The 57,671-nt window shown below is 45.6% G+C and carries 50 protein-coding genes (1 of these 50 only partly in view); 31 read left to right on the top strand and 19 right to left on the bottom strand.

The features are described from left to right. Nucleotides 1-1,240, top strand: partial view of an S-layer homology domain-containing protein gene (locus AC1DPK_RS05100; protein ID WP_477509538.1) — the 3' portion only. 2,738 nt of this gene lie to the left of the window's left edge; only the last 1,240 of its 3,978 coding nucleotides appear in the window; its start codon lies off the left edge, out of view; its stop codon occupies nucleotides 1,238-1,240. A gap of 84 nt (nucleotides 1,241-1,324) precedes the next feature. On the opposite strand, the gene AC1DPK_RS05095 is transcribed toward AC1DPK_RS05100, so the two are convergent. From AC1DPK_RS05095 to AC1DPK_RS05065, 7 genes are all read right to left on the bottom strand, one after another. Further along, complete coding sequence (locus tag AC1DPK_RS05095) at nucleotides 1,325-2,425, bottom strand: PRK06851 family protein (RefSeq protein WP_441878348.1); 1,101 nt, start codon at nucleotides 2,423-2,425, stop codon at nucleotides 1,325-1,327. An 87-nt stretch (nucleotides 2,426-2,512) separates the two neighbouring features. Then, nucleotides 2,513-3,385, bottom strand: a complete 873-nt coding sequence (locus AC1DPK_RS05090) for a metallophosphoesterase (protein WP_477509537.1) — start codon at nucleotides 3,383-3,385, stop codon at nucleotides 2,513-2,515. A 123-nt stretch (nucleotides 3,386-3,508) separates the two neighbouring features. Next, nucleotides 3,509-4,900 carry a sensor histidine kinase gene (locus AC1DPK_RS05085; RefSeq protein ID WP_477509536.1) on the bottom strand — a complete coding sequence of 464 codons (1,392 nt, stop codon included), beginning with the start codon at nucleotides 4,898-4,900 and terminating at the stop codon, nucleotides 3,509-3,511. Then, nucleotides 4,893-5,540, bottom strand: coding sequence for a response regulator transcription factor (locus AC1DPK_RS05080; RefSeq protein ID WP_339205626.1), 648 nt, complete (start codon nucleotides 5,538-5,540; stop codon nucleotides 4,893-4,895). Before AC1DPK_RS05080 ends, AC1DPK_RS05085 begins: the two co-directional genes overlap by 8 nt. 199 nt (nucleotides 5,541-5,739) lie before the next feature. Then, the gene (locus tag AC1DPK_RS05075; protein WP_477509535.1) at nucleotides 5,740-6,837 is read right to left on the bottom strand and encodes an undecaprenyldiphospho-muramoylpentapeptide beta-N-acetylglucosaminyltransferase; all 1,098 of its coding nucleotides are present in this window, start codon (nucleotides 6,835-6,837) and stop codon (nucleotides 5,740-5,742) included. Further along, nucleotides 6,834-7,820 (bottom strand): SDR family NAD(P)-dependent oxidoreductase, encoded by a 987-nt coding sequence (locus AC1DPK_RS05070; RefSeq protein WP_477509534.1) that lies wholly within the window; start codon nucleotides 7,818-7,820, stop codon nucleotides 6,834-6,836. Before AC1DPK_RS05070 ends, AC1DPK_RS05075 begins: the two co-directional genes overlap by 4 nt. 167 nt (nucleotides 7,821-7,987) lie before the next feature. Continuing rightward, nucleotides 7,988-8,731 (bottom strand): DUF4184 family protein, encoded by a 744-nt coding sequence (locus tag AC1DPK_RS05065; protein WP_477509533.1) that lies wholly within the window; start codon nucleotides 8,729-8,731, stop codon nucleotides 7,988-7,990. Between the two features lie 218 nt (nucleotides 8,732-8,949). Here AC1DPK_RS05065 and rlmN point away from each other — a divergent pair, with 218 nt between their 5' ends. From rlmN to AC1DPK_RS05030, 7 genes are all read left to right on the top strand, one after another. Next, nucleotides 8,950-10,053, top strand: a complete 1,104-nt coding sequence (gene rlmN / locus AC1DPK_RS05060; protein ID WP_441878360.1) for a dual-specificity RNA methyltransferase RlmN — start codon at nucleotides 8,950-8,952, stop codon at nucleotides 10,051-10,053. A 183-nt stretch (nucleotides 10,054-10,236) separates the two neighbouring features. Next, nucleotides 10,237-11,073 (top strand): YitT family protein, encoded by an 837-nt coding sequence (locus AC1DPK_RS05055; RefSeq protein ID WP_441878362.1) that lies wholly within the window; start codon nucleotides 10,237-10,239, stop codon nucleotides 11,071-11,073. A 97-nt stretch (nucleotides 11,074-11,170) separates the two neighbouring features. Beyond that, the gene (gene greA, locus AC1DPK_RS05050) at nucleotides 11,171-11,647 is read left to right on the top strand and encodes a transcription elongation factor GreA (RefSeq protein WP_076266440.1); all 477 of its coding nucleotides are present in this window, start codon (nucleotides 11,171-11,173) and stop codon (nucleotides 11,645-11,647) included. 281 nt (nucleotides 11,648-11,928) lie between these two features. Then, on the top strand, nucleotides 11,929-13,125 hold the full coding sequence (locus AC1DPK_RS05045; RefSeq protein WP_441878364.1) for a ParM/StbA family protein: 1,197 nt from the start codon (nucleotides 11,929-11,931) through the stop codon (nucleotides 13,123-13,125). Between the two features lie 52 nt (nucleotides 13,126-13,177). Beyond that, nucleotides 13,178-13,549 (top strand): hypothetical protein, encoded by a 372-nt coding sequence (locus AC1DPK_RS05040; protein WP_477509532.1) that lies wholly within the window; start codon nucleotides 13,178-13,180, stop codon nucleotides 13,547-13,549. Between the two features lie 233 nt (nucleotides 13,550-13,782). Beyond that, entirely contained in the window at nucleotides 13,783-16,578 is a 2,796-nt protein-coding gene (locus tag AC1DPK_RS05035; RefSeq protein WP_477509531.1) for a hypothetical protein, read from the top strand. A gap of 24 nt (nucleotides 16,579-16,602) precedes the next feature. Further along, nucleotides 16,603-17,550 carry a YbjN domain-containing protein gene (locus tag AC1DPK_RS05030; RefSeq protein ID WP_477509530.1) on the top strand — a complete coding sequence of 316 codons (948 nt, stop codon included), beginning with the start codon at nucleotides 16,603-16,605 and terminating at the stop codon, nucleotides 17,548-17,550. A gap of 70 nt (nucleotides 17,551-17,620) precedes the next feature. Here AC1DPK_RS05030 and AC1DPK_RS05025 read toward each other — a convergent pair whose 3' ends face one another. Beyond that, nucleotides 17,621-19,921 carry a helix-turn-helix domain-containing protein gene (locus AC1DPK_RS05025; RefSeq protein ID WP_441878372.1) on the bottom strand — a complete coding sequence of 767 codons (2,301 nt, stop codon included), beginning with the start codon at nucleotides 19,919-19,921 and terminating at the stop codon, nucleotides 17,621-17,623. Nucleotides 19,922-20,175: 254 nt separating this feature from the next. On the opposite strand from AC1DPK_RS05025, the gene AC1DPK_RS05020 reads away from it, so the two are divergent. The 3 genes from AC1DPK_RS05020 to AC1DPK_RS05010 are packed head-to-tail and all read left to right on the top strand — an operon-like array spanning nucleotide 20,176 to nucleotide 23,604. Next, nucleotides 20,176-21,120 (top strand): ABC transporter permease, encoded by a 945-nt coding sequence (locus tag AC1DPK_RS05020; RefSeq protein WP_477509529.1) that lies wholly within the window; start codon nucleotides 20,176-20,178, stop codon nucleotides 21,118-21,120. Between the two features lie 18 nt (nucleotides 21,121-21,138). Continuing rightward, on the top strand, nucleotides 21,139-22,008 hold the full coding sequence (locus tag AC1DPK_RS05015) for a carbohydrate ABC transporter permease (protein ID WP_441878376.1): 870 nt from the start codon (nucleotides 21,139-21,141) through the stop codon (nucleotides 22,006-22,008). Between the two features lie 54 nt (nucleotides 22,009-22,062). Further along, nucleotides 22,063-23,604: an extracellular solute-binding protein gene (locus AC1DPK_RS05010; RefSeq protein WP_441878378.1), complete on the top strand. Its 1,542-nt coding sequence runs from the start codon at nucleotides 22,063-22,065 to the stop codon at nucleotides 23,602-23,604. Between the two features lie 65 nt (nucleotides 23,605-23,669). Here the strand turns inward: AC1DPK_RS05010 and AC1DPK_RS05005 are convergent, their stop codons facing one another. After that, nucleotides 23,670-24,851 carry an NAD(P)/FAD-dependent oxidoreductase gene (locus AC1DPK_RS05005; RefSeq protein ID WP_477509528.1) on the bottom strand — a complete coding sequence of 394 codons (1,182 nt, stop codon included), beginning with the start codon at nucleotides 24,849-24,851 and terminating at the stop codon, nucleotides 23,670-23,672. Between the two features lie 36 nt (nucleotides 24,852-24,887). After that, the gene (locus tag AC1DPK_RS05000; protein WP_054025638.1) at nucleotides 24,888-25,328 is read right to left on the bottom strand and encodes a DUF1641 domain-containing protein; all 441 of its coding nucleotides are present in this window, start codon (nucleotides 25,326-25,328) and stop codon (nucleotides 24,888-24,890) included. Between the two features lie 350 nt (nucleotides 25,329-25,678). On the opposite strand from AC1DPK_RS05000, the gene AC1DPK_RS04995 reads away from it, so the two are divergent. Together AC1DPK_RS04995 and AC1DPK_RS04990 are read left to right on the top strand one after the other, a co-directional pair. Further along, a complete protein-coding gene (locus AC1DPK_RS04995; RefSeq protein WP_339205605.1) occupies nucleotides 25,679-26,002 on the top strand; it encodes an MGMT family protein in 324 nt (107 codons plus the stop codon). A 133-nt stretch (nucleotides 26,003-26,135) separates the two neighbouring features. Continuing rightward, nucleotides 26,136-26,597, top strand: a complete 462-nt coding sequence (locus AC1DPK_RS04990) for a hypothetical protein (protein WP_441878385.1) — start codon at nucleotides 26,136-26,138, stop codon at nucleotides 26,595-26,597. Between the two features lie 187 nt (nucleotides 26,598-26,784). Here AC1DPK_RS04990 and AC1DPK_RS04985 read toward each other — a convergent pair whose 3' ends face one another. Then, entirely contained in the window at nucleotides 26,785-29,025 is a 2,241-nt protein-coding gene (locus AC1DPK_RS04985) for a GDYXXLXY domain-containing protein (protein WP_477509527.1), read from the bottom strand. A gap of 260 nt (nucleotides 29,026-29,285) precedes the next feature. Here AC1DPK_RS04985 and AC1DPK_RS04980 point away from each other — a divergent pair, with 260 nt between their 5' ends. From AC1DPK_RS04980 to AC1DPK_RS04970, 3 genes are read left to right on the top strand one after another with little or no spacing between them, the layout of a single operon-like run. Continuing rightward, entirely contained in the window at nucleotides 29,286-30,734 is a 1,449-nt protein-coding gene (locus AC1DPK_RS04980) for a DEAD/DEAH box helicase (protein WP_477509526.1), read from the top strand. Nucleotides 30,735-30,778: 44 nt separating this feature from the next. Further along, a complete protein-coding gene (locus AC1DPK_RS04975) occupies nucleotides 30,779-31,354 on the top strand; it encodes a class I SAM-dependent methyltransferase (protein ID WP_441878391.1) in 576 nt (191 codons plus the stop codon). A 21-nt stretch (nucleotides 31,355-31,375) separates the two neighbouring features. Then, nucleotides 31,376-31,993 carry a class I SAM-dependent methyltransferase gene (locus AC1DPK_RS04970; protein ID WP_477509525.1) on the top strand — a complete coding sequence of 206 codons (618 nt, stop codon included), beginning with the start codon at nucleotides 31,376-31,378 and terminating at the stop codon, nucleotides 31,991-31,993. A 9-nt stretch (nucleotides 31,994-32,002) separates the two neighbouring features. On the opposite strand, the gene AC1DPK_RS04965 is transcribed toward AC1DPK_RS04970, so the two are convergent. Continuing rightward, nucleotides 32,003-32,689 (bottom strand): class I SAM-dependent methyltransferase, encoded by a 687-nt coding sequence (locus tag AC1DPK_RS04965; protein WP_477509524.1) that lies wholly within the window; start codon nucleotides 32,687-32,689, stop codon nucleotides 32,003-32,005. Between the two features lie 108 nt (nucleotides 32,690-32,797). Next, on the bottom strand, nucleotides 32,798-33,787 hold the full coding sequence (locus AC1DPK_RS04960; protein ID WP_477509523.1) for a BadF/BadG/BcrA/BcrD ATPase family protein: 990 nt from the start codon (nucleotides 33,785-33,787) through the stop codon (nucleotides 32,798-32,800). Nucleotides 33,788-34,017: 230 nt separating this feature from the next. Here AC1DPK_RS04960 and AC1DPK_RS04955 point away from each other — a divergent pair, with 230 nt between their 5' ends. From AC1DPK_RS04955 to AC1DPK_RS04935, 5 genes are all read left to right on the top strand, one after another. Next, nucleotides 34,018-35,763, top strand: coding sequence for an ABC transporter ATP-binding protein (locus tag AC1DPK_RS04955; protein WP_477509522.1), 1,746 nt, complete (start codon nucleotides 34,018-34,020; stop codon nucleotides 35,761-35,763). A gap of 24 nt (nucleotides 35,764-35,787) precedes the next feature. Next, on the top strand, nucleotides 35,788-36,462 hold the full coding sequence (locus AC1DPK_RS04950; RefSeq protein WP_339205592.1) for a response regulator transcription factor: 675 nt from the start codon (nucleotides 35,788-35,790) through the stop codon (nucleotides 36,460-36,462). Then, the gene (locus AC1DPK_RS04945; protein ID WP_477509521.1) at nucleotides 36,459-37,520 is read left to right on the top strand and encodes a sensor histidine kinase; all 1,062 of its coding nucleotides are present in this window, start codon (nucleotides 36,459-36,461) and stop codon (nucleotides 37,518-37,520) included. Before AC1DPK_RS04950 ends, AC1DPK_RS04945 begins: the two co-directional genes overlap by 4 nt. 139 nt (nucleotides 37,521-37,659) lie before the next feature. Next, entirely contained in the window at nucleotides 37,660-37,911 is a 252-nt protein-coding gene (locus AC1DPK_RS04940; RefSeq protein WP_076266420.1) for a GlsB/YeaQ/YmgE family stress response membrane protein, read from the top strand. Nucleotides 37,912-38,187: 276 nt separating this feature from the next. Continuing rightward, nucleotides 38,188-39,117, top strand: a complete 930-nt coding sequence (locus AC1DPK_RS04935) for an MBL fold metallo-hydrolase (RefSeq protein WP_441958508.1) — start codon at nucleotides 38,188-38,190, stop codon at nucleotides 39,115-39,117. Between the two features lie 91 nt (nucleotides 39,118-39,208). Here AC1DPK_RS04935 and AC1DPK_RS04930 read toward each other — a convergent pair whose 3' ends face one another. The 3 genes from AC1DPK_RS04930 to AC1DPK_RS04920 form a co-directional block, all read right to left on the bottom strand. Next, nucleotides 39,209-40,057, bottom strand: a complete 849-nt coding sequence (locus AC1DPK_RS04930; protein WP_076266419.1) for a carbohydrate ABC transporter permease — start codon at nucleotides 40,055-40,057, stop codon at nucleotides 39,209-39,211. A 20-nt stretch (nucleotides 40,058-40,077) separates the two neighbouring features. Then, the gene (locus AC1DPK_RS04925) at nucleotides 40,078-40,965 is read right to left on the bottom strand and encodes a carbohydrate ABC transporter permease (protein WP_076266418.1); all 888 of its coding nucleotides are present in this window, start codon (nucleotides 40,963-40,965) and stop codon (nucleotides 40,078-40,080) included. 97 nt (nucleotides 40,966-41,062) lie between these two features. Then, on the bottom strand, nucleotides 41,063-42,310 hold the full coding sequence (locus AC1DPK_RS04920; RefSeq protein WP_477509520.1) for a sugar ABC transporter substrate-binding protein: 1,248 nt from the start codon (nucleotides 42,308-42,310) through the stop codon (nucleotides 41,063-41,065). 543 nt (nucleotides 42,311-42,853) lie between these two features. Between AC1DPK_RS04920 and bglX the strand changes: the two genes are divergently transcribed. The 8 genes from bglX to AC1DPK_RS04880 all read left to right on the top strand — a co-directional run bounded on the left by bglX (nucleotide 42,854) and on the right by AC1DPK_RS04880 (nucleotide 52,984). After that, complete coding sequence (bglX, locus tag AC1DPK_RS04915) at nucleotides 42,854-45,010, top strand: beta-glucosidase BglX (protein WP_477509519.1); 2,157 nt, start codon at nucleotides 42,854-42,856, stop codon at nucleotides 45,008-45,010. An 18-nt stretch (nucleotides 45,011-45,028) separates the two neighbouring features. Next, entirely contained in the window at nucleotides 45,029-48,418 is a 3,390-nt protein-coding gene (locus tag AC1DPK_RS04910; protein WP_477509518.1) for a GH36-type glycosyl hydrolase domain-containing protein, read from the top strand. 78 nt (nucleotides 48,419-48,496) lie between these two features. Beyond that, nucleotides 48,497-49,480: a LacI family DNA-binding transcriptional regulator gene (locus AC1DPK_RS04905; protein ID WP_441912982.1), complete on the top strand. Its 984-nt coding sequence runs from the start codon at nucleotides 48,497-48,499 to the stop codon at nucleotides 49,478-49,480. Between the two features lie 187 nt (nucleotides 49,481-49,667). Continuing rightward, complete coding sequence (locus AC1DPK_RS04900) at nucleotides 49,668-50,114, top strand: MarR family winged helix-turn-helix transcriptional regulator (RefSeq protein ID WP_477509517.1); 447 nt, start codon at nucleotides 49,668-49,670, stop codon at nucleotides 50,112-50,114. A 195-nt stretch (nucleotides 50,115-50,309) separates the two neighbouring features. Continuing rightward, entirely contained in the window at nucleotides 50,310-50,711 is a 402-nt protein-coding gene (locus AC1DPK_RS04895) for a DoxX family protein (RefSeq protein ID WP_372238955.1), read from the top strand. Nucleotides 50,712-50,772: 61 nt separating this feature from the next. Next, nucleotides 50,773-51,720, top strand: a complete 948-nt coding sequence (locus tag AC1DPK_RS04890) for a ring-cleaving dioxygenase (RefSeq protein WP_477509516.1) — start codon at nucleotides 50,773-50,775, stop codon at nucleotides 51,718-51,720. After that, a complete protein-coding gene (locus AC1DPK_RS04885) occupies nucleotides 51,720-52,331 on the top strand; it encodes an alpha/beta hydrolase (RefSeq protein WP_477509602.1) in 612 nt (203 codons plus the stop codon). Before AC1DPK_RS04890 ends, AC1DPK_RS04885 begins: the two co-directional genes overlap by 1 nt. Before the next feature lie 38 nt (nucleotides 52,332-52,369). Beyond that, nucleotides 52,370-52,984, top strand: coding sequence for a flavin reductase family protein (locus tag AC1DPK_RS04880; RefSeq protein WP_477509515.1), 615 nt, complete (start codon nucleotides 52,370-52,372; stop codon nucleotides 52,982-52,984). 161 nt (nucleotides 52,985-53,145) lie between these two features. On the opposite strand, the gene AC1DPK_RS04875 is transcribed toward AC1DPK_RS04880, so the two are convergent. From AC1DPK_RS04875 to AC1DPK_RS04865, 3 genes are all read right to left on the bottom strand, one after another. Continuing rightward, nucleotides 53,146-53,907, bottom strand: a complete 762-nt coding sequence (locus AC1DPK_RS04875) for an alpha/beta fold hydrolase (RefSeq protein WP_477509514.1) — start codon at nucleotides 53,905-53,907, stop codon at nucleotides 53,146-53,148. A 249-nt stretch (nucleotides 53,908-54,156) separates the two neighbouring features. After that, a complete protein-coding gene (locus AC1DPK_RS04870) occupies nucleotides 54,157-55,167 on the bottom strand; it encodes a DUF4179 domain-containing protein (protein ID WP_477509513.1) in 1,011 nt (336 codons plus the stop codon). An 11-nt stretch (nucleotides 55,168-55,178) separates the two neighbouring features. After that, nucleotides 55,179-55,718 carry a sigma-70 family RNA polymerase sigma factor gene (locus AC1DPK_RS04865; RefSeq protein WP_441878427.1) on the bottom strand — a complete coding sequence of 180 codons (540 nt, stop codon included), beginning with the start codon at nucleotides 55,716-55,718 and terminating at the stop codon, nucleotides 55,179-55,181. A gap of 186 nt (nucleotides 55,719-55,904) precedes the next feature. On the opposite strand from AC1DPK_RS04865, the gene AC1DPK_RS04860 reads away from it, so the two are divergent. Then, on the top strand, nucleotides 55,905-56,612 hold the full coding sequence (locus AC1DPK_RS04860; protein WP_477509512.1) for a response regulator transcription factor: 708 nt from the start codon (nucleotides 55,905-55,907) through the stop codon (nucleotides 56,610-56,612). Continuing rightward, on the top strand, nucleotides 56,609-57,619 hold the full coding sequence (locus AC1DPK_RS04855; protein ID WP_477509511.1) for a sensor histidine kinase: 1,011 nt from the start codon (nucleotides 56,609-56,611) through the stop codon (nucleotides 57,617-57,619). Before AC1DPK_RS04860 ends, AC1DPK_RS04855 begins: the two co-directional genes overlap by 4 nt. Nucleotides 57,620-57,671: the final 52 nt, after the last annotated feature.

Raw genomic sequence — 57,671 nt, 5'->3', positions numbered from 1 at the left:
AGCGAAAGCAGCAGGCTCGCAGTGGATTATTGTCAACATTCACAAAGGTCCATATACGACTTCAAACCATGCAACGGACAGCGATATTATGGGCGCTAACGGCGTAAGAAACCAAATCGCACCGATTATGGCAGAGCTCGGAATTGACTTTGTAGTACAAGGTCATGACCATATCTATGCCCGTACAAAACCGATCAAAAAAGATGGAACAGCAGCAGCAACAGAGAAGATTACTGAAACACTGAACGGTGAAAAGATTGAGTATACGGTGAATCCGGATGGTTCAATCTACATGATTCCTGCAACAGCAGGTCCGAAGGTATACTACAAGAATGTTAAACCAGCACTTGGCGAAGCTTATTACAATCTGTTCGAGCGTGCGGAAGAGAACCATGCGGCTAAACACGGCCCAGATAAGAACGACAGTACACGTCCAGTTCGTGGTCAAGTACAAAACTTCGTTGGCATCACGATCGATGGCAACAAGCTAACGGCTGTAACATATGAAATTGACCAAACCTTGAACGATGCTAAACCGTTTATCGTAGATCAATTCGGTATTGTGAAGAAAGAAAAAACAGATCCGGGACCAGGTCCAGGAACAGGTCCGGGTACAAACCCAGAAACGAATCCAGGAAAAGATCCGGGAACTAACCCAGGTACAAATCCTGGTACAGGAACTGGCGGCGGAAATGAGTCGGAAGTTGTATTGAAGGACATTGCAGGCCACTGGGCAGCATCAGCTATCAATCAAGCTGTGAAAGCTGGTTTCGTTAAGGGTTATGAAGACAGCCAGTTCCGCCCGAATAAATCAGTTAATCGTGCAGAGTTTATCACGATGCTGGCTCGTGCGCTGGATCTCTCTGACTCAGGCAAAGCTTTAAGCTTCAAGGACTCTGATAAAATACCTGCATGGGCACAATCGTTTGTCACGCAGGCTGTTGAATCAGGTATCATTAGCGGTTATGCTGATGGCACATTTGGTCCTGAGAAGGAGCTGTCTCGTGCAGATATGGTCGCTATGATTGTTCGTGCAAGTGGAATAAAAGTAAATCCAAATGCTAAGCTTTCCTTTGCGGATTCCAAATCTGTTCCAGCATGGGCAGTTCCATACGTTGCAACCGCAGTGGAGGCGGGACTTGTTAGCGGCGTTGGCCAGAACCGTTTCGCTCCTCAGCAGATTGCCACTAGAGCAGAAGCAGTAGCACTCATTATTGGTTTGCTTAACAAAACGAAATAATCATAACTTTTATTCAGAAAAGCCTGCAGGCTTCACCAATTGGTGGAGCTTTGCAGGCTTTTTATTATGAAAAATACATGTATGTTAACGAGCGGCAGTGGCCAAAATATTGCCGATTGCTTGCTTCGCTTCATTTTTGATTTGTTCAAGTTGTTCGTAATCAACAGCTTGCGTATACAATTGCTCCCGTTCATCTTGCAATGTCTTTGCTTGAGATAGCTGCTGAACCGATGTTTTGATCTGCGCAGCGTAACGGTTTTTTATTTCGGTAATGATAGCTGAATGTGCTTCATCTGTTCCAGGTGTAATGCAGCTGGCATACATATCGATCATTTCATCGCCTGCACGATCGGGAAAGTACTCGTGTGGCGCTGTACTGTCGAAAATTGCGAAGCCAAGCTCACGAACGATGACCATATCTAAGCTGTTCGGATCGAAGCCGCAATGATAAATCTCAACATCCAGTCCGCGATCGACCCCGGCTGCAGCTATTTTTTTGAGCATGGTGGATTTGCCTGAACCAGCTCTGCCTTTAACGAAATATCGTTTTAGACCATCCGTCAGATTCGGGACAAAATCGAATGAGCCCTTAGCTGTAGCAGCGCCCAAAAAACGGTGATCAACACGACTTGTTTTCTCCAGCCTGTTATCGCCATAGAATGTATCGATGTACAAAGCTGTCAGCTCATCGGCTGCTTGGAAATTCATGTTCTGAATATAGACGCTCTCCCAGTCGTCATGAATACGAAGCGCCTCAGCAAAGCCAGCATAAGCTTGATCGTACGCCTGCGTAATTTGTGTACTTAAAATCTCGATCTCTGGCTTTAGCGTTTGCAGCTCTGCTGCATCTGCGGCCTCGCCGAGATGAATGTATTGAACGGATGCTCCTAGCAAAGCGGGATCAATAAAGCGCGGCGGTGTTCCATCGACAAGACCGAGACGGAGTGCGGGAACGATGAGTCCATCTAGCGAACCATTGTCGAAGGGGGAGTGCAGCAGCCAAATGTCATAGCCACTCTGCGCGATGTCGTCAGCTATAGAACGAATGAGGTTTGATCGTTCTAAAGCAGGTCCTTCTTTCAAAATAAATAAACGCTCCAAATCTTGCAAAGACGAGTCGAACAGGCTGGTCAAGCCGCGAGCTGTGTTTCCGTTCACATAGAAGTTTTTGATGATTCCAGTCATAACCGTCACACCTTCCTAGGCTAATGTCATGCTGCATACTCCATCGTATTATTTCCATGTTGAATTGGTGCTAGTATCCAATTTCCTTTATTGTGCCTTTAACGTAAGAACGGTAAGCTCTGGCCGGCAATGAAAACGAACGGGAATCCGTGTCATTCCTATCCCGCGAGTGGTATACACTTGCAATTTGCTGCTCGGTACCTGATACAAACCGGCAGTATACTTGCTCCCGTAGGGAGGTGTATACAGTGCCCCGACTAAAGGAATACGTACTTGTCCGCCATGGCTATGGCCTGACAATTGCAGGTCGACCGGATAGCGGGCGTACTCATCAGCAAAATCCGGCTCATGCGCGAGCAGAATGGTACTGGAACCGTCTGGAATGCCTTGCAAAGCCTGATCGATATTTGGGTGTCCAACCATCGGATCATCGACCCCGGCAATATAGAGCTGCGCTGAGCCCTTTGTTAACGGGACATGCTGGTTATCGAGCACATGGAATCCAGCTTTAGATAGCCCCTTCGTAACCGCTCTTCGATTGCCGAAGGCATCGTGATTGCCTAGAACGGCATATTGCCCAAATGGCGCTTGCAGCTTCGAGAGCTTCGAGAGGAAGGCTACGGCTTCCGGCATATAGGCGGTGGATTGATCGAGCAAATCTCCTGTAAAGCAAATAAGGTCTGGTTTTGCCTGCCTAACTTGCTCTGCAAGCTCAGTCAGCAGTTCAGGTTTAGAATGAAAGCCGAGATGCAGGTCACTGAAATGAACGATGCGAAAGGAGTTGAAGGAGGCAGGCAGCTTTGGGATGGCAACCTTCACCTGTTTAACCTCAATCCAATACGGCTCAACTAGGTGCGAATATACGCCGGATAAACCAGCGGTTCCCATAAGCCCCAAAGTTACATGCAAGCTCTTCTTCAAAAACGTCCGTCTACTCATAGGTGCTGAAGTTGATTGCATAATGCCTCCATTTTTCCTTGTTGATGTCTTCCAATGATGATCTGTAAGTGCAATCATAGTCCTTTTTTGTTACGCCAATGTGACAAAAAAATAAGGCACCGCAATAGGATTGTCGCAGCGCCTTTAATTCTTACTCGTATCTATAGGCAACGAGAAATAAAATGTAATTTCTTCGTTTTCAATATGAAAGCCAAACGGTGCTTCATGCTTCTGCAAAATCGTTCTCGCAATCGATAAGCCTAAGCCCGTTCCGCTAAGCTGTTTGTTGCGGGAGCTCTCCATTACGTAAAAGGGTTCCCATATCAAATCCCATTGTCGCTGCTCATCATTTTCAATCCCATTCGTGATCGAGAAAAGTAAAAAATCATCTTTATTCCGAGCAGTAATACGAATTTGTTGATTGGTTGAATATTTCATTGCATTGGAAATGAAATTGTTCAAAACCATCTCTATCTTCTGCTCATCAGCGAATATATGGTGCTGGTTTAGCAAGCTGTCATCTACAGATAGCTGAATAGCTTCCTGTTGAATGGAAAAACGATATTTTTGCAAGTTTCGATGGAGCAGCTGTTTGAAATCAAAGGTGTTCATCCGATAAAGGTCGGTTTGCAGCTTGGAGAGCTCAAGCAGCTTGCCCACCATCATCGCAATGTCATCGGTTTGCTGCTGGATAACATCAATATAGGTACCGTCGTCCATCCCGTCCTTTATTCCTGAAGAATAAGCCTTTATTAAGGATAGCGGGGTCTTCAGTTCATGCGAAATGTTGGCAATAAACTGCCGCAAGTTCTCATTTCTCGCTTCCAGCTCATGATGGGCATGCTCTAATTTATCACTCATTTGATTGATGCTCTCTGCTAAGGCTTCAATTTCATCGCCCGTACGAATATGAACCTTGGTAAACGATAAGCTTGAAATGCCTTCAGCTGCATCTTGTATTTTGGCAAGCGGTCGAACGATGCTTCTTGTAAAAAGTGCTGACAGGATGATCAGCAGCAGCAGCTCGCCTGCATAAGTATAGAGGGTAAATTGATTAACGATGGTTAATGTTTCTGCCGAGTGGGATATCGATTCACCGACTACAAAAACGATCTCATCTTTTTTCATAAAGGTAACGAGAAAGCTGGATTTCAGCTTCTCTTGATTGTAAATTTTTCTGACCATTTGATATTCGTTAAGCTTCTCAAGGCTTTCATTCGTGATCCAAAACTTGCTAAGCGTAATGCCTTTTTTATTTAAAAGACCTATAATTGTTTCATTTAGCGCATTCAAATTTGCTGTGACTGGTGTGTTTACAATGGTAACATCGTATTTGTTCTCAAGAGCCTCCATATTGCGCAATAACTGCTTTGTATCCATGGCATCAAGCTGCTCAGTTATAGCTGCAAGGGCATGCTTTTTTTTGTACAAAAGATATTTGGGCAAGAAAAACGAATTCATCACAATTGAGAAAATAACGACGATACAGAACACGAATAAAATGCGCCCAATCAACTTTTTGTTTAGCTTATTCATGCGGTTCTTCCAGGCTGTAGCCCATCCCTCTATGTGTTCTGATCAAATGATCGCCGATCTTTGCTCTAAGCCTGCGGATATGTGTATCGACAGTTCGTTCTTCGCCAAAATAATCGAACCCCCAAATACGATCGAGCAGAGCTTTCCGTGAAACGATGATCCCTCTGTTTTCAATGAGATACTTCATTAAGTGAAACTCTTTATTCGTAGCCTGCAGGTCGGTCTCATCTCTAAAAATTTTTTGGCTATCGATATCTACTTTTATATTTCCGATCGCAATTTGATTGTCCATATGAAGCAGCTTCTTTACTCGCAAAATCAATATACGCGGGTCAAACGGCTTGCTGACATACTCATCTGCTCCAGATTGAAGGGCGATGAGTTCATCCTCATCTTCCCCTTTTGCCGTCAGCATCAATACCTTCGTTTTGCTTTGTTTTTTGATTTCTTTGCATACCTCAATACCATTTACTTTAGGCATCATCCAATCTAATACTGCTAAATGGATGTTGTTTGAATAGAAAATGTTCAGCGCTTCTTCGCCATCCTGTGCTAGGAAGGTATGAAAGGCTTCTTTCTCAAAATACGCTTTTAAAATCTTGAGCATAAAGGGCTCATCATCGGCAATTAATATATTCATTAAAGGCTCCTTCCCAGCAATGTAGAGAGATAGAATACGTAAGGAATATGATACCTGTTATTAGAATAAGCTGTACATCTTGTTTTTGTTTCATACCAGCGGAGCGTCAGGTCAAGCGGCTGTAAGAAAACCATAACTAAATACGACCACGACTATGAGAAAAAATAAGACAACCAAACAAGCAGCTATTTTCATCTTATTATAAACCTGTCTCGTTGATCAGCTCTTCTCGGTTTCCGGCCACTTTAATCAGCTCCATGATTTTAGATGCACCTTCACCATTTTCAAAACTGCTCATATGCTCGGCGTATACGAATCGGTGCTCATACAGCTGCATAACCGCCTTAACAAAGCTTTGAGCGGTCATTTGCTCTTGAAGCAGCAGCTTGGCAAAGCCGGCCTGCTCAAAATATTGTGCATTCATAAACTGCCCCGTGCGGCTTCCACCTCTCGTATGCGGAATAAGCAGCATTGGCTTCTGCAGCGCAAGCAGCTCCATAATCGTGTTTGAGCCCGCACGGGAAACGACAACATCCGCCATCGCGAGTAAATCCGCAAGTTCCTTGCTGACAAATTCAAATGCTCTATAGCCAGCCATCGAGAGGGTATGATCAACCTTGCCTTTGCCGCAAATATGAACGATTTGAAAGGTGGCAAGCAGCTCATGCCTTGTTGTTTTCACCATTTGGTTAATGCTGTCTGCCCCTAGGCTGCCGCCCATAATAAGAAGAACGGGCTTCTCGGAAGTAAAGCCGCAAGCATGGAGCGCACGCTGAACGTTGTCCGACTTTAAATGTTGCTTCAAAATAGGCCCTGTATATACGGCTTTTGAATCGCGATAATTTGCTCCCGTCTCCCGGAAGGCCGTACACATCGTTGATGCAAACGGATAGGAAATTTTATTAGCCAGCCCCATATTCAGATCGGGTTCATAAATAACGACTGGCACCTTGTTAAGCCTCGCTGCGAGTACAACGGGAACTGCCACGAATCCACCTTTTGAAAAAACAACATGAGGCTTTCGTTTTTTGATGAGCCGGTAAGCTTGGAAAATGCCGCGAACGACCCGGAAACCATCGATTACATTTTCCCAAGCCCAATAACGCCTCAGCTTGCCGGTAGAAATCGGGTGGTACGTCACCTCTTTGTAGTCAGAAACTAGCTTTCTCTCGATACCTTGCTCTGACCCAATATAATGAACATCCCAATTTTGTTCCAAACACAGCGGGATGAGTACAAGATTGCCTGATACATGACCCGCAGTGCCTCCTCCAGTCAATACGATTGTTTTTCTCATGACAAAAACCCGCCATTTTGCAGCATTTCTTTTATTTCAGGTTTGCTCATCAGTACATGATCCGAATGGTAATGATCGAATTGCACGGGTGTACGACCGGCGTAAGTTTCATGTAGTCCATCAATTGGGAATGGAGGCAAAATGACATAATAGTCCTCATCCAAATGAATGGAGCTCATGCTTTCGAGTTCGGAAATCAATGATTCACACATACGCTCACCAAGGCGAGCGCCTGTCTCACGGATTGGAATGTCGGATGCCGCCAGCTCCTCAATTAATACCTCAGCGAGGTCCTGTATGCGGCAGCCTTGCATTCTCATGACGTAAACCTCACCACCGCTGCTTTCATCCGTTGCTTTGAGCAGCAGCGATACGGCCTCTTCCAACGCTAAGAAGAAACGAGTCATTCTTTTATCGGTTAGGTTGATCTGCAATCCCTGTTCAATTTGCTGTTTAAAAATAGGCACCACGCTGCCTGTCGATCCGAGCACGTTGCCGCTGCGCACACATACAAATTTGGTCTTGCCCTCTCTTAAATTAGCATGGACGATGAGCTTCTCGCCGATGGCTTTGGTCATGCCGTAGGTGCTCGATGGATGGGAGGCCTTATCGGTTGATACGTAAATGACCTTCTCCACGCCGTTTTTGATCGCGGCTTGAATGACATTTTGCGTGCCAATTACATTCGTTTTCATGGCACTGTCCGGCTGCTGCTCACAGATTGGCACATGCTTTAAGGCAGCTAAGTGATAAATAAAATCCGCCTGTTGGCAGGCCTGCATGAGTTCATATTTATCGCGTATATCTCCAATAATGAAGGTTAACTTGGGATGATGATGAAATTCGTGCATCATTTCGACTTGAAGCGCTTCGTTTCGGGAAAAAATACGGATTTCCTTAGGTTCTCTCTCTAACAGCCGCTTTACGAGCTCCCGCCCCCAAGACCCTGTTCCTCCGGTAACGACGATCGTTTTATTTTTCAAAACTTGTTCCTCCCGTTTATCTGAACGATGAATAAGAACAAGCATAAAGTTTGAATGTTACACCAATATGGCAAAAATCATTTACGGCATGAGGTCATGCGATAGCGGTTCTATTTACAAATAAAATAAGCCCTCATCAGGAGAGCTTATGCTAAATTGGGATAGACTCATTTTCTCCTATACAGACGATGAACGATGCTTGCCAGGAGAATGCCGAGCATAAACCCTGAAATTGGAGCTACAACAGCTATCCCGATATAGTTGGAGCTGGATGTGAAGATTAGCTTTAATGTTAAAGTCAGCAATGTACAAAATAAAACAATTGCCCAATATACCATTTTGAGTTTTGTGGCAGCGCCTGTATAAGCAGATTCCAATTTAGCTTTATTTATAAAGCGGTATAACAGCATTGCCTCTATAACTAGACCGACGATGGATAGCGTTCGCTGAAACCATTTGTATAGCGGTATCCCGGCAATTGATTCACGAAGAACAGGAAATGTAGTAACGAACATACCTGAATAGTGCGTGCAAGCATCGATTAAAAGATGTGAATAGAAACCAATGATGACGGAAACGAGAAACACCAGCCAGCTCTGCACCGTGTTAAATTTCCATCCATGGGCGAGGCTGTAGGCTTTACGATCCAAATTCCCAAGCGCAGGCAGGTTCTTGGCTAAGGGAACTTTTACAACATAATGAAACAAATAAGCGAGCATAATGCTCAGCGGTATCGCTTGATAGATCAACCCGCCAAAGGAATGTCCGATCGTCTGATAGGGCTCAAGCGCAATAAAATATTCAAAGTCAGGAGACATACTCCCGAGAATAAGACCAGTTAAGCTAAAATAAGCAGGCTTTGCCGCTTTTAAAGGTGCAATATATAGCGGATGAGCAAAGGTGAACGGCAATTCGGCACCTCCTAATGGGTCTATTTTAAAATAGGAAGACGGTACTTTTAAAAGAAATGTAACATATAGGCCAAGGGAGGGGCATTAACATAATAATTGGGCGCTTTCCCCCCTTGTTTTAATGAGGTAATTTTGGGACAATAATAAGCAGATTGTTTGTTTCGGCCTACTAGCTAGAATAGGGCTGCTTTTTAGCAGTTTTGAAAAGAGGATTAGTTATGACTAAAGTATCTATATATGGATTAACGTTTGATCAGCTGACAGAATGGCTGAAAGAACGAGAGTATACAAAGTTTCGGGCATCACAGGTATGGGATTGGCTTTATCGGAAGCGTGTAACGGCTTTTGAGGATATGACGGATGTGAAGCAAGAGATCATTCAGCTGCTTTCCGAGCATTTTGTCATTCAAACGCTTACCGAGCATACGAGGCAGGAATCAGCGGACGGAACGAATAAATTTTTGTTCAAGCTGCATGATGGCAATTTAATAGAGACGGTATTGATGAGACATAAATTCGGCTTATCGGTTTGTGTGACGACACAAGTGGGCTGTAATATTGGCTGCAGCTTCTGTGCGAGCGGTCTGCTTGCAAAGAGCCGTGATTTAACGGGCGGAGAGATCGTGGAGCAGATTATGAAGGTACAGCTTCATTTGGATCAGGCGCAGAAGGTCGAGCATGTCAGTCACGTCGTTGTCATGGGCATCGGCGAGCCATTCGATAATTTTGAGAACCTGACAGACTTTATCGGTGTGATCAAGAGCCAGAAGGGGCTTGCGATCGCCGCTAGACATATTACCGTATCAACGAGCGGCTTAGCGAACAAAATCGTGGAGTTCGCCGATTCGGATCTACAGGTAAACCTTGCCGTTTCCTTGCATGCACCGAATGATGAGCTTCGAACGCGAATTATGAAAATAAACCGTGCGATTCCCATTGAGAAATTGATGCAATCCATCGATTATTATTTGGAGAAAACGAATCGGAGAATTACGCTTGAATATATATTGCTGAAGGACGTTAATGACCAAAGAGAGCATGCAATAGAGCTTGCACAGCTTATTGGTCATAGAGGTAACCTCGCTAATGTAAACCTCATTCCCTACAATCCGGTGGATGAGCATAGTCAATACCAACGAACGGATCGCGAAACGGTGCGAGCTTTCTATGATACGCTTAAGAAACAGGGTATCAGCTGCAGCGTTCGCCTTGAGCATGGTACGGATATTGATGCCGCTTGCGGACAGCTGCGGAGCAAACAGATCAAAAAATCCAAAGAGCAGAAATTGGGACAAGAAAGCGCAGCAGCAGCGTCCCTCTAGAAGCGTATCATACCTTTGCAGCTGCTGCTTTTAAAAGATAATCATGTGAATAATATGAGAACACCTTCTAAAAGAGGTGTTCTTTTTATTTGTTTATCCAGCCATTTTTTCTGAATATTTACAATTTCGGATAAGATGGACATACTACGATCATATATTTTTAGATAAGAAGGGTGTATGCATATGAAGAAGAGAATAATGGATGTCATTACAATTATGGTTGGCGCACTTATTTTTGCATTAGCAATCAACTTATTTGTTATTCCGAACGAGTTTGGCGAAGGCGGGGTTACCGGGATAACAATTATTTTATATTATGTTTTCGGATGGGCACCATGGTTAATGAGCTTAATTTTCAACTCCTTCTTGCTCATTGTAGGCTACCGTTTTCTGGATCGACAGACGGTAATTTATACGATCGCAGCGGTGCTTTTCCATTCTTTATTTCTCCATTTAACAGCAAACTGGAGTATTCAATCCGATGAATTAATCGTAAATGCGTTGTTTGGCGGCTTGTTTGGCGGAGCGGGAATTGGGCTCATTATCCGCGTTGGAGGCACGACTGCAGGAACAACGATTTTGGCACGTATTGCGAATAAGTATTTGGACTGGAACATTAGCTATGCCTTGTTGTTTTTTGACTTAATCGTCGCGTTCTCCTCTTATTTCATTATCGGTGCCGAGGCGCTGATGCTTACTATTGTCATGTTATACATCGGTACCAAGGTGATGGACTTCATCATTGAAGGGGTTAATCCGAAAAAAGCGGTCACCATTATATCCAAGGAGCAAGGCAAAATTGCTGAGCAGGTTAATGTGGTGATGGATAGAGGAGTTACTGTTATTTATGGCCGCGGGCACTATACGAAAACACCGCAGGAAATTTTATATATTGTCATTAGCAAGCAGGAACTGAGCCAGTTGAAAAAAATTGTGAAGGCATGCGACAAAAATGCGTTTATTACGATTCATGATGTGCGGGACGTATTTGGCGAAGGATTTATTGATATTTCAAAATGATTACAGCGATTGGTATAAAAAAGAAGGTCGTGGAATTTCGCTTATTTTCGGGATATAGAGTAAAATTAAAACAAGATAGCAGATAGGAGTTGTTTAGATGTCGAAAGACGAAGTAATTTTGACGCAAGAAGGCTTAGAGCAGCTGCAAGCTGAGCTGGATGATCTAAAATATGTGAAGCGCAAGGAATTGGCTGCGCGGATTAAACTCGCGATCAGTTATGGCGACTTAAAGGAAAACAGCGAATATCACTCAGCCAAAAATGATCAGTCCTTCATGGAAACGAGAATTCTTATTTTAGATAAAATGCTGAAGAAGGCTCGCGTGATCGAAGCGAAGACCTTAGACCTATCAAAAGTAAGCATTGGTTTAACCGTCATTTTAAACGATATCGAATTTTCTGAGAAGATCGAGTACAAAATCGTAGGTACTGAGGAAGCAGATGTTGCGGAGAACAAAATTTCCTACGAAAGTCCACTAGGCAAAGAACTGCTTGGTCAGACGGTAGGCAGCATCATTAACGTAAGTGCTCCTATGGGCGTTATTAAATACGAGCTTCTCGAAATCAGAGCATAATTCATTATCCTATAGATCATTTCATCACAGCTAATCCGCCTGAAGCGGGTTAGCTTTTTTTGACGAAAAAGGGCAGAAACGACAGCATCGTTAAAGAACCGATCGATACAAACATATTGCGACAGAAACAGATGAGAAAAGATTAACGGGCATTGGGACTATAGCTTGATGTAAACTAATACTTTGTATGGCAAAGTATTACCATGACAGTTGCAACAAAAAAACATAATCTTTGGAAGCTGTACAAGTTTCCAAAAACCTTTTCTAGGAGGAAAGCCATTATGAACTATCATTTCTTTGTAGGCAACGATAACGGAAACAGTGAGCATGATCTTATCATTGACGGCAAGCTGGTTCAGCAGCCTAATGTAAATTGTACGGTGGACGAGCTTCCATGGAGCGAAGAGCAAACACCAGAGAGCTTTATTAAGAATTTGCAGGATCAGCTGGTTGTAACCATCGATTCGCCATCTGCAAGACCAGGGATGTACTATGTCGGGAAGTTCGCTCTAGAGAGCGGAGAAGTGTTGGACAATCTGCAAATCGGAATCGATCTGAAGAGCGATATGGATTTGCCGGTTATCAATACGCTTGCCCAAATTGCGGCGATGGCTGTTCAGAAGGCGTACGAGGAAGAGAAAAAAATACCTGCACAAATCGATGTGGAAGTAGATATGGCAACGGCGCTTCCGGTTACGCAGCACACGGATGAGACCTCTGCTAAGTTTGAGAAACGATTTACGTCTGGCTTGCACCATGTGACGGTTCATTTGGGCATGCAGCGCGTAGCTGTAAAAATCGTGTTCCCGTTTGCGAAGGTCGTTCCAGAAGCCACTCCGGTTATTTTCACGCTGCAGAAGGATACAGCGGGCGGCTGGAGAGAGGGCGAAATCTTTGGAGATTTCCTTGAGTCTTATGAAGTAGATAAGAAATTCAACGGCAGTTATTTCAAAGACAAACGCATTCTTCATGTGGATATCGGAGACGGCTCTACCGAATATCCGATTACGGAGGGCAATAAGTTTCTGCGTCAATTCGTGCATGGCAGCCATCATGGCGCCGGTTATGCGATTGAAGAAGCGCTGCAGGAGTTTAACCGACTCATTCATTTGGCGGACAGCCCGCGTCAATTTTTCAGCGATGTTATCAAAAATCCTAATCATAAATACCATGCACGTGCGCTTAAGACATTAAGAAGACCGCTTGAGAGCCAGGTTAGACAAATCGTGCAGCATGTCAAAAAACAGCTGACCAAAGCACGCAATGAAATTGATCTGATTTGCGTTTACGGCGGCGGAAGCATTCTTATGCGCTCAGTACTCTATGGACAGCTGAAAGAGCTGTGCACGGAAAGAGAAATGCAGCTGCTGTATATTCCTGCTGAGTACGCAGTGCAGCTGAATGCAATGGGTCTTGATGCATTTGTGCGCGGCAAAATCTATGAGGCATTAAAAAATAAAGCGGTTCAGCCTGCATAAGCTTGATCATTAGGCTGAGGTATAATCTAACGGATTCTGGTAGGTGAGAGGTATGAAGAAAACAAAACTGCCCGGTGAAAATATAAGCTTGAAAACCAAGAAATCAGAGGACCCCTTAATTATGCTTTGGTTGAATTCACAATCGAACCTTATGGATTCTCTTCGTTATTTGGTTGAAAATGAGATCGCCGTAAACGGCGTTCGGAATTTACAAGCTTTTGTTCCGATGGAGAGAAGTCGATTGCAAGGCTCATCGGCCTTGCAGCAAGGCAGCGAAATCAGTGCTCCATTAACAGGGGAGGAACAATTGTCAGCAGCGATCGCTGAAGTTAGCGCTGCTGTCACTGCTCCCATTCCTGACCCAAAAGCTTCTCCGGTTGTAGAGGAAGAAATTGATGATGATGATATTGAAGCATGGAGCTAATGAAAAAATGGTAATGCAGAGAATTACTTAGCCATGTTATATATAACTAAGTAATACAAAGTATTACCGAATAATACAAAACACCACTAAGGGATGTTTAATCATTCCTTGTGGTGTTTTTTTACGTAAAACAGTTCTTTAAGTCTAGTAACCCTAGTGTATAATAGTAATATGTTCCATTTATTTTCATCATATCCGTTTAGTATATAAGACTATATAGAGGTGGGCCGTCCATGCCTTTTTTCTCACGAAGCTCGAATCCAACCGTAGCTAAACCAAAACCAGCTCCTCCAGCGCAAAGCACTGCACCAGCGCAGCCGCAGCAATCACCGGCTGTGAATCCTAGGCAGCTCCTGCAATTGCAGCAGACGGCAGGCAATCAGTCTACGAGTGCACAAGTAGGCGGAGCTGCGACTGCCCCTCAGAAGTCACCTAAAGATGTGCGAAAGGATGAGCTCAAAGCAGATCGTGATGCGCAGGTCACTGTCAAACCACAGCAGCTCTTTGATGGGCTTATTCAGCAAACGAGTCAGCATATACATACGTTCTTAAATAGTGATAAACAAACAGCATCGCTAAGAGCCAGTCTGCAGGCTAAAGCCAAGACGGCGGTAGAAGCGAATATCGATCAGAACGGTGTAGCAGAGGCCCATGAGAAGGCAGATGAAAAGCTTTATGCTGCAGAACATGTAGCTGCAAAAGGCATCGTATCCGATACGTTAAAGAAATATGCGAGCGATACTGTCGTGAGCAAGCTTCCATCGAGCCAAAAGAGCCTGCTGGCGAATAAGTTCATTGAAGGCTATAACAAGACGGAGGCAAGGCCTGAGGTTCCTTTAGCTAAACAAGTGTTAGCTGCGAACGCACAGGCGACGAGGGAGGCAACTGCTGAGGCTGAACGGTTGTCTAATGTATCTCTTGCACAGATTAAAAAAGATGCTGTGGACAAGGTTAAGCAAAGTGCAGCATTTCTCGATAGCAGTGTAGACGTTGGCGATTTGGGTAAGGCAGAAGTGGAAAATCGGCATCAAATGGATAGTACGCTTGTTCAGCCAGCTGTTATTAATACGGTTTATACAAATAAGCTGTATGAACCCATCAAGGAAGCTGTCGTTATGAAGCTCGGCGTAGGACGAGGCGCTTGGCGAAGATCCAAAGAACTTAATGCTTTTCGTCAGAAGATGAAAGATGCTGCGCGAGAGCAGTCGAGAACGGATATTGACAATCAATTGGACACGAATGCACTAACATCGGGCAAAACGCAGCTCGATAAGAAGTTTACCGGCATGATGGCAAAGAAGGAAGCACATGCAACCTCCAAGGGCTCTGTCGATGCAGCTATGACCACTGAGGCAGTCAATATCACGAAAAGAGTGCTGCCTGAAGGGGATATTAAGAAGCTGCTGAAAGAAGCAGCACAAACCTCAGCATATGGCGTAGCACGTACAAACGCTACGGGTGTAAAAGTAAATGAAGCTGCTTTAGTTGGTGCTGAGAAGAAAGCGATTGAACTGCTGAAGAGCAAACAAACCGAAGCGGTGAACGCTGTTCGAAGCATTACGAAAGGCGATAAAAAGGTGCCAGGCTCGAAGCCGGATGCTGCGCAGCTTACGGCACTTGCTGAGAAAACGAAGGAGCAGGTTACGGCGGATGATATAGCCGGCAAAGCCATTAAAAAAACAGTAGAGGCTCCTACGCTAAACAAAGGGCTCTTCGTCATAGGCAAGGTGCTTGATCTAGCCGCGCCGAATATTGGCGACTCCAGCTCGTTCAGCTTTGATTTGAAAATACCCGTTCATGCTAGCGGCGTCTATGTTCTGTTCGGACTGGCAGGCTCGGTAGGCAGGGAAGATAAAGAATTAACGATGGCCGCTGAAATTACTTTCGGAGCTGGCTTCCAGTCGTTTGGTTTCGACGCCAATTTCCGTGCGGGCTTCTTCCTAGAGAGTATAGGAACGGATTCAGCCGGTGTCATGAATTTAACCTCGTACGGTATGTACAGGCAAATAAGAAACATTTCCGATAGTGCAGCGGATTATCTCTGGGGTATGGGAGGTAAGTCCGGTATGGCCGAGGTCGAAGAAGCAGAAATATGGGCAGCTATGATCGAGGAAAAGGAGCTGCAAAAAGCAGGCAATCATGTTGATATTGGCTTGACCTTTAAGGGAGAGGCTGAAGCGAATGCCGGGGTAGCCGAGATGGGAGCAGCCCTTGGCTATAAGTTCTTAGGCCGCTTTGACAAAGAAGCTCTTGAGAAACAATCGCCTAACGGATTTGGCGGGGCAACGGATCTAACGAAGCTGAAGGAAAAGGCAGCAACCCTCCGCAGAGGTATGAATGTGCATGTTATGGAAGCCTCTGCCGAAGCGAAGGTGAAGCTGGGCGGCAATGACATCGCCTTTGGACTCGAAGCTGCAGGTTCCGTCATCAATAATAATTTGAGATCGCTCGAAATTACAGCTAGCGGCTCTATTCCATTCCAATTCGGTGAAGATGCGGGCGAATGGGTGAAGATTGCATCTAAAGTAGCGACACCGGTAGCTGGTTCGGCCAAAAATCTCGTTGGCCTCATTACTAGCAAAGTGAAAAAGGATAAGGACATGGTGGCGAAGGGTGCAGGATCAGCTCTGGATACTGGGACGGATCTGTTATTTGTAGTTCCGCAGTTTGAAGCAGCCGGCAAAAGCCTTGCCTCAAAAATCCAAGGCGACGAAACCGTCAATGATACGATTCGCGGTTGGCTAACAGGGGATTCAAGTGCTAGCGCGATTGAACAAGGCAACAAAATAGCGCTCGCAAGCTCACTTGATCTGAGTATCGGGTTTAGCAAAAAGTGGGATAAAGATAATAAGTCCAAAGGCTGGGAAATTGCATTGGAAGTTACGCAAACGAAGTCATTCGAAGTGGAAGCGGGCATCGTGAATGTAGCGGTAGAGAAGTCCAAGCGGCTTGGAAAGCTGCAATATGAGCAGGATGCGAGTGGATCGGGATCCATTTCAGGAGAATTGGCAGGGCACGAAATAGGTTAACATTTGCTAGGAGTGATCGTAGTCATGTCCAAACAACATAAGTATACGGGAGATACAAGCATTACTACAGAGCTGCCGATAAATTTCCATACGCTGACGGGAGAATTAGTGCCTGCTGTCTTGCGAAAAATTAATTTTCAAAGCTTCGAGGAGTCGCTTTCTTGTCAGATGATGATCGAGGTTAGCGGCCAAACTTATCAAGATATTATGGAGAACGAGTGGTTTAACTTATTCGCCAGCATGAGGACAGGCAGCAGCGCGGTTATGGATGAGAATCAACCTGTAGAAGTTCAAGTCGCGCTAAGGCCAAGCTTGACGAAGCTGGCTGCACAGCATGGATTCGATGCAGAAGCTATATTTGACAGTGTGCGCTCAAGTACGGAGCCAACGAGCAAGCTGCTGAGCTTAAATCATACCGAGTGCTGGCTCGCGCTGGAATTAAAGCAAAGCGTTGTTTTGCCTGAAGCATTGAAGGATGAAGGCGTCTTAAAGATGGGATTCAGGACGGCGTGGGCTGCAGAAATGGATCAAGGAAATTCAGTACCCGAAGAGCCTTCTATTGCAAATGGGGCTTTGAATGAGCATATCAAATCATTTCTAACGGACAATGAACTGAAATATGAGGTGATAGACGATCAACTGTACAAGCTTATATTTACTAGTAGAGGCGAAAGCTGGGTTGGTCTCATTCGGATCGAGGAGGTTCAAGATTATTGCGCGGTTTATTCCGTCTATCCGGAGCTCGTCCCTGAGCATCAGCGCCAGGAGCTTGCCTTGTTATTATTGAACGAGAACATGGACCTGCTAAGCGGCAGCTTCGAGCTGGATGATGAGGATGGCGAGCTAAGATTCCGATCCTCCTATTATGCCGGGAAAACGTATGATTCTGAGGTGTTCAGTCGAATACTGGGCAACCATCTTGAAGCGGTAGAGTCTTATTTCTCTGAAATTCGTGAAGTGCTTAAACGCTAATATCATCGATAACAAAAGGGCTGTTTGCAGGAAGGGTGTACCCTTCTCGTGCAAACAGCCTTTTTTGTGTTTATTTTGAATGCTGTTCGCGGTACTGTGCAGGTGAAATGCCATACGTTTTTTTGAAGAGCGTGAAGAAATAGGTTGTGTTCAGCACGCCGACACTCTCGCTGATGACCGCAATGGAATCATTTGTTGTCGTAAGAAGCCGCGTAGCTTCCTCCAGCCGAATCTTCTTTAAATAATCATTAAACGACAGCTGCGTATGGGTGCGGAACAGCTTGCCGAGGTAGCCGGGAGATAACTGTACGGTCTCTGCTATCGTTTCAATGCCCAAATCAGACTCATGATAATGCTTTTGCAAATAAGCGCAAACCGATTCAATCAATGTATCTGTTTTGGTCGTTTGCTTCTTGTCCATCATGAGGCCGATAAGGGTACAGAAATGACGAAGCAGCGAGTGAACTTCTTGAAGCGTTTCCTGCTTCTGCAATTGGTTAACCGTATCGTAATATTCTTTGGAATATTCCTGCATAATGGGCAACGCGCCGTCAAAATCACGCAAAAGGGCGTTCAAAAGCTGATTTGCGCTAGAGATGGCTTGATAGTAGCTCATCTCGCTCAGCTGCTTCATAAATTGATCAAGTGCTTGATTGACCTTGTCATTGTGGTTTAAACGAAGCTCCTCGCATAGCTTCTTCTCAGCTGCTGCAGGGTACACACTTGCTTGCTGCATGACCTTAACAACCATAGCTTCATGAATAATAGCCTGATGTCCGTAGAAGAAACGATACTTGGCGTATTCCTGTGCCGATTCGAAGGAACGATCAATTTCATATTTGTCATTAACCGTTTCGCCTAGGCTGAACGTAACCGTAAATTTGAAATAGTTATAGATGACTTCTTGAATTTCGCCAAGGGTTAATAAGATATGCTCGGGCACGGATGGCGAATCCAGAAACAACAAAATAGCTAGTGTTTGCTCATCTACGACGATCGTTTCGTTTTTCGCATGTTTCTGAAGCAGCTCATTCGTAATATTACTGACAGAGAAGCGGAAAAGTCCCTGTTTCGTCTGATTGTTATGCTGCGCAAAATCCGTAAATCGATCGATTTGCGCGACGATAATGACATAATTCGAGCTGGTAAAATGCTCATTAATCGCGGATTGGATCATATGTGTCGCCGATAAGTCATGCAGCGTTCCATGCAATAAATGTTGAAGATAGGTTTTCTTTAGCACCGGCAAAGACTGCTTCTGCTCCAGTTCAACCATATTGGCTTGATCAATGACGTTGGAGAAGGCCTCTGAGAGCAGTGCAAATTCATTTTGATTTTGCTCAGTGAGCGGTTTTTTGTTGCCCGTGACTTCATGCACTTTCTTAATTAGACGGCCAAGCGGATTATAGAGCTTATTTGTGGCAAAGAAAGCCGTTAATGCACCAAGCGCAATAATGACCATAGCAATCAAGCCGGTAAAGGTTCGCAATACGGAAATATCCGAAATAAGCAGTCGGTAAGGCTTAACACTGACAAAATACCAATTAAGCTGGTTTGATTTCACAAAGGTGACCAGCTGTTTCGATCCGTTCACTTTAGCCTTGAAATGTCCGGCATTCATGGACGAATTCAGAATGCGTTCGATATGAGGCATCGATGCGAAGCTTTGCATGAATTGGTTCGCATCGGTATGGGATAATACAAGCCCGTCCGCATTCATGACAAATACATCATCGTTAGCACTGCTAATCGCTTTGATCGTATTCAAAATATACTGTTCATCCACATGGATGGTGATAGCTCCTTTGTATGCAGAGGTAAGCGCATAGTTTGGACGCAAAATCGCAGTGAGCACATGTTCCGGCTTGCTTGTGCTTGGAGCGTTTGGCATACGCAGCTGGTTTGCGAACAGCTCCATATACTGCAAGTGATTGATATCCGTAATTCGCTCCTTCTCCAAATCATTTAACACATAGGTTGTCCCCGCCGTGTTCAGATACCGCTTCGTATGATCGTTATAAATGCCAATGTATTTAATGAACGGATAAGTGGACTGGATATCCAGAAGAATATCCATCGCGTCACGATCCTGTACATAATCATGTTCTTTATTCATCAGTACGGTGATGATTCGATTATTGCTTAACAAATGGTTTCCTATCGTTTCAATTTGCTCATGAACGATGCTGGAGGTATAGCTCGTTTGCTGCAGCATGGAAATGACGTTTTTGCTAATCGTCTCTTCCGTTTTGGAAGCAAAGAAAAAGTATAAGGTGCTGCTGACAGCTAGAACAGCGAGTGCGACGAGTAGGATGTAATAAATCAACATCTTGCGGTAAACGGAATAATTAAATAATTGCTTCCATTTCATCGGGCCTGTCTCCTTACTCCGTTAATAAATGAATCGCTTACATCTTTTATTTAGAAAACTTTAAAATACATCCTTCTTTAATGCAACGTTCTTTCGCTGTATTTGCAAAAATTGAAGGTTTAACTGATTTTTATAGTCCCAAAAAGCCTTGATTTTAAAGGGTTTATCAAGATTTTAACTATTCAGCGACACTTGCCGCGGCGCATACTGAAATCACCGAAAACAAACAAATCATCATGAAGGGAGATGCTGCTGTGAGCAAGGCTAAAGGTCAACGGCAAAAGCGATACACTTTTTTTACCGACATTAAGCGGAACAAGGTTTCATATTTGCTCGTCTTGCCGGCGATGCTTTACACATTCGTATACGGTTATATGACGCTGCCTTATATGGTTATCGCTTTTCAAAAGTTTAATTATACAAAGGGCATCTTCGAGAGCGATTGGGTAGGATGGAAAAACTTCGAGTTTTTCTTCAACTCAACGGCTGCTGCGATGGTCACTTGGAACACGATTAAGCTGAACTTTTTATCTATTTTATTTGGGACGATTGTCGCGCTGGCATTCTCTATTCTACTGAATGAAATTCGCTCACGCGTATTTAAGCGAGTATCGCAGTCGACGCTGTTGTTCCCGCATTTCTTATCGTGGATTATCGTCAGCTACATCGTCTACAGCTTGTTTGCAACCGAGCATGGCCTTATCAACAACATGCTGGAGACGTTTGGTTTTGATCCGCACAATTGGTATTCCGATCCTAAGCCATGGACATGGATTTTGGTCGGGCTCAGCATCTGGAAAGAGACAGGCATGTCCGCGGTCATCTATTTAGCAGCGATTACTGCAATTGATGACTCCTTGTATGAGGCTGCAAAAATCGACGGAGCCAATCGCTGGCAGCAAATTAAATCCATTACGATTCCAATGTTGATGCCGACGGTATCAATTCTAACGCTGCTTGCGATCGGCAAAATCTTTTACTCCGATTTCGGAATGATCTACGCCATTATCGGCGACAATGGGATGCTTTATTCGACAACGGATGTTATCGATACGTATACGTTCCGAACGCTTCGTACATCGGGCAATCCTGCGATCGCCATGGCTATTGGATTGTATCAATCCGTCGTTGGATTTGTGCTTGTTCTATCTGCCAACTGGATTGTGAAGAAATTCAATAAAGATAGCGCGATGTTCTAAGGAAAGGAGGGAATGTGCTTGAAAAAAATAGATGTATTTCAAATCGTTAATACGATTTTTGTATTGTTGTTCGCACTGCTTTGTACGCTTCCCATCCTGCTCGTTCTCATCGTGTCTTTCTCGGATGAGGAGTCTATCCTAAGAAAAGGCTACAGCTTTATACCGGATCACTTTTCACTAGAAGCCTACAAATCGGTATTCGGCAGTAATGATCAGCTGCTACAAAGCTATGGGGTTTCCATCGGCGTAACGGTTATTGGTACTTTAGCGGCAGTCGTCATCACAGGAATGGCCGGTTATATGCTTGCCAATCGACAGGTTCGTTACCGCAATCCAATTGCGTTGTTTTTCTTCATCACGATGCTCTTTAACGCAGGCCTTGTGCCTTGGTACATGATGAATGACCTTTTAGGATTCAAAAACAATCTGCTTGCCCTTATCGTACCGACGCTAATATTCAGTCCCTTTAATTTGTTTCTCGTTCGCAATTTCATGCAGGAGCTGCCTGAAGCTCTACTAGAGAGCGCAAGAATTGACGGAGCTAGCGATGCTTATATCGCGTTTCGCATCGTATTTCCATTATCGTTGCCCGTTCTCGCTACGGTAGCACTATTTTACGGATTAGGTTATTGGAACAATTGGTTCAACGCGATCATGCTGGTCGACAAAGAAAGCTTGTACCCTTTGCAATATTTATTGTATAAGCTGCAATCCGAGATCAATATGGTGAACCAGATGCAGGGCTTGGTCACTTCCAACATAACGATTCCAACCGAGTCATTCAAAATGGCGGTAGCTATCATAACCATTGGTCCTATCGTACTGCTTTACCCGTTCCTGCAGCGCTTTATTATCAAGGGTCTTATCGTTGGAGCAGTCAAAGGATAGATATGTCGCCTTAGGGCCATATATAATTAAAGATTCAGAGAGGGGTTAATCAAGATGAACAACAGGAAGATGCGCTTTATTCCGGCAAGCTTGGTTATTGTTATGATGCTCGTTCTTATGATGGCTTGCAGTAATGCGGGAGACAAAGCGGGTTCAAACGGCAACGCCAGTGGAAACGAAGGGGATAATGCTGAAGTATTACCGCTGAAATACGTGATTCCGGGTACAGCCAAACCTCATACCGATGATGTTGTCCAAAAAGTAAATGAAAAGCTGAAGGCTGACGGTGTTAACGTTAAGCTAGAAATAAATTTTATCCCTTGGGATGCTTGGGATCAGAAAACCAACCTAATGCTGAGCACAGGTGACGAGTTTGACATGCTGCATGTTATGGAGAACAGCTCCGTGCCTACTGGCTCCTATGTTGGGCGAGGCGCGCTTCAGCCGCTGGATGAGCTCATTGACAAGTATGGTCCAGAGCTGAAAAAAATCATTCCTGACTACGCATGGGATGCCGCAAAGATCGATGGTAAAATCTATTCCGTTCCGGCTGTATGGCGCTATGAGACCTCAGGCAGCGGTGAGATGGGCACGCTTGGCTTCCGCCAAGATTTGCTCGATAAAGTAGGTATGCCTTTCCCAAAAACGTCGGACGAGCTTATCGCAACGGCTGAGAAGATGCAACAAGCTTCCGACAAGAAATTATATATTCAAACGGAAACGGATGTTACGCCTGTATTTTTACACCGTACGTACGATTCATGGCCGTTTTTTGTAGATTACCGCGAACAAATCATTAAGGTCGATCAAGCGGGCAATATTAGCTCGTGGCTCGAGAGTGAAGAATTCAAAAAGGATGCAGAGTTTTTCCGCCAGCTGTATGAGAAAAAGCTGATTAACCCTGATATTTTGACGTATAAGAAGGAAGAGCGCGACAAAGCCATGACACTGGGCGATTTTATTTACAGCACGAACGGCGCTTTGTACTCTTCGATCGCAATTGCAAGAAATAATCCAGAAGCAAAAGTAGGCGAGGGTTATTTGGCAGAAGAGAAACCGCTGCTTCAATACTTGGCGTTCGGAAATACAAATGCAGTTCCAATTACATCGAAGCACCCAGAAGCAGCTATTATGTTCTTGAACTGGCTGTACAGCAATAAGGATAATCACAACCTATTCCTATATGGGGAAGAAGGCACGCACTACAAAGCGGTAGGCGAGCGTACGGCAGAATTTATTCGTGACGCGAATGATGAATCGTATTATTTTGATTCGTGGATGATCGGCAACATTAACTACATGTTGTTTGATGTGAAGACGCCGGAAGATTATTTGAAAATGCAAACGACAGAGCCTTCGAATCCAGTTGAATTCTCACCTGTTCTTGGTTTCCGCCTCAATACGGAGCCGATTGCTGTTGAATATGCGAATGTGCTATCCGAAGTGAAATCGAAGATCATTCCAATTAAAATGGGCGTGGTATCCTACGATAAATACTTCCCGGCAGCTCTTCAAAGCTTAAAGGCTGCTGGTCTTGATAAGGTCGTCGCTGAATATCAGAAGCAATTTAAAGAATGGCAGGCATTGCAGAAGTAAGGTTAGCTGATGGGTAAAACAAAAAGAAGGAGGGCAGCTGCCCTCCTTCTTTTTGTTTGTGTATATTAGTAAGCTAGTGCGAACAAACCGTGAATATGCGACAGGTAACGAACGTTACTTGCTTCCTTCATTAGGGAAGCAGGCAAGCCCTTAAGCTGTGTCGCGTTGCCGCCGATTGTGCCCACGCCATCTTTACGGCCAAGGCTGCCCAGTGTTCCGGAGAATACAGGTACAAACTTATCCATAACGCCGCCTTTGATTTGAACCGCTAGGTTGTAGCCTACCGTTTCGCCCATTTGCCAAGCAAGCTGAGCTGTTGGAGGGTAAGGACGTTCGCTGCCTTCTGGGAATACAACTGCGCAGTCGCCAGCAAGGAATACATCAGCGTGTGAAGTCGATTGAAGCGTTGGTGTAACAAGTGAACGACCACGGTCTTCTGCAAGACCGCTGCTGCCGACAACTGGATTACCTTTAACGCCGCCAGTCCAAATGATTGTGCTGGATTCAATCGTACGACCGTCTTTAAGCGATACGGAGCTTTTTGTCGCTTCTGTAATCGCTACGCTAGTGATGAAGTTAACGCCACGTTTCTCAAGGCTTGTTACAGCGCGATCGATCAATACTTTCGGGAAGATTGGCAGAACGGCAGGGCCGGCTTCTACGCAATACAGCGAAATATCATTGAAGTCGATGCCTTTGCTGCGGCAAACCTCAGGAAGTCTGTCAGCGAATTCGCCAACAAGCTCAACGCCAGTCAAGCCGCCGCCGCCAACAACGATTGTTGCGTCAGCTTTGTTGCCTGATTTTTTGTAAGCGTCAAGACGATCTTCAACATGCTTGCGGATTTTGTTAGCATCAGCAACGGATTTAAGAACAAGGCTGTTCTCTTCCAATCCTGGAATGCCGAAGTAGTTCGTTTCACTTCCAAGTGCTACAACAAGAGTGTCGTACTTTTGCACTTGTCCGCTTTCAAGAACCACTTGCTTCTCGTTAGGTTTAATTTCTTTAACCGAGTCAACGATGATGTTAACTTGTTTGTCGCCTAGAAGCTTGCTAAGCGGTAGAGCAACTGCTTGCTCAGCAATTGTGTCTCCAGCAAGTCTGTGCAGCTCAGTAATGATTTGGTGAGTTGGAAAACGGTTTACGATTGTGATGCTAGCTTCTGCTGCAGTCAAGTGTTGTCGTGCTGTTAGAGCAGTAAGAAGACCGCCATAACCGCCACCAAGAATTAGTATTTGCTTCGACATGTTCATCCTCCGTTCGTTCTATACGTATTCGGTGTATTATACTTTATCGTTTTTGCGTTCAGACAAAACACTAAGGAAAGCTTGCGCGAAACGAAGCGTTTTTTGAACTTCCGGATCTTTAAGCATTTTCAACATAGCGAATAGGCCAACAGAAGAGTTAGCCGCTTCTTGCGAGCGCTCGCCAGCTTCAATAGCTGCTGTTGCGATACCTTTTGCTTTCTCTTGAACCGGTTTAACGAATTCACCGATACCTTGAGCGAAATCGTTGATCAACACTTTGTCTGTAGCGATGTTTTGTGCAAAATCATAAGCTTTGGTCATTAGAGTAACCATTTCAGCTAATTTCGGCAGGCTGTCCACGAGTACAGTTAGAGACTCTTGAACCTCCGGCTTCATCAATTGATCAAGTACATCCAACGTTTGTTTTTCTTCGACGAGGCTAGCTGCAACCTCTTGTCCAGCAGATGGTTGTGACATAATAGAATGTCCTCCTTTACGTAAATTTGAAAGTAAGTTGTAGTCTCAATTGTGTCAGCCGCTAAAGTTAAAAATGCATCCTGAAAGTTTGTTACACTTTTCACATAGTTAATCGAAAAATGTTTATGTGTACGTAACAGTCTTATTTCTGCATGAGGCAGAAGGATGTGAATGCGCGTATGACGTAATCGGATTAAACCCTTTGWTTCTATTCTACATCGTTTTCACCAAAAGTTAAAAAGAAATTTATTGCTTTCGGTAAAAAGATTTGGAATATTGCTGACATGAAGCGCAATTCAGTTATGATAATAAAAAACAATGATTAAAAACATACATAAAGGAGTTCTAATATGCAGCCCTATACGCAAAGAGTTGTATCCATCATTAAGGCGATTCCGGAAGGCACCGTAATGACGTATGGTCAAGTCGCAGAACTGGCTGGCAATCGCAGGGGGGCAAGGCAGGTTGTCCGAGTTCTGCATTCGATGAGCGGCATTTATAATCTTCCCTGGCACAGAGTTGTTAATGCAAAAGGGGAGATATCGATTCAAGAGGAGGAAGCTCGTTACATGCAGATCTTTTATTTAAAAGAGGAAGGTGTTGCAGCGAGCGAGGACGGGCGAATTGATTTGGAAAAATACCGCTACAATCCGGAAAGAGAAGAAGAAAGATGACCTTGCCCGGATGAAAATTATGCTTCTTCGCGGTTAAGCGGCTGCGATTAACTTTTTCTAATGAGGCCCCATTTGAAACCCCGTATCCGAACCTTTATTATGGTATAGACCATTCGGAAGGGAGAGAAAGAACATGACAACAGAAATTACACCGGGAAACGTTAGAAACTTCACAGTTTCCACCGAAATCTTTTATAACCAAAGCTTGGATATTTATTCGCAAATGATTTATATCGTACTCAGCTCAAGCACGGCGGATTCCGCATCGCTCACCTTAGACGAGGTTGCCAAAAAAGGCCGTATGACGACAAAACTTGCAATAAAAGCGATGCAAGCCTTAGTTGACGAGCAGCTAATCCCACATAAATTGTTCCGTAAAATGATCGGTGAATTCCAGGATGATCGCTTATCTTGGGCAGCCAAAGGGCTGCTCACGTATTGCAAGGAGCATAAAAACATTACATTGCCTGAGCTCTTAGCACTATCAGATCAATCTGGCGAGGATGAGGTCAGCATTCGGAAGGCATTAATGGAGCTGGAGAGAAACGGTTATTTAGAGGAATTTACGGAATTGAACAAATTGATGCACGGATAGTCGAAAGAATATGCAAAAAAGCCATCAACGTCCTCAGCAAACGGAAGCAGCGTTGTTGGGCACATATAAGCAAAGTAGAAGCAAATGAAATATTTCCTTCTATTTTGAAAGAAGCAGGACCTGCACAGCTGTTGCGCTGTATAGGTCCTGCTTCTTTTTTTGTTTATTGGCGGTCAATTGTACAGCACTATTCTTTCGTTAATTTCTCTAGAATAGCATCACCTTTTGTTCCAACCATTACATACGCGAAGCGGGCATTTTGCTCCGTTTCCAGCCCAGTGCCTTCGGGTACAAAATAAGATTCTATGCCGTACTGGATGGTTCTCCAGCCGCTAGTGGAACCGTTAATAATGATTTCTTTGTCAGCTAAAGGCTCACCTTTTTTATATAAACGATCCAAGTTGTATACGCCGCCCGCACCTTGTTGAAGCACGACCTTAATTCGGCTGTTGCTTGGACGCCTTTCCAGTTCCTGAGCGATGTGATCTGGTGGTGCCGAAATATTGTATTGGAGCGCTACATAATCGCCTTGCAAAATGGATCGTGGATCAAGCGGCACGATGGCCAGCTTAATCGGAGTGCCGCTCGAGAGCAATATTTCGCTTACTGCGGCATGGTAACCGACATAACCGAGCTGCAGCACTACAACGATAGCAATGAGAGCGGGGCTTCTACGCAGCAATCGGCTGAATGAGTCCGCTTGTTCAGACACTGCTGCGCGTGTTCTGTAGGCGTAAATATAAGTAGCTGCTATGATAATCACGCCAAGCAGAGCGAGTGTAATCGACTTGTGCAATAACGTCCAGAACAAGTCGTAATATTTGAACGCAAGGAAAATGAACCAGAATACGAAGCTTATGGCTGCTTCAAGGGCTTGGCTGCGCCTAACAAATAGAAAGGCTGCGATCGTAACTACAATGAAATTCAATATATTAAATAGCTCATATGAGTAAGGGAAAATGTTATCCATAAAGGTTAGCCAAAATAGAAGGAGCAGAGTAAAGAACCAACCGCATTCTCTTACATGAATCTTGAAGGGGCCTTCCCTAAGAAGATGGTGACTAGCATAAATGACTGCATTGAGCGACGTCACAATGAACACGATGAAGGAAGCCGCATTATGAACAGATCCAAATAACTGAAACAGAAGAATAGCGATATTGATATTCAGTAAGGTATAAATAAAGAAATGCGGTACCCTTCCTTGCCATTTGAACCATCCGACAAGCAGTACCGCTATGAAAAAAATAGACAAGGCTGAAGTATCAATCCAAGCGGTAGAGATAAGTCCAGCTATATATCCAATCGTAAGCACGGTGTAGCGTACAGCCGTATTTAAGCGAGTCAGCAGCAGTGTTGGAATAATAAACAGCAGTGACACTACAAATAAAATATTTTCGGGCGGGATTTCACCAGCGGCTAATAGTACTAAGCCTACTAAGGAGATACTGCCAATCAAAACACCGATTACGGTAACGATTGTGAATGCGATTTTGCCAACAAGAGTGCTCTTATGTTCTTCTGATGGATGGGATGCTTGGTCATCTCGTTCATTAGAGCTTGACTGATGCTTGCCGAGCTTGTTTAAGTAACGGAAGAAAAAGACGTTGGCTGTGAGTAATAAAGCGACAAAGAGGAGTCCGAATATAAAAAACAAGGTGGAATAATGCTCGGACATCAGCTCGAAATATTTAAATACAGCGAAAGCGGAAGCAGCCAGCGCGTTAAGGGTAAGCATGATTTTATCCAGGCGAACTTGGGTGAAATAATAGAATCCGAACGCGATTGCCGCAGCGCTTGCGACGTTCATCCATGCGCCATAATGTTCGTATAGATCGGAACTTGTCAAGACGAGCAAAGAAATATGAAAGGCAATAAAGCTAATATATTTAAGCGGCGCTGATGTGAGACGTTTGGATTCTATTAATGCGAATAGAATAAGATTGATAAGCGCAAATAACCAGCCAATCAGCAAAATTTCTTGGTCGCTATGGACGATAGAATACGCGCTTGGGAAAAAGTATTGCCACAGGGTTAGATGAACGAGTATATAGGCAAGGATATAAAAAGGATTAAAGCGGGTAATGAACGCAAGCAGCAGAGCAGGAATGGACCAAACGAGAAACAGCTCATAGGTGTCCGCATGTGAATTATATATTTGATTTAGAAGGGCAACCGCCACGCCAAACGCGACACAGCCGCCGACTAGAAAAGTAACAGACAAAAAATAGTGATGGCCAAGCATTATTTTCATTTTGGAAAAAACGAAAGCTGCGCCATAGAATAACACCATGATGCCGGCAGACGCGAGAATTTTATCGGCGCGGACCAGGCCGCCCCAGTTCGCCGCGAAGAAATAGATGATGGAAGCAAGCAGAAGTGAAACGCCCATTAGAAATCCAACACGTGCAACATTTAATCGAAGCATAGCACTCACAAGCCTTTCTAGTTGATCTGGCTTTTATTATAATGACCCAATCTAAAGTGAACTAGTACTCACTTTTTGTAGTACTGCCTAGCTTAGAGCGAAGCAAGCTCTTATACGATATAACCCGATTTAGCGGTTGATCTAACAAATAAATTTTGAAAGCTGGGCTGTACAAAGGTTTATGAATCAAATGGGTCGTTATTATGCTATTCTTAAGGTTACGAAAGATTTAACTACTAAAGTGCGGAAGAGGTCTATAGATGAGTGAAATAAAGTTTTCGGATTATGCGTTAAGTCAAGAAATCGTTCGAGCGTTGGAGAGCTTGTCCTACGAAACGCCAACGGAGGTGCAGCGCGAGGTTATTCCGGTTGCGCTTGAGCAAAAGGATTTGGTCGTTAAATCACAAACGGGCAGCGGCAAGACGGCAGCCTACGGGATACCATTATGCGAGCTGGTTGATTGGAACGAAAACAAGCCTCAGGTGCTTGTGCTGACACCAACGAGGGAGCTGGCACTGCAAGTCAACGAGGACATTACAAATATCGGCCGTTTCAAGCGGATCAAATCGATGGCTGTCTACGGTAAAGCGCCTTTCCATATCCAAAGAGCGGAGCTTAAGCAAAGAACGCATATGGTCGTAGGGACGCCTGGACGCGTACATGATCATATTGAGCGTGGAACACTCCCCATCGAACGAATCAAATATCTAGTCATCGACGAAGCGGACGAAATGCTGAACATGGGCTTTATCGAGCAGGTACAAGCTATTATACAGCAGCTGCCTACGGATCGAGTGACGATGCTGTTCTCTGCAACGTTCCCTGAGGATGTAGCTAAGCTAGCGCATAGATATATGAACACTCCTGTACAAGTAGAGATCAAGGCAGAGGGGCTTACGACTGCTACGATTGAGCACTCGGTTATTGAGGTGAAGGAAGCAGATAAGTTTAAGCTGCTCCAAGACGTGATGATCGTCGAAAATCCGGACAGCTGTATTATTTTTTGCCGGACACAGGAGAATGTAGATCAAGTGTTCAGACAAATGGCGGAGCTCGAATATCCGTGCGACCGCATCCATGGCGGCATGGAGCAGGATGAGCGTTTTGAAGTAATGAATGCGTTCCGCAGAGGGCAATTCCGTTATTTGGTTGCAACAGATGTAGCAGCGCGAGGCATTGATATTACGAATATTACGCATGTCATCAACTTCGATATTCCGCTGGAGAAGGAAAGTTATGTTCATCGTACGGGCAGAACGGGACGGGCTGGCAAAACGGGTAAAGCGATCACCTTCGCAGCATCTAAGGATGCAAGGCGCCTAGCTGAAATAGAAGGCTACATCGGATTTAGCATTAACAAAGCGAAGGCGCCATCAGAAGAAGCGGTTGACCTTCGCAGAGAAGATTTTGAACAGAAGCTCAATATCGGTCCCGTTCTCAAAAAAGACAAGCGCGAGCAGCTGAACAAACAGATTATGAAGCTTAACTTTAACGGCGGCAAGAAAAAGAAGCTTAGAGCGGTCGATTTTGTTGGAACCATTGCCAAAATAGAAGGCGTGTCCGCGGAAGATATCGGTATTATTACGATTTTGGATAATGTTACCGATGTTGAAATTTTGAATGGCAAAGGCTCGCTAGTGCTGGAGGTTATGCGAAATACGACAGTGAAGGGCAAGCAGCTGAAGGTTCGCAGAGGGAATAAGTCTTAACTAACAGAGCGGATTCACACTAGGGAAATAAAGCGGAATCCTCCATGAAACAAGATAGGGAGATCATCGTGGAAAGCTTCATCTATCAGAATGTTTTGATGGTCGTGGCAGCTATCGTGCTGATTGCTTTGCTGTCCATCGTGTATGTAAGCTGGCGGAACGGCATTTCGCCTATGCCTTCCTCAGCGCCGTTGCGGCGGGTTGTAGTTGATGAGATCAGACGGCTGCAAAGCCGCGGCGTTATGGTGGAGGCGGGCTCTGGCTGGGGTACGCTCGCGCTTCAAGCGGGGAGAACCAGCAGAAACCTGCGGATCATTGGAATCGAAAATTCAGTTATCCCCATGTGGATATCTTTTATGGCTGCGAAACTCGAAAATCGGACGAATGTATCGTTCAAAAAGGGCGACTTGTACACATATTCGTACCGGGATGTGGATATGGTTGTGTGTTACCTCTATCCGAGTGCGATGCGGCGTTTAAGCCCCATTTTTCACGAGCAATTAAAGCCGGGTGCACATGTTATAAGCGTATGTTTTGCGCTGCCGAACTGGGAGCCTGAGCGTACTCTTATTTGCCGCGATATGTATCGGACGAAGGTTTATGTATACAAGGTAAAGTAAACATCATAGAAGGAGGAGCAAATGATGGAGATGGAATTGAAGGAGCAATTTGGCGGCATCGATATTTATTTATTTGATCAGCTGCTGAAGGGATCACTGACTAAGGATATGAGTATTCTTGATGCAGGCTGTGGCTCAGGGAGAAACCTGACGTATTTGCTCCGCAGCGGCTATGATGTATTTGCAATCGATCGATCAGAGACGGCTATTCAAGAGTTGCAGCGGTTAGCGGACTTGATAGCTCCTAAATGGGCGAAAGAGCAGGCACGCGTGGAGGCGGTAGAGCAGATGAGCTTCGCCGATGCCAGCTTTGATTTTATTATTAGCAGCGCGGTTCTGCATTTTGCCGACAATGAGGAGCATTTTGATCAAATGGTTAATGAGCTCTGGCGCGTGCTTAAGCCAGGCGGGAAGCTGTTCGCTAGGTTGGCCTCCTCCATTGGCATGGAGTCCCGTATGCAGCCGCTTGGTGAAGGACAATATCTGCTTCCTGACGGAAGCAGACGTTTTCTGGTTACGGAGGAAAAACTGCTTGGAATGACGGCAAAGCTGAGCGGGCATTTATTCGAGCCGCTCAAAACCGTTATCGTAGCAGACAAACGCTGCATGACTACTTGGTGTGTAGAAAAATCAGGCTAATATGCATGATTACAAATGAAGCCACCAAATACCAGCGCATTCGGGCAGGTGGACGAGCTTGTCCCGCGCTACCCTATCTGCTAATTCATCACTAAAGAAGAAACGTGTTAATTGCTCCGCTTGTTCCACGCTGTCAAAGGTGTAATCCGTTCGTACCCATTTGTGCGAGAATCCATAATCCTGCTCAAGTGCAGCGTAATATTTTTTCAAAAAGTCAGGCGGGTTTGGTGTTTCGAAGCCAGTGCCCATCGTCTCAAAAATAATAATGGTTCCGTTATCGCGGAGCACACGTTTCATTTCGCTCATAACCTGCTGTAGGTTATGCTCCCAGTTTGGTAGATTATCGCTGCCTAAGTAACAAATACTCCAGCCGGAAACGATTAAATCCGCGCTTTGGCTCGCAAGAGGCAGCTCGCGATGATCAGCAGCCTGCGTTCTCCAATTCGTATAGCCAGCAGAACGTAATCGTTCTGCCGCTACGTGCAGCATAGGTTCATACGCATCAAGTGCAACAATCGTTTTGGCCTGATCGGCTAGTACGGCAGTCAGTCTGCCGGAGCCGGCACCAAGATCTACAATATCCAATCCTCTAATTGGTCTTATCTCTTCGATCCAATGCTGCACGCTCGGCTGCTTCGCGATTAATTCATGATAACGCGCCGCTTCCTCCTTATAAATAACATCATGGTCTGGCATCGCAATTCCTCCTCAGTAGGGTTCAAAATGATTCATCCCTAGCTTAAAGGTATACGTAACGGAAAGGTCAATAGCCATGTTTTAAACGGTTGACGTCGGATCAAACTTCTATTCGGCAGTCTCAAATGTATATTCACTTAGGTTATGGATAACGTCATCATCTATGGCAATATCCAGCTGTTTCAACGCGAGTAAAACAGAGCCGACTACAGGCGGGAATTTAGGCTGAACAACGGTGTAGCGCTTGTTGTTTCCTTGCCGAAGCTGCTCGCCCAGCTCGCGAATAAAATAAGGGCTGTTTGCAACGCTGCCTGTGAAAGTAACAGCAACCTCTTCACTATAGAAGGAGGAAGCAATCATCTCGATGCCTACCTTGATTTGATCGATGGCACGGCTGCACACGCGGATCGCGAGAGAGCTTCCACGCTCGGCGGCTTCCGTAACCGCAGGAGCGAACTTCCCAAACTGCTTGTCTCGCGTACGGCGATCATCCGCAAAGCCTTTTTTGGCTATATCAGCAAGCTGCTGGACTGTTGAAACATCCCAATGAACAAGCATGGCCTCGCAAAGCTCATGGTCCGTATCATTACAATTGCCTGCCAGCATCTCATATACAGCATCATAGGCAATAAATCTCGCTGCGCTAGCTGCATAATGGTGAAAATCATAATTGCGAATCAGTTGTCCATCGTCCGTCATGCCTACGATAATCGAGCCTGTTCCAGCGATAACGACGATGCCTTGTTCACCCATTAATGCGCCTCTATGAGCAGAGACCGCATCATTCACATGCCACATCGGGCAGGTAAGTCCCGGAAGCTTTGTTAATGTCTTAATCCATTCGAGGTCAGATGGGGAATCGAAGCCTGCAATACCGGCAACCAGCGCCAGCGCATGCTCAGGAGTACGGCCAGCTTGCTGCAGTGCTTGGGCTATAGCTCCTTGCACATTTTCTGCTGCCATCTCGTCTTTGTAAATAGAGGCGGAGCCTCGTTCCAAATATGAAAGCACATGTCCTCTATGACTGCACACCATGACGCGGGTATGAGTTCCGCCGCCGTCTATTCCAATTACAACCTGCTCTTCTTGAAAATGCATAGGCAGCTCTCCTATTCGTAGTGGCTTGTGCGGCGTCGAACGAACGCTTGGTCAAACTATCGCATTATTTTACTCCAATTTACCAAATAGAGGAAGTGGTGGATTACAAAAAAGTGAGAATGGCTTGCTTAAATACGCAGCGATAGCCTCGTTGTTTATATTGCGTTTAAACAGGCAAGGTAAAGTAGGAACTGTAGTGGAGAGAATAGAGAGATACAGGAGTGATACTGATGAAAAATAAAAATAGCAACGTCAAGCGATTCATAGGGCTGATTATGGAGACGAATCCCCCGAAGATGATGCTGTCTATTGCGGTTATTTTGAGCGTCATTACGACGCTAGTTAGCTTGACCATACCCCTATTCACGAAAAATATGGTTAATGGCTTCTCGCTGGGGTCATTGAGCACGGGGCAAATTGTCTGGATGGCGGCTGCTTTTATCGCGCAGGTTGTGTCTGGAGGCGTGTCTGTTTACCTGCTGCATTACAGCGGCAATAAGATCGTCTCGTCTATCCGAGAGCGGTTATGGAGCAAGCTGCTGCGCTTGCCAGTCCCGTATTATGACAACAAATCCTCCGGTGATACGATTAGTCGGCTGACTAATGATACGGCGCTGCTGAAGGGTCTTATTACGGAGCATGTAACTGGTTTTTTCACAGGCATTTTGTCCATTATCGGTGCATTGTCGATTCTTTTCTATATGAATTGGCAGATGACGCTCATCATGTTAACCGTCTTCCCTTTGGCCGCACTCATTATGGTGCCAATTGGGCGGAAAATGTACAGCATATCCAAATCCACGCAGGCGGAGAACGCAAGATTTACTTCCGTCGTAAATCGTGTGGTGTCGGAGATTCGGCTGGTTAAAGCATCCGGCTCGGAGCCTGCTGAATATGAGCAAGGACGCGTCGGCATTCAGAATTTGTTTGGTTTTGGTTTAAAGGAAGCTCGCATGCAGGCGCTTATTTCACCAATCGTCACTTTTATCATCTTATTGCTGCTGGTATGCTTAATCGGCTTTGGCGGTGTTCAAGTATCATCAGGTAAGATGACTGCGGGTGAATTAGTCGCCTTTATTATGTATCTGTTCCAAATCATGCTGCCGATCACGCAGATCTCACAATTTTTTACGCAATTTCAGAAGGCAATGGGCGCGACGGACAGCATTATTGGTATATTAGAATCCGATGAAGAAGATCAAGATAATGGCAAGGAAGTAACTCAGATGGACCAAACCTTGCAGGTGGAAAATGTATCATTTGCCTATAAGCCCGATGAGCCAATCCTGCGTGATGTGAGCCTGACGATTGAAGCGGGCAAAGTAACTGCTCTGGTTGGCCCGAGCGGCAGCGGCAAAACGACGCTATTCTCGCTGCTGGAGAGGTTCTACGACCCGACATCCGGGGCGATTAGGCTTGGCGGAACAGACATCCGCGACGCGTCTCTGCGTTCATGGCGCAGCCAGATTGGCTACGTTTCGCAGGAGAGCCCAATTATCGCAGGCACGATCAAAGACAATTTATGCTACGGTCTGACGCATGAGGTGACGCAGCAGGAAATCGAGCAGGCTGCACGAATGGCTTATGCAGACGGCTTTATTGAAGCATTGCCTGAGAGCTATGAAACCGAAGTTGGCGAGCGCGGCATTAAGCTATCGGGTGGGCAGCGGCAGCGGATTGCCATTGCAAGGGCGCTGCTGCGTGATCCGCAAATCCTTATGCTCGACGAAGCGACGTCTAATCTCGACAGCAAGTCAGAAGAAGTGGTGCAGGACGCGCTGAAAAATCTAATGATCGGACGGACCACTGTCGTTATCGCCCATCGCTTGTCGACGGTTGTTGATGCGGATTCGATCGTTTTCCTAGAGAAAGGCGTCATTACCGGGGTAGGAACGCATGATCAATTGTATGCTAGCCATACCATGTATCGAGAATTCGCTAATGGACAGCTTCGAGTCAATAAAACGGCTTCTTAAGTAAGCAGAGAAGAGGGTGGAGAAATGGGCTATGTGCTGATTGTAGACGATGATCCGCATATTCGTGAGCTGGTTCGGGTTATTTTGGAGAAAGAGGCTTTAAGCGTGCAGGAGGCTCCGGATGGGCAATCGGCGCTTGCTCAAATGGAAGCCTCTCCGGCAGATATGGTCATATTGGATATTATGATGCCGAATATGGACGGCTGGGAGCTGTGCCGTGAGCTGCGGGAGCAGTACGATATTCCGCTGCTCATGCTGACGGCCAAGGGAGAAATGGGCGATAAGGTGCGAGGGTTCCACCTCGGAACGGACGATTATTTAGTAAAGCCGTTTGATCCCGCGGAGCTGACTGTCAGAGTTAAAGCGCTATTGAAGCGTTACCGAATCGCGGTGTCGCAGCAGGTTTCCGTAGCGGAGATCATGCTCGATCGGCAGACTTATGAAGTGAAGATTCATTCGGATTATACGACGCTTCCTCCGAAGGAATTTGAGCTGCTGTTCAAGCTCGTTAGCCATCTAGGCCGTACATTGACACGCAACCAACTGATCGAAGCGATTTGGGGCTATGATTTTGACGGCAACGAACGAACGCTGGATGTACACATCAATCGGCTGCGTGAGCGTTTTGTCGCTTGGGAGGTATCGATTAAGATCAGTACGATCCGTGGACTCGGTTATCGGCTGGAGGTACTCCAATGAATCGTAAAATGTCAAAATGGGAAGTTTCACTGCGTGTTGTAGGAGCTACATCGATGGTATTCCTACTGAGCGGAAGTGCCTTCTCACTGGCGTATTGGTTGACGAAGTGGTTTTACACGAGACATGAGGTCCGCTTTCCTGAATATATAGTGCAGCTGGTGAACTGGGGACTGGGCATTTTATTTATCATTGTGCTTTTCGCTATCGTTAATTTGGTGATACGACCGAAGCAGAGGGAAGTTTGGGTTGAAATGATCGATGCGCTAAAACGAATGGCAAAGGGAGATTTCAACGTGGCCTTGGATCGTGACAAGAAATTTCATGGCCAATTCGGGGACGTTATTCAGTCCATCAACGATATGGCGCATGACCTGAAGCAGGTAGAGCTGCTTCGTCAGGAGTTTATTTCTAACGTATCGCATGAAATTCAATCACCTCTGACCTCGATACGCGGATTTGCGAGCACGCTGCAGCGCGAGGACCTTAGCCCTGAGGAGCAGCGTCATTACTTGTCGATTATTGAGCAGGAAACGACGCGGTTGTCCAAAATAAGCGACAATCTGCTTAAGCTGACAACGCTCGAATCCGAGCAGCAGCAGCTGGACACGAAGCGATACAGGCTCGATGCGCAGCTTGAGAACATTGTGCTCGCTAGTGAGCCTCAGTGGCTGGACAAAGCACTTGAGCTTGAACTGGAGCTAGAGGAAGTAGAAATTGCGGCGAGCGAAGAGATGCTTAGTCAGGTTTGGGTAAACCTCTTTCATAATGCGATTAAATTTACACCTGCCAAAGGGAGCATTAAGATTGTACTGGAGCGCCTAGGTGATGAGGTCAAAGTAAAGATTACAGACACGGGTATTGGCATTTCTTCGGAGGATCAGCTCCGCATCTTTGAACGTTTCTATAAGGGTGACAAGCAGCGGACGAGAACGGCTGATGGCAGCGGATTAGGCTTGTCGATCGTCCATAAAATCGTTGAGCTCCACCACGGGAATATTCGTGTAGACAGCAGGTTGAATGAGGGTTCTTCTTTTGAGGTGACGCTGCCGATTACTTAGCAGCCAGCTATTCATATAAAGTGCCTTGAAACGACAACGAGTTCTGTTCTTCCATATATTACACTCGACTGTTTTGTTTCAAAATAGCCATATGAGGTTAATCATAGCTATATCGAATGACAGAGAGGGGCAAAAAAATATGGGTTTATTATGGACATTAATCGTTGGCGGAGTAATTGGTTGGTTAGGTGGTTTGCTTGTTGGGCGCGACGTACCGGGAGGAATTATCGGTAACATCGTAGCTGGCTTCATCGGAGCTTGGTTAGGTACGCTAATTCTTGGCTCGTGGGGACCGACGATGGGCGGATTTGCTCTCATCCCGGCTATCATTGGAGCTGTTGTAGTCGTACTGCTGCTAAGTGCAATCTTGCGAGGAACACGACGCGCGTAGTCTAATCTTTACCTAAACTTGATAAAACCGTTGTTGAAGTAGTAACGTATACTTCAATAGCGGTTTTTCTGCGTGTAGATATTGATACGGCAAGGGGAGAGGTTAAAAGGCATGCTCATATTCGTTAGTATCATTGCGGTAGTCATAGTTGTTGTGTATTTGGTCCTCCAGTATTACCCTGCTTTTGGGGCAGCACAATCAAAGGAGCGGCGGCAGCAGTTAAGCCGTTCGAACCAATATGGCCGTAAAAAATTTATAAATGCGATTCCTACAGCCATGGATACGACAACAAGCGAGAAGCTGAAGCTGCTCGTTCAATTTATGAAAGGCAATAAGATGGCTAGGCCAAGCAAAGCGCTAGTCGTTGAGTCGATGAGTGAAGGATATGGTGCCGGGCAGCATCAGCCTAAGCTGACATGGTTTGGCCATTCTGCAGCTTTGCTTGCAATCGACGGGAAAACCCTGCTGCTTGATCCGATGTTCGGCAAAGCGCCGTCCCCGTTTCCGTTTATAGGCGGTAAAAGATTCAGTGATAAGCTGCCGTTTGAGATGGAGCAGCTTCCGATGATTGATGCGGTACTCATTTCACATGATCATTACGATCATTTGGACTATGGCTCGATCGTAAAGCTTAAGGATAAGGTGAGACGCTTTATTGTTCCGCTTGGTGTTGCGCCTCATTTGGTAAGATGGGGAGTAGATCCATCCCTTATAGAGGAGCATGATTGGTGGGATGAGTTTTCATATGAGGGGATTCAACTCGCTTGTACGCCTGCAAGACATTTCTCAGGTAGAAGTTTAACGGATCGCGATGCAACGCTTTGGTGCTCTTGGGTAATACATGGCCGGGAGGCACGCATCTTCTTCAGCGGAGATAGCGGCTATGGTCCTCACTTTAAAGAAATTGGCGACAAATACGGACCCTTCGATCTCACATTAATGGAATGTGGACAGTATGATGAGCGCTGGGCAGCTATCCATATGATGCCGGAAGAAACGGTACAGGCTCACTTGGACGTACGCGGAAAGATTATGATTCCGATACACTGGGGTGCATTCACACTTGCCATGCATGATTGGACCGACCCTGTGGAGCGAGCGGTAAAGGCAGCTAAGGAGATGAAAACACGCATTTCGACTCCGAAAATCGGAGAGACTGTACTGCTTCAAGCGGCTGAGTACCCATCCTCAGCGTGGTGGCGGTAGCTTATATATTTATAGCTGAAAAGCTTATAAAACATAGCAGGGGCTGTCTTCAAAGGTCTATACATACCTTTAGAGACAGCCCCTGCTGTTATTATTTGATGCCTGAGATCGCGTAGTTCTCGATAATATGCTTCTGGAAGAAGATAAAGATGATGATGATAGGCACAACCATAAAGGTTGATCCAGCCATTTGGAGGGCATAGTTGCCGCCGTATTGCCCTTTGAGCAATGACAGGCCAACGGAGAGAGTGTAAAGCTTCTCATCGTTCGCGATAATAAGCGGCCAAAGGAAGCTGTTCCATCCGCCAATAAAGGCTAATATGCCTTGTACCGCAAGTATCGGCTTCGAAATAGGAAGCACGATTTGCATGAACGTCCGGAATTCACTTGCACCGTCAAGACGGGTTGCTTCCAGCAGCTCATCTGGAATGGTAGCCATGAACTGACGGAACAGGAATATACCGAAGGCGCCGACAAGTCCGGGCAGAACGATACCGATCATCGTATTCGTCAGATGCATTTCATTTAGGATTAGATAGACTGGAATCATCGTCACCTGACCAGGAATCATCATCGTAGCAAGTACGATATAGAACAAGTTATTACTGCCTTTGAATTTGTACTTCGCGAAGCCGAAACCAGCCATCGCATTCAGGAATAAGCCAATAAAGGAGAAGAAAACGATAATTAGCGTATTTTTCAAATAAACGCCAAAGTTCATATTCTCAAACAAGTTCTTGAAATTTTCCGTCGTGAAGCGTTCAGGCAGTAAGGTAGGCGGGATATTCTGTATCTCGCTCTCTGGTTTAAAGGAAGAAAGGATCATCCATACGAAAGGAAGGATGACCAATACCCCGCCGACCGCGAGGCATATGCCTAGTATCCACTTGAGCGCTTTTTCGCCTTTTGAGGCGCTTGACGCTTTTGCTTGCGAACTCATCCATTACACCTCCGTTTGGATTATAGATCCGTTTCTTTATTTTGAAATCTGAATTGTACGAGCGTAATAATAATGATTGCGATGAACAGGACAAATGATCCTGCTGCCGCGTATCCGAAGTTGCTAAGCTGGAAGCCGTTCCGATAAATAAACAGGGCCACAGATGTTGTGCTGTCGAGTGGACCACCGTCGGTCATAATGAATGGCTCTTCGAAAAATTGCAGCCAACCGATCATGGTAGTGATCGATACGAAGAAGATCGCGAAGCGCAGCATTGGAATCGTGATGTAAGTCAGCTGTTTCCATGTGCTGGCACCGTCGAGCTGAGCCGCCTCGTAATAAGACTTCGGAATACCTTGAAGCGCGGCAATGAAGATGATCATATTGAGACCGATCCCTCTCCATACCGCCATCAGAATAAGCGATATTTTAGCCATGACTGGATCTTGAAGCCATGGAACCGTAGGCAGATTAATCGAATCAAGAATATAGTTGAGCAGACCGAAAGCCGGATTGTAAAGGAAACCCCATACAACAGCAACGGCAACAACGTTTGTAACTGATGGCATATAATAGACGACGCGGAAAGCTTTAAATGCACGGTTTGCGCCGAAATTAATCATGATCGCAATAGCAAGTGAACATAAGATAACAAGTGGAACACCGATGATCACGTAGAACAACGTATTAAGTATGGCTTTTACGAAAATAGGATCAGCCAGCACGTCTACATAGTTTTTGAATCCGACGAATGAAATATTGGACCAGTCAGCAAGGCCTGCCAAGTCCATGTCCGTAAAGCTTATTATTAAGGCTACAAGGATCGGCAATAACGAAAATAAGGTAAGCAAAATAAGCGTTGGAGCGATAAAGAAATACGGTGCCTTACTCTGAGAGATGCCTTTCATAAACGACCCTTCCTTTGCTATGAGCGCCTGGCTTTATCCATTTCTAATGGAACCGGCAGCGGCTCTGTTCCAGAACCGCTGCCGGCGATGGCGATCATTATTTATTCAAAATTTGTTCAGCTTTGGCGTTGAAGCTGTCAAGTTCCTTCTTAATTTCAGACTTGCCGCGGTAAATTCTCTCGAATGTCGATAGCACGTTTTGAGCAATTTCTTCCCATGGCTTGATAAGCGGCATAGGCTCCGAGCTGTTCAACTGCTCACCGATAACTTTTACATTAGGATCTTTAGTCAAAGCTTCGTTCTCCCATGCTTTTTTCGTGGAAGGAAGCGAGTTTGTAAGCTCCAGCCATTTCAGCTGTGTCTCAGGCTTGCTCATGTAAGCAAGGAATTTCAAGGCTTCTTCTTTGTGCGTTGTATGTTGGAAAATAGACAAGTTAGAGCCGCCTAGAGAAGAAAGGTTGTTCTTTTTCTTAGGAAGTACAGCTGTTGCCCATTTGCCTGCAAGCTCAGGTGCTTGGTCATTGATTAGTTTAATCATCCAAGGTCCGCTGATGAACATTGGCGAGATGCCTTCACCCTTAAATGCAGGGATAATATCCATACCTAGATCAATCGGTGCAGAGCCGTCTTTGAAGAAGCTGTCCAAATATTCAACGGCTTCAACGAATTCTGGTTGGTTGAATTGTGGTTTGTTGTTCTCGATAAGCTTCGAGCCGTTTTGACGAGCGAACATGAATAGTAGCGATTGTTCTTTAACATCAAGGCTGATGCCGTATTTGTTTTTGCCGCGAGCTTTAAGCTTTGTTGCAGCATCTTTAAGCTCATCCCATGTTTGTGGAGCTTTATCGTAGCCTACTTCTTTCAGTAGATCTGTACGGTAGTAAAGTACGCGAGTGTCGATGTACCAAGGTACGCCTACAGTTGCATCTTCGTATTTAGTTGTTGATACCGATCCTGGGTAGAAGTTTGCTTCAGCAAGTTCTGGATATTCAGTTACGTAAGGAGTGATATCCATAAGCGCTTTAGCGGATGCAAACTCAGGAATCCAAGTTGTTCCCATTTGAAGCACGTCTGGACCTTTTTTGGAAGCGACAGCCGTCAATAGCTTGTCATGTGCCGTATCCCAAGGAAGTGCTTGTACATTGACCTTAATGTTAGGGTTCTCAACCATGAATTGCTCTGCAATCTTCGGCAAGGATTTGGCTTCTTCACCCATCCCCCATACGTTGATGGTTACTTTATCGTTTGCTGCTCCTTCATTGCTGTTGTTGCTTCCGCAAGCAGTGAGGGCGCCGATAAGTAGCATAGAGCTAGCTAGTGCAGTTGCTACTGATTTCTTAAACATTAATTATTCCTCCTGTGTGAATGATTGTTATCAGTACTATGCTGTGAATCCGTGCAAGTTATGCACGCAGGCGGCTGTTGTTTGCCGTATATATAAGCCTAAGCTGGGTGTAGATGAGCAGGTAAATGTTACATTCCCTGCCGCAGCAAAAACGTTCGCCACAAGTAAATAGAAATACTATTTGATGTGGTGAAACGTTTCTATAAACAAAATATATTACCGTTTACAACTTTAGAACCAGACCTGCTTATTGATTCGAAACGTTTCGACATCATTATAGATCAAAGTTTTAACGGGTTCAAGCGTTTTTTTATTTCATGAAAATAGTCTCATATTAGTAATATAAACGTTTCTATTAAAGATGAAACAGCAATTGACGACTCTTTTTGAATTGTTTATAATCCAAATTAGGAATCAATAGAAACGTTTCGATTGTTAAAAATATTGGCCATAAGACATAAGCGTGGTAAAGACAGAAGGACCTGTAAACATTAACGATAAGAACGATAAATTTGATTGGCTATTACGAGGAGGAACACGGATATGGAAAAGCAACCTGCGGCTCTTCTAAAGCTCATGACGCTTGAGGAGAAGATCGGGCAGCTGCTGCAGCTGGCGACGCCATTCTTTGAAGGCGCGGATGGACAAATTACCGGACCGATGGCTGAAATGGGCGTAACGGAAGAAACGGTTCGCAATACAGGCTCCGTGCTTGGCTTAACAGGAGCGAGGGAAGTCATTAACATACAGAAGCAGCATTTGGCGAACAACCGCTTAGGCATTCCGCTTCTAGTGATGGCGGATATCGTCCATGGCTACAAAACGATCTTTCCTGTACCGCTGGCAATCGGCTGCTCATGGGATATGGAGCTGGCGGAACAAAGTGCCGAGATCGCTGCTAAGGAAGCTGCTGCGGCAGGCGTACACGTTACGTTCGCTCCGATGGTCGATCTCGTAAGGGACCCAAGATGGGGCCGAGTCATGGAATCGACAGGCGAGGACCCATATTTGAACAGTGAATTCGCCAGAGCCTTCGTAAGAGGCTTCCAAGGAAAAGACCTTGCAAATGATATTAACCGCGTGGCAGCATGCGTAAAACACTTTGCCGCATATGGAGCTGCAGAAGGTGGACGCGACTATAACACGGTTGATCTGTCTGAGCGTCAGCTTCGCGAGTTTTATTTGCCTGCTTATAAAGCGGCGCTGGATGAAGGCTGCGAAATGGTCATGACGGCATTCAATACAGTGGATGGCATTCCAGCTTCAGGAAACAAGTGGCTGATGCGTGATCTTCTTCGCGGCGAATGGGCGTTTGACGGTGTGCTAATCTCCGATTGGGGCGCAGTAAAAGAGCTGATCCCGCACGGTGTTGCAGCGGATGAATCGGAAGCGGCAATGAAGGCGATCAAAGCCGGCGTCGATATTGAAATGATGACGACCTGTTACACGGATCATTTGCAGCGGCTTGTTGAGGAGAATGAAATCGATGTTGCATTGATCGACGAAGCTGTACTTCGCATTCTGGAGCTGAAGCAGAAGCTGGGCTTGTTCGATCAACCGTATCGTGGTGCGAATGAAGAGCGTGAGCAGGAAATTGTAGGCTCCGCAGCACATCGCAAGGCTGCGCGTGAGCTGGCTCTTAAATCCTGTGTCCTCGTAAAAAATGAGGGAGTTCTTCCGCTTGGACGCGAGCAGAAAATTGCTTTGATTGGTCCTTTCGCGGCTAGCGGCGATATTCTTGGACCTTGGTCTTGGCTTGGCTCCAAGGAAGAGGCGGTTCAACTGGCAGCAGGCATCGCAAGCAAAGTAGATGCATCATTGTTGTCTGTGACAGAAGGCTGCGGTATTGAAGACGCAACGGATGAGCAGTGGCAAGCGGCATATGCTGCAGCTAAAGAAGCAGATATCGTGGTGCTTGCTTTAGGTGAGCATTCGGATATGAGCGGAGAAGCGGCTAGCCGGTCGAATATTAGATTGCCGCAGGTACAGCTTGAGCTAATCGCTCAGCTGAAACAGCTAGGCAAGCCGATGGTGACTGTCCTATTTAACGGACGACCGCTTGATCTGCACGGTGTAATTGATCAATCGGATGCCGTGTTAGAGGCGTGGTTCCCAGGTACGGAAGGCGGTGCTGCCATTGCGGAATTATTGTTTGGCGAGTCGGAACCGACTGGAAGACTGTCGATGTCCTTCCCTCATTCCGTAGGCCAAGTACCGGTTTATTATAACCGGTTCAATACGGGAAGGCCGCAGGGCGCACCTGATGCGCAGGTGAAATACGTATCTCAATACTTGGATGTTCCGAATGAGCCGCTGCTGCCGTTTGGTTATGGGCTTGGTTATACAACCTTTACCTACAGCGGAGCGAAGATGGCGATGGATACGATGAGTGCTTCTAAGCCATTACATGTAAACATCACAGTAACGAACACTGGGGCTCGTGCTGGTGAGGAAACCGTACAGCTGTATGTACGCGACATGGCGGGGGATGTTGTCCGTCCGTTACAAGAGCTAAAGGCATTCCGCAAGGTGATGCTGCAGCCAGGAGAGAGCAAAGAGGTCTCGTTTACGCTGGAGGAAAAACAGCTGCGTTATTATCATGCTGATCTAACCTTCACAAGCGACCTTGGTGACTTTGAACTGTACATTGGGCCAAACAGCCGCGATGTAGAAACGCTTAAATTCAAACTAAGCAAATAGAAAGGCAGTGAGAAGAAGATGGAAGCTATAGTGAATGCGTTGAAAGCGATGAATAAATTGCAAATAAAAGCAGGAGAGCTGACGTTTGATTTTTTAAGCAGCGGAGACCTTGCGCAAGCTGTCCATAAAGGAACGATGCTGAATCAAGTGGTGTCGAACAATGTAGATGGTTCGCTTAACAATCTTTACTTGCGCATGCATACCGAAGAAGGGATTTCTTATGAGCCTTTGCTTGGGATTCATTCGTCAAGCCGCATGTCAGCGGTGGATGGTCGTCTGCTATGGGAAGGGACTGCATTTGATGGCATCGCCTATCGCGTAGTCTTCACATTAACGAACCATGGCATCTGGTTCTGGGATGTAACCGCACATTCGCAAGGAAAAGAAGCGAAGATCGACATCACTTATGGACAAGACATTGGACTCGCAGATATTGGCGCAGTGCGGTCGAACGAAGCTTACATGTCGCAGTACGTTGACCATAAAGCTTTTAAAGATAAGAAGCTGGGTTATGTTCTTTGCTTCCGCCAGAATCAGCCGATGCAAGGATCATTTCCTTACATGCAGCACGGTGCACTAACAGGAGCAGCCAGCTACTCAACGGACGGATTCCAATTCTTTGGTCTTAGCTATAAAGAAACGGACGTGCCGGAAGCACTTGGCAAGGTTGAACTAGCGAATGAGGTTTATCAATATGAATTCACTTATGCGGCGCTTCAAGCTGAGCCTGTCTTGTTGAAGGATAAAGCTCGCTTTGTATTTTACGGCATGTTCAAGGCTGATCATCCATCAGCTGTGAGTGAAATAGAGTTCAGCGCTGAAATTCAGAAGGCTTGGGAAGAAGTTGAGCGTTCGAATGAGACCGACTTCGCTGCGGCGGCAACACCTGTAGCTAAGTCTGAGGTTGCAAATGCGATTGGAACGCCAGTACGCACGGCATCAATGACGATGGAGGAAGTTAACGCTTATTTCCCTAACCGTCATCAGGAGGAATGGCAAGACGGCAAGCTGCTGTCTTTCTTTACAGAGAGCCATGAGCATGTTGTGCTTAAGGAGAAGGAGCTGCTAGTTGAGCGTCCGCACGGTCATATTCTAATGTCTGGCGGCAATGACCGCATGACAGAGGATGTTATGACGACAACTTCCTATATGTACGGTATTTTCAACTCACAATTGCTAGTAGGCAATACCAGCTTCCACAAGCTGTTTACGAATGCGCGCAATGCGCTCAATAATTTAAAGACATCTGGACAACGCATTTATGTCGAGTTGGAAGGTTCATACCGCCTTCTTACTATGCCTTCGATGTTTGAGATCGGCTTTAACTATGCTCGTTGGTTCTACAAAACAGCAGATGACACAATCATCATTACAAATTATACAACGGTTGATTCGCCTGAGGTACGCCTTCACCTTCGTTCGGAAAAAGGACAGGCTTACCGCTATTTAGTTACGAATCAAGTATCCATGAATAACAATGAATACGAGCTGCCGTTCCATATGGAGCTGGAGGACGGCGTATTTACTTTCAAGGCTGACCAAGCTTCTATCAGCGCTCCGATCTTCCCTAATCTGCAATATCGGATGTTCGTAAGCGGGGCAGACATGACTGCAGGCGATGAAAGCTTGCTTGTTAGCGGTACGGCATCAGGCTCAGCATCGCTCGTGGTGATGCAGCTTGGCCAAAGTGCGGAATGGACAATTACGATGCAAGGTCTCTTGCGTGGCGAGGCATTGCCGAAGTCAGAGCGGAAGGCAGAGCTTGAAATCGAGCGCTACCGTGAGTTTTTCCGTCATGTGATGAATGGCTTCCGCTTATCCGCTGAGGGTACTGAAGCAGCTTCAGCTGAGCTGGATAAAGTGAATGCATTGGCATGGTGGTACACGCACAATATGCTCGTTCACTACTCTGTGCCTCATGGCTTGGAGCAATACGGCGGTGCAGCATGGGGAACGCGCGACGTTTGCCAAGGACCGACTGAGTACTTCATGGCTATGAACAAATACGAGCAGGTTGCTGAAATCTTGAAGACCGTTTATTCCCATCAATACGAGGATGACGGCAATTGGCCGCAATGGTTCATGTTCGACAAGTATTTCCACATTCAGCAAGAAGAAAGCCATGGCGATATTATTGTCTGGCCGCTGAAGGTGCTTGGTGACTACTTGGCAGCAACAAAGGATTATAGCATTTTGCAGGAGCGTGTTCCTTATACGGTCCGTCATAAAGGCGAATTCACGACAGAATCTGCGACGCTGCTTGACCATGCGATGAAGGAAATTGCCTATATGAAGAGCCACTTCCTGCACGACACGTATTTGTCTTCCTATGGCGACGGAGATTGGGATGATACGCTGCAGCCGGCTAATGCACAGCTTAAGCAATATATGGTCAGCAGCTGGACAGTAGCGCTTACGTATCAGGTTATCGCACAGTTTGGCCGCGTGCTGGAGGAAGTTGATGCTGTTCAGGCAGCCGAGCTTAAGGAGCTGGCATCAGCTATTCAAGCGGACTTTAACCAGTATATGCTGCAACAGGATGTCATTCCTGGCTTTGTATACATGGAGGAGCCGGGCGATGCGAAGCTGATGCTTCACCCGACTGACACAACTACAGGCATTCAATACCGCTTGCTTCCAATGACACGCAGTATGATTAGCGAATTGCTTACAGAGGAGCAAGCAGCTGAGCATTACCGTGTTATTAAAGAGCAGCTGTATTGCCCAGATGGCGTACGGCTGATGAACCGTCCTGCACAATATGCAGGCGGCGTAAGCACTAACTTTAAGCGGGCAGAGCAGGCATCTAATTTCGGCCGGGAAGTCGGCTTGCAATATGTTCATGCTCATATTCGTTATGTTGAAGCAATGGCGAAGCTAGGCAAGACGGATGAAGTATGGCAAGGTTTACTCATGATTAATCCGGTTGGATTGCGTGATGTTGTTCCTAATGCAGAGCTGCGTCAAAGCAACTCTTACTTCAGCAGCTCCGACGGCAAGTTCAACAACCGTTATGAGGCGCAGGAGCGTTTCGGTGAGCTTCGTGAAGGAACTGTGCCTGTTAAGGGCGGCTGGAGAATTTATTCGAGCGGTCCCGGAATCTATATGAACCAATTGATTTCGAATGCCCTCGGTATCCGTCAGTCGGAAGGTAATCTGGTTATCGATCCGATTTTGCCAGCTAAGCTGGATGGCATGCAATTCGATTTCATGTGGAACGGCTTGCCGATTACTTTTGTTTATCGCCTTAGCGATGCAGGACAGGTAACGAAGGTCATCATTAACGGTAAGGAAGCGGAAGGGAAGCCTTCAGCTAACCGTTATCGTGTAGGTGGAGTACAAATTTCCGAAGAACAATTGAAAGCTAATCTTCATTCGGAATCGAACCGAATCGAAATATTTATGTAAGAAGCAGACTGGCGGTCTCCAAGAACCGCCAGTCTTTGTGATATAGTGAAGGAACAATGAAAGATAGGAGCGAATGCTGTGGTTAGTATTAAGGATATCGCTAAACAAGCGGGGGTCTCGATCTCGACGGTATCTTACGCGCTTAACGGCAGCCCCAAGGTGACGGATGAGACGACAGCAAGAATATTGGCTGTTGCCAAGGAATTAAACTACATCCCGAACGCTGCTGCAAGGTCGCTCAAGACGAGAGAAACAAAAATTATCGGTGTCTTTCTTACCGACTTCAGCGGCGCATTCTACGGCGATCTCTTGCAAGGAACAAAGGAGATTTTATCGGAAAAGGGCTATGATCTGATCGTGTGCAGCGGTAAGCAATCTCATCGGATGCTGCCCGAGCGAATGATCGATGGTGCGATTATACTGGACGAGACGTTTGGCAGTACTGAGCTGCTGAGCTACGCGGAGCGCGGGCATAAGCTGGTCGTGCTGGATCGTGAACTGCAGCACTCGAACATCAATCAAGTGCTGCTCGATAACAAAGCAGGGGCGAGGCTGGCAGCCGAATATTTGATCGAGCAAGGCCATCGGACTCTTTATGTAGTGACTGGCCCTAGCGGCTCTTATGATTCAAGGCAGAGGCTGCAAGCTGTTACGCAAGCGGTGGAACGATCCGCTGGCGTTAAGCTGACTGTAATTGAAGGAGATTTCAATAAATCGGCTGGAGAGCAGGCTGCAGCGACAATTATAGCTGAGAACAGCGGCACGGCTGCGGCAGTGTTTTGCTTCAACGATGAGATGGCTATTGGTATGTTCAATTATTTGGCGGCGCATCATCCTGATATTCGGATTGGTGAACATATTCATATCGTTGGGTTTGATAATATGGAGCTGGCTTCTTACACTCAGCCGCGCTTATCTACGATTGATTATTCCAAGCGCAAATGGGGGGCTCTAGCTGCCGAACAGCTGATCAAGCTGATCAGCGGCGACGAAGTGGAGCATGAACGGATTTATGTTTCTCTTATTAAAGGGAATTCGGTCAGGCCGGCCAAAGAAAGCTAAATGGAAGCCATCGACGGCGGAGCGGTTTGAGGTGAAATCTCAAGCCGTTCTATTTTTTGAGAAGCATGCCTGTTATCGTTGATTCAAAAAGATTTGGCATAAGCGTTGACAACTGTTTCAAAATGTATTATCTTTAAATCAAGATAAATTAATTAAAGATAAAACGGCGCAGAGAGGAGTGATCATCATGGCAAATGAAAAACAAAATGATTCATTAGCTCTCTTCATTGCGCTGTCTAGAGCGAGCCAATGGGTGAATGCCCATGCGGATCGTGATATTCGTAAAAACGGCTTGAACCGCACGGAGTTTGGAGTGCTTGAATTGCTCTATCACCGCGGACCGCAGCCATTGCAGCAAATCGGTGAGAAAGTGCTTATGAGCAGCGGAAACATTACTTATGTCGTAGATAAGCTGGAGAAGAAGCAAATGGTACGCCGGAGAGCTTCGACTACGGATAGACGCCTCATTTATGCAGAACTAACCGATGAAGGCAAACAGTTCGTAGAGGATGTATTTCCTGCTCACGAAGACGCTATCAAGCAAGCGGTAAATGGGCTGACAGCAGAAGAGAAGCAATTGGCGAGCAAGCTGCTTAAGAAGCTAGGAAAGTTTGCTCAGGAGCACTACAAGTAGCGGGTTTAACTAGCTGTAAAGGTGTAATCACGCGTATGGGCGTTTGTTGCATATCAATGATGGCTGTTATAAGGTAGCAGCGATCATTTATGCATACCATATATCTTAAAATAGAGATTCTTTAAATAGTGGTAAAAGAAGAGCTGTGATGCAAGCAGTAGTTTAAACATTAAAAACAAAATGGAGGAGTTTACATTGAGTATTGCTTTGGGATTATTGGTTGTTCGTGTCGTTGTAGGCCTATTGTTCGTAGGGCATGGTGCACAAAAGCTGTTTGGCTGGTTTGGCGGTTATGGTCCAAAGGGAACAGGCGGCTGGATGGAGTCGATTGGCATTAAGCCAGGGGTTGCTATGGCTGTTGCCGCTGGATTGATGGAACTAATCGGCGGCCTATTATTCGTCGCTGGTCTGCTTACACCTCTTGCTGCGGTATTGATCGTGCTTACTATGCTTGGTGCTATAGTGAAGGTGCATGGTCCTAACGGAATATGGGCAACCGCAAACGGTTATGAATATAATCTTGTTCTCGTAGCCATTGCTATAGGCATCGCATTAACAGGCGCTGGTGAATACTCCATTGATGCGCTTATTGGCTAATCAGAAGTGGGGTTAGTTACATTACTTTTCATATTCCTATAAAATAAGGAGTGTCATTACCATGACAAATCAAACAGCTGGTATTCACCATATAACCGCTTTTGTTAGAAACGCTCAGACGACGGCAGATTTTTATTCAGGCGTATTAGGTCTAAGGTTGATTAAGAAGACGATTAACTTTGATGCGCCAGAGGTTTATCATTTATATTTTGGAAATGAGATCGGAAGTCCAGGCACTATTATTACGTTTTTTCCTTGGGAGAATTCACGCAAAGGCAAAATTGGCGGAGGCCAGGTGGGTATAACCACTTATGTAGTTCCCGCAGGTGCATTCGGTTTTTGGAAAGAGCGTCTAGCTAAGCTTAATATAGATTTTGCTCAAACATCAAGATTTGGAGAGCAGTATTTGCAATTCGAAGATCCTGATGGTTTAAAGCTTGAGATCGTAGCTAGGGAGCAAGGAGAGGATAGTAAATGGTCGTTTGGCGGCGTTCCGGCGCAGCAAGCGATCAAGGGTTTTGGCGGTGCCGTATTATACACGACGGCTTCGGCTAAAACCGCGGAGCTCCTTGTTAACGTGATGGGACTGGAGAAAGTCGGGGAAGATGAAGGTTATGCTCGTTTTAAAGCAACAGGTGATCTGGGCAATCTAATTGACATCAATGTAGAGGATATGGAACACGGACATGGAGGAGCTGGCACCGTTCACCATATCGCTTGGCGGGCAAAAGACGACGCGGAGCACGCGCTATGGAGAAGCCACGTCGAGAGCCATGGCTTCCAGCCTACTCCGATCGTGGATCGCCAATATTTTAACGCGATCTATTTCCGTGAAGCCGGCGGCATTTTATTCGAGATTGCTACAGATCCACCGGGCTTTGCTCGTGATGAAGAGCCGGAGCATCTCGGTGAAAAGCTGATGCTGCCGGAATGGTATGAGGAGCATCGTACGCAAATTGAGCAATTATTGTCACCATTTGAAGTAAGAGTATTGGAGGAGGACAAATGATGAAACATATATTCAAACAAGGAACAGATGCAACTGCACCAGTACTGCTGCTCTTGCATGGAACGGGTGGAACCGAGCGGGATTTGCTTCCGCTTGCTGAGCTGGTCTCGCCTGCTTCGTCCGTGCTGAGTGTCAGAGGAAATGTGCTCGAGAATGGTATGCCGCGTTATTTCAGACGTCTTGCTGAAGGCGTATTTGATCTAGAGGACCTTAAATTCCGCACGCAGGAGCTTAATGATTTTCTAGATCAAGCCGCAGTAGAATATGGATTCGACCGCAATAATATCGTGGCGATCGGTTATTCCAATGGAGCTAATATCGCAGGCAGCCTATTATTCCACTATCAAGGTACGCTTCACGGAGCGATCTTGCATCACCCGATGGTGCCGATTCGGGATGTTGATCTGCCTGACCTAGCTGGCGTACCTTGTTTCATAGGTGCGGGCTCGAATGATCCGCTTTGCACGCCTCAGGAGACGGAGGAGCTGGACCGTTTGCTGCAAGCAGCGGGGGCTCAGGTTACGGTACATTGGGAAACATTTGGACATCAGCTAACGAGTTCAGAGGTAGCTGCCGCAGCGGCTTGGTTTAACGAAACCTTTAAAGGTTAATATAAAGCAAGCATTTCGCTTATGAAGGGGAGCCCATCATGTTATCGATTGATCCAACGAGTCAAAGTGTGCAGGACAATTATAAGCTGTTGATTGGCAGTATTGTGCCAAGACCCATTGCTTTTGTCACTACACTCTCAAGCGAAGGTGTTCTGAATGCAGCTCCGTTCAGCTTCTTCAATATCGTTACCGCTAATCCGCCTATGGTTGCGGTATCTGTACAGCGCAAGCCGGGAGGTATCCAGAAGGATACCTCCCGAAATGCCATCGCCAAAGGCGAGTTTGTTGTACATATTTCTGATGAGAGCTATATCGAAGCGATTAATATAACGGCAGCAGCTTTGCCTTCGGAAGAGAGTGAGGTTGCGCTTGCAGGCTTATCGGCTATCGCAAGCGACCTTGTGCGTGTGCCGGGTGTGGCTGAAGCGAGAATTCGTATGGAATGTGTACTTGATCAATCGTTATCGCTTGGCGGTACAGCGGATTCGCCAGCCTGTGATTTATTAATTGGCAAAGTTGTACGTTTCCATGTGGATGAGGCTTTGTACGAGAATGGACGTATTAACGCCGAGGCATTGAAGCCGGTGAGCCGGCTTGCTGGAAACGATTATGCGAAGCTAGGGGAGCAATTCACAATTGTACGGCCAACATAAACGTAATGTGCGGTAGAAAAATGCCGCGGCAGCTGCGAACAAGAAAAACGTCCGTGGCTGCTTTGCAAATCGATCGCCCCGCTAACACAGCAAAAGCTGCCGATTGTTATACTCGGCAGCTTTTTTGCTTAATCGTAAGCTTCAATTTTGATTAGATAATCTCACATGTCGGAAATCGGGTATGAGCCAATAAAATCTAGTATGGTGTCATTAACCAAAACCGGATTTTCTCTAAGCATATGAGGCCTGTGACTGCCGCCCTGAACGACGAGATATCGAGATCCTTTAATCAGGGAACTCAACTGCTTTATCTTCGTTTCACCTACAAAGGGATCATTTTCACCAGTAATAAGCAAGGATGGACAACGAATGCTGCTTAGCTGCTCGCTCGTAAGCTGAGGATAGAGACGCCAGTCGTTCGCAGACTGCCGCATATGCTCTTGCCAATTTCCTCGATGAGCTTCTGCATGCCTTTCAATCATTTGATTGATGGTCGCTTGCTGCCCCTGTTCCAAAAGCCACTCTGGCTCGAATTGCTCGACACCCGTTGGATCTGCATAACCGCTAGTTCCTATCGTAGTTAAAGTAGCAACTCTTTCGGGATAATGAACAGCGCCATACAATCCAACATTCGCCCCCAAGCTGTAGCCGATCAAATGTGCACTAGAAATGCCAAGCGCGTCCATAAATTCGATCGTGTCCTCTACAAGCTGAGGCGTATTCCATTCGAGACTGCTGCACTTTGTTCGCCCATGACCTCTGAAATCCGGATAATAACAGGTATATTTGCTCTGAAAATCAAGCAATTGGCTGGCGAAGGCTAGAATTCCCCGAGAGTAGCCGCTATGCAAAAAAATGACAGGCTCACCGTTTCCCATTTTTTCATAAAAAACGTCCAAATCCTTGAATGGAATGTGGGGCATGATTGTACCGCCTCCTAAGTATCATCTCAAATCAACGGCAGCTTTTTAAACGTTAAGCTTAAAGAGCTATTCTATGAATATCTCTTTTTTTGGAAGAAATGGCAAGGTGCATTGTAGATATAAGACTAGTTTCAATATCTAATTATGCTGAATTGGTTGTTTAAAGAGAAATAGGACTAGTTTCTAGTCCTATTTCTGAGAATTTCACGCTCGGGAGCCGGAATGGCGGTATGCGGTGCCACTGCTTTGCTATGGATTAATCACTATCGATTGCTCCGGTACCTCTCCTGGATTCTCAGCATGAGGGTTCTCTGAACTCTCGAAAGGAACCAAATAGTATTTCTCAGCTTTCAAATCAATCGGAACGTAGCGGTTATACGAACCCTCAGCAGATATTTCCGCTGTGTTTGGCAATAACTCCAGTCCGGATTCACTGACGATTTTAAACGCAATGTGGTTGGATTGCTCGGTCCAGTCATAATATAAAATCGTTGAAATAGGTGATACGACCATGTTTTTTAGATGAATGGATTGTCCGTTTCCAAGTGATATATCCTGATTAAATGCAATCGTTTCACTTGTTGCAGCCAATTGATTCGTCGGAACCTTGATGTCAAAGGACCAAGGATTCTCAATCAGCTTCACTTTCGAGTCGATGCTCCAGTCTAGATTATCGTAACTAATTTGGAAGGCAATCGTTTCACCGATCGGAAGCTCTGAAATTCGCAGCTCATTATAGACGGTATACATGGAATCGTGAACTTTAATGGATTGTCCAGCGGTTCCTGAAGTGAGATTCTGTCCATTCATGAGTACGGTTGGCATCGGATGCATTTGGTAATTAAATTTGACCCCCTTAGCAGGCTCAAAAGTGGAGCTAATAAGCAAACGTCCGTTATCAATCAACGCTTCATCTAAGGTCCATTTCCCGTAATTATTTTCAGCAGTGGCACCAATTTCGGTTTTAAACGGAGAGTAGTCCGCGTTCTCATCTGCATTAGTTGCCATCAATCGCTCCATCAACCCTCCGACGAATGGAACATTGGCAAAAGTCACAGTCCCCGTGCTGATTGAAATACCTGCTGCCAAAATAATGGCCGCCGCAACGCCTGCATATTTCTTTCTGTTATTGGTTTTATGTTTTCTAATTGTACTCCGTACACGTCGGTCCCAGCTCTTTTTTTGGAAGCTCGTGAGCTCCTGTTCTTCATACTGGCTTACATCCAGGTTAAGATCATTTAGCTCTTTATAAATCGACACAGTCTCACTCCTTATCCTTGATTATTTTTGAGCAGATAGCTTTTCAATTTCTTGCGTCCCCTAGAAAGCTTGTTGTGCACCCAAGATTCCTTGGCATTATAGTGCTCCGCGATTTCATGGGAAGGTGTTCCCTCTAAGTAATATTTTTCGAAAATATCCCGCTCACGCGCTGATAGTTGGTCAAACAGCTCATCTACTTGGCTTGTGCCGGCTGCTTCGCTTGTTTTGAGCATGCGATCATCTATTTCGGAAACCGAAAATTGGTGATTGTGAAGCTTGATTTGTTTTCTTTGATAATCAATTGCTTTATATTTGGCAATCGCTGCAAGCCATTGTTTAAAGCCATTTTTCTCTGGATCGAAGTGCAAAATATTGTTCCATACTGAAAGCAGCACATCATCCAGACATTCCTCGTAATCCTGCTGCTGGCCATTTAAATGGCGTTTAATTATGGCAGCAAGCAGTCCTCCATATTGATGGATAATAAAAGAAATGGCTTTTTCGTTTTTGTTCTTTATGTGTTGTACAACATTGTCCTCTGTCAGTTTCAACCGTTCACCCCTCCTTGCAACAATTATTGGCGCCTACTAGGTAATACGAATAGAATTCCATTAATCTATCACATGAGAAAAAAAGTGCTAGCTTCCCGTTTCCATATCGATAATAGATCAAGCATAATAGATAGTGTTGCAATATTCTTATTTTGACATTAATGGTCCATACAAGGAGAGAGTGAGATGCACAAAATAATGATTGTAGAAGATGATCCGAAAATCGCGGAGCTTCTGCTGTCTACTATAACGAAATATGGCTATGAAGGGATACGGGTAAACGATTTTCAGCATGTAATGGAGGAGTTCCATCAAGCCACGCCGGACATGGTTCTTCTTGATGTGAATTTGCCTAGTTATGACGGCTATTACTGGTGCAGGCAAATCCGCAGCGCATCGATCTGCCCGGTGTTGTTTATATTCGCTCGCGACGGTGAAATGGATCAGATCATGGCTCTTGAAAATGGGGGAGATGACTATATCACGAAGCCGTTTCACTCTGGAATTGTGCTGGCCAAAATCCACAGCCATCTTCGACGTGCCTATGGGGAGTATGCCTCCAGATATGAGGAACGCGTTCTCGAAATCGAAGGGCTCATGCTTTATCCCGAAAGGCTGGAGCTGAAGCTAGAAGCTGCAATCATTGCGCTCACGAAAAAAGAATCCGACATCGTAGAAAGCCTCATTGAGCGATATCCACGGGTTGCCAGCCGCGAGGCTCTGCTTGAGAAGCTGTGGGATGATCAGGCTTACGTGGATGAAAATACGCTGAATGTGAACATTACCCGCGTTAGAAGAAAATTTCAAGAGCTTGGCATCGAAGATGCTTTGCTGACGGTGAGAGGTACAGGCTATCGGCTGAACGTCACATGGATGAAGGAAAGTGACAAGTGAAACTGTTTATAAGAGAACACTCTCTGCTCATTGTTGTTCAGCTTTTGCAATTGGGTATCATTTTTTCGATTTATTGGCTCGATGGCTATCACAATTTGAAGACAGCACTTTACGTTGTTTTTCTTGCTTTCTTCATCCTAGGCGGATACCTTGTGTACCACTTTCTTAGTCGGCGACATTATTACCTCCGCCTTAGTCAGCCTCTCGAATCGCTAGATGCTTCATTTCAGAAAATCGGGCAGTCGCCCATCTCGGAGGCGCTCCAGAAACTGTTGCATACCCAGTACCGTCAGTATCAGCAGCAATTATATACAGTAAAGAAGCAGCAGGAGGAGCATCTCGTTTTCATGGACCAATGGGTTCACCAAATGAAAACACCTCTTTCGGTCATTGAGCTCACTGTTCAAAATATCGATGAGCCTGAGTTTGCCAGCATTCGTGAGGAGCTGGAGAGAATGCGCTCGGGATTGCATACGGTCCTCTATATGGCTCGGCTCCGCGCGTTCGAACAGGATTTCCACGTGAAGCCCGTTGTTCTGTCACAAATCATCAGCGCTGTTGTCCATGACAACAAACKACTTTTTATTCGCAATCAGATTTATCCCGAGGTTCATATCAGTACGCCTGAATTAACGGTCGAAACGGATGAGAAATGGCTGTTTTTTATGCTCTCCCAGCTCGTCATCAATGCGATTAAATATTCTGCGAGCAAAGAGACAGAAGGGAAGAAGGTCGTGATTTCCTGCTATTTGCGCGGGAGCGAAGCTATTATTGAAGTTATCGATCGTGGGGTAGGCATTCCTGCTGCGGATATGAAGCGGGTATTTGATCCCTTTTTTACCGGGGAAAACGGACGCGGCATGCGCGAATCAACGGGTATGGGGCTCTATCTGACGAAGGAGGCTGCTGATCGTCTTGGGCATAGAATGGAGCTAACGTCAGTGGTCGATCAAGGTACGGAGGTACGTATTATTTTTGCCGCCTATCAGAAGCTTACAAGCGTGTAATAAAAGTGAAAGTCTAATCGATAGTTAGCGGCTGACCGTCCACAGTATACTG

The sequence above is a fragment of the Paenibacillus sp. 01T424 genome, from assembly GCF_056398745.1.
This window is presented reverse-complemented; position numbering and strand designations above follow the sequence as displayed.

Bases quoted from the DNA above. Each gene is read 5' to 3' on its own strand.
- AC1DPK_RS05095 (WP_441878348.1), bottom strand. From the start codon at position 2,425: ATGACTGGAATCATCAAAAACTTCTATGTGAACGGAAACACAGCTCGC.
- AC1DPK_RS05090 (WP_477509537.1), bottom strand. From the start codon at position 3,385: ATGCAATCAACTTCAGCACCTATGAGTAGACGGACGTTTTTGAAGAAG.
- AC1DPK_RS05085 (WP_477509536.1), bottom strand. From the start codon at position 4,900: ATGAATAAGCTAAACAAAAAGTTGATTGGGCGCATTTTATTCGTGTTC.
- AC1DPK_RS05080 (WP_339205626.1), bottom strand. From the start codon at position 5,540: ATGAATATATTAATTGCCGATGATGAGCCCTTTATGCTCAAGATTTTA.
- AC1DPK_RS05075 (WP_477509535.1), bottom strand. From the start codon at position 6,837: ATGAGAAAAACAATCGTATTGACTGGAGGAGGCACTGCGGGTCATGTA.
- rlmN (WP_441878360.1), top strand. From the start codon at position 8,950: ATGACTAAAGTATCTATATATGGATTAACGTTTGATCAGCTGACAGAA.
- AC1DPK_RS05055 (WP_441878362.1), top strand. From the start codon at position 10,237: ATGAAGAAGAGAATAATGGATGTCATTACAATTATGGTTGGCGCACTT.
- greA (WP_076266440.1), top strand. From the start codon at position 11,171: ATGTCGAAAGACGAAGTAATTTTGACGCAAGAAGGCTTAGAGCAGCTG.
- AC1DPK_RS05045 (WP_441878364.1), top strand. From the start codon at position 11,929: ATGAACTATCATTTCTTTGTAGGCAACGATAACGGAAACAGTGAGCAT.
- AC1DPK_RS05040 (WP_477509532.1), top strand. From the start codon at position 13,178: ATGAAGAAAACAAAACTGCCCGGTGAAAATATAAGCTTGAAAACCAAG.
- AC1DPK_RS05035 (WP_477509531.1), top strand. From the start codon at position 13,783: ATGCCTTTTTTCTCACGAAGCTCGAATCCAACCGTAGCTAAACCAAAA.
- AC1DPK_RS05030 (WP_477509530.1), top strand. From the start codon at position 16,603: ATGTCCAAACAACATAAGTATACGGGAGATACAAGCATTACTACAGAG.
- AC1DPK_RS05025 (WP_441878372.1), bottom strand. From the start codon at position 19,921: ATGAAATGGAAGCAATTATTTAATTATTCCGTTTACCGCAAGATGTTG.
- AC1DPK_RS05010 (WP_441878378.1), top strand. From the start codon at position 22,063: ATGAACAACAGGAAGATGCGCTTTATTCCGGCAAGCTTGGTTATTGTT.
- AC1DPK_RS05005 (WP_477509528.1), bottom strand. From the start codon at position 24,851: ATGTCGAAGCAAATACTAATTCTTGGTGGCGGTTATGGCGGTCTTCTT.
- AC1DPK_RS05000 (WP_054025638.1), bottom strand. From the start codon at position 25,328: ATGTCACAACCATCTGCTGGACAAGAGGTTGCAGCTAGCCTCGTCGAA.
- AC1DPK_RS04995 (WP_339205605.1), top strand. From the start codon at position 25,679: ATGCAGCCCTATACGCAAAGAGTTGTATCCATCATTAAGGCGATTCCG.
- AC1DPK_RS04990 (WP_441878385.1), top strand. From the start codon at position 26,136: ATGACAACAGAAATTACACCGGGAAACGTTAGAAACTTCACAGTTTCC.
- AC1DPK_RS04985 (WP_477509527.1), bottom strand. From the start codon at position 29,025: ATGCTTCGATTAAATGTTGCACGTGTTGGATTTCTAATGGGCGTTTCA.
- AC1DPK_RS04980 (WP_477509526.1), top strand. From the start codon at position 29,286: ATGAGTGAAATAAAGTTTTCGGATTATGCGTTAAGTCAAGAAATCGTT.
- AC1DPK_RS04975 (WP_441878391.1), top strand. From the start codon at position 30,779: ATGAAACAAGATAGGGAGATCATCGTGGAAAGCTTCATCTATCAGAAT.
- AC1DPK_RS04970 (WP_477509525.1), top strand. From the start codon at position 31,376: ATGATGGAGATGGAATTGAAGGAGCAATTTGGCGGCATCGATATTTAT.
- AC1DPK_RS04965 (WP_477509524.1), bottom strand. From the start codon at position 32,689: ATGCCAGACCATGATGTTATTTATAAGGAGGAAGCGGCGCGTTATCAT.
- AC1DPK_RS04960 (WP_477509523.1), bottom strand. From the start codon at position 33,787: ATGCATTTTCAAGAAGAGCAGGTTGTAATTGGAATAGACGGCGGCGGA.
- AC1DPK_RS04955 (WP_477509522.1), top strand. From the start codon at position 34,018: ATGAAAAATAAAAATAGCAACGTCAAGCGATTCATAGGGCTGATTATG.
- AC1DPK_RS04950 (WP_339205592.1), top strand. From the start codon at position 35,788: ATGGGCTATGTGCTGATTGTAGACGATGATCCGCATATTCGTGAGCTG.
- AC1DPK_RS04945 (WP_477509521.1), top strand. From the start codon at position 36,459: ATGAATCGTAAAATGTCAAAATGGGAAGTTTCACTGCGTGTTGTAGGA.
- AC1DPK_RS04940 (WP_076266420.1), top strand. From the start codon at position 37,660: ATGGGTTTATTATGGACATTAATCGTTGGCGGAGTAATTGGTTGGTTA.
- AC1DPK_RS04935 (WP_441958508.1), top strand. From the start codon at position 38,188: ATGGATACGACAACAAGCGAGAAGCTGAAGCTGCTCGTTCAATTTATG.
- AC1DPK_RS04930 (WP_076266419.1), bottom strand. From the start codon at position 40,057: ATGAGTTCGCAAGCAAAAGCGTCAAGCGCCTCAAAAGGCGAAAAAGCG.
- AC1DPK_RS04925 (WP_076266418.1), bottom strand. From the start codon at position 40,965: ATGAAAGGCATCTCTCAGAGTAAGGCACCGTATTTCTTTATCGCTCCA.
- AC1DPK_RS04920 (WP_477509520.1), bottom strand. From the start codon at position 42,310: ATGTTTAAGAAATCAGTAGCAACTGCACTAGCTAGCTCTATGCTACTT.
- bglX (WP_477509519.1), top strand. From the start codon at position 42,854: ATGGAAAAGCAACCTGCGGCTCTTCTAAAGCTCATGACGCTTGAGGAG.
- AC1DPK_RS04910 (WP_477509518.1), top strand. From the start codon at position 45,029: ATGGAAGCTATAGTGAATGCGTTGAAAGCGATGAATAAATTGCAAATA.
- AC1DPK_RS04900 (WP_477509517.1), top strand. From the start codon at position 49,668: ATGGCAAATGAAAAACAAAATGATTCATTAGCTCTCTTCATTGCGCTG.
- AC1DPK_RS04890 (WP_477509516.1), top strand. From the start codon at position 50,773: ATGACAAATCAAACAGCTGGTATTCACCATATAACCGCTTTTGTTAGA.
- AC1DPK_RS04885 (WP_477509602.1), top strand. From the start codon at position 51,720: ATGAAACATATATTCAAACAAGGAACAGATGCAACTGCACCAGTACTG.
- AC1DPK_RS04880 (WP_477509515.1), top strand. From the start codon at position 52,370: ATGTTATCGATTGATCCAACGAGTCAAAGTGTGCAGGACAATTATAAG.
- AC1DPK_RS04875 (WP_477509514.1), bottom strand. From the start codon at position 53,907: ATGCCCCACATTCCATTCAAGGATTTGGACGTTTTTTATGAAAAAATG.
- AC1DPK_RS04860 (WP_477509512.1), top strand. From the start codon at position 55,905: ATGCACAAAATAATGATTGTAGAAGATGATCCGAAAATCGCGGAGCTT.